General features: G+C 52.1%; 55 protein-coding genes, 2 tRNA genes and 1 pseudogene (1 of these 58 running past the window's edge). 24 read left to right on the plus strand and 34 right to left on the minus strand.

Annotation, left to right across the window (positions count from 1 at the left end; genetic code table 11):
- The first annotated feature begins 660 nt into the window (after positions 1-660).
- From VFG09_07435 to VFG09_07450, 4 genes are all read left to right on the plus strand, one after another.
- Positions 661-1,719, plus strand: a complete 1,059-nt coding sequence (locus VFG09_07435; GenBank protein HET6514977.1) for a site-specific integrase — start codon at positions 661-663, stop codon at positions 1,717-1,719.
- A 134-nt stretch (positions 1,720-1,853) separates the two neighbouring features.
- Positions 1,854-1,940, plus strand: a tRNA-Leu gene (locus VFG09_07440).
- A 62-nt stretch (positions 1,941-2,002) separates the two neighbouring features.
- Complete coding sequence (locus tag VFG09_07445) at positions 2,003-2,266, plus strand: hypothetical protein (GenBank protein HET6514978.1); 264 nt, start codon at positions 2,003-2,005, stop codon at positions 2,264-2,266.
- Complete coding sequence (locus tag VFG09_07450; protein ID HET6514979.1) at positions 2,229-2,801, plus strand: TlpA disulfide reductase family protein; 573 nt, start codon at positions 2,229-2,231, stop codon at positions 2,799-2,801. Before VFG09_07445 ends, VFG09_07450 begins: the two co-directional genes overlap by 38 nt.
- Positions 2,802-2,867: 66 nt before the next feature.
- Here the strand turns inward: VFG09_07450 and VFG09_07455 are convergent, their stop codons facing one another.
- The 14 genes from VFG09_07455 to VFG09_07520 form a co-directional block, all read right to left on the minus strand.
- Positions 2,868-3,845: an oligopeptide/dipeptide ABC transporter ATP-binding protein gene (locus tag VFG09_07455; GenBank protein HET6514980.1), complete on the minus strand. Its 978-nt coding sequence runs from the start codon at positions 3,843-3,845 to the stop codon at positions 2,868-2,870.
- A complete protein-coding gene (locus tag VFG09_07460; protein ID HET6514981.1) occupies positions 3,827-4,801 on the minus strand; it encodes an ABC transporter ATP-binding protein in 975 nt (324 codons plus the stop codon). Before VFG09_07460 ends, VFG09_07455 begins: the two co-directional genes overlap by 19 nt.
- A gap of 5 nt (positions 4,802-4,806) precedes the next feature.
- The gene (locus VFG09_07465) at positions 4,807-5,514 is read right to left on the minus strand and encodes a tetratricopeptide repeat protein (GenBank protein HET6514982.1); all 708 of its coding nucleotides are present in this window, start codon (positions 5,512-5,514) and stop codon (positions 4,807-4,809) included.
- 46 nt (positions 5,515-5,560) lie between these two features.
- Complete coding sequence (locus VFG09_07470; protein HET6514983.1) at positions 5,561-5,869, minus strand: hypothetical protein; 309 nt, start codon at positions 5,867-5,869, stop codon at positions 5,561-5,563.
- Positions 5,870-5,921: 52 nt separating this feature from the next.
- A complete protein-coding gene (locus VFG09_07475; GenBank protein ID HET6514984.1) occupies positions 5,922-6,188 on the minus strand; it encodes a DUF167 domain-containing protein in 267 nt (88 codons plus the stop codon).
- A 62-nt stretch (positions 6,189-6,250) separates the two neighbouring features.
- Positions 6,251-7,648, minus strand: coding sequence for a HAMP domain-containing sensor histidine kinase (locus VFG09_07480; protein ID HET6514985.1), 1,398 nt, complete (start codon positions 7,646-7,648; stop codon positions 6,251-6,253).
- Complete coding sequence (locus VFG09_07485) at positions 7,638-8,342, minus strand: response regulator transcription factor (protein ID HET6514986.1); 705 nt, start codon at positions 8,340-8,342, stop codon at positions 7,638-7,640. Before VFG09_07485 ends, VFG09_07480 begins: the two co-directional genes overlap by 11 nt.
- The gene (locus tag VFG09_07490) at positions 8,305-9,192 is read right to left on the minus strand and encodes a phosphatase PAP2 family protein (protein ID HET6514987.1); all 888 of its coding nucleotides are present in this window, start codon (positions 9,190-9,192) and stop codon (positions 8,305-8,307) included. The genes VFG09_07485 and VFG09_07490 overlap by 38 nt, the downstream gene beginning before the upstream one ends.
- Positions 9,192-9,725 carry an NYN domain-containing protein gene (locus VFG09_07495; protein ID HET6514988.1) on the minus strand — a complete coding sequence of 178 codons (534 nt, stop codon included), beginning with the start codon at positions 9,723-9,725 and terminating at the stop codon, positions 9,192-9,194. The genes VFG09_07490 and VFG09_07495 overlap by 1 nt, the downstream gene beginning before the upstream one ends.
- Positions 9,715-10,269 carry an orotate phosphoribosyltransferase gene (pyrE, locus tag VFG09_07500; protein HET6514989.1) on the minus strand — a complete coding sequence of 185 codons (555 nt, stop codon included), beginning with the start codon at positions 10,267-10,269 and terminating at the stop codon, positions 9,715-9,717. The genes VFG09_07495 and pyrE overlap by 11 nt, the downstream gene beginning before the upstream one ends.
- A gap of 298 nt (positions 10,270-10,567) precedes the next feature.
- On the minus strand, positions 10,568-11,407 hold the full coding sequence (locus tag VFG09_07505) for a ParB/RepB/Spo0J family partition protein (GenBank protein HET6514990.1): 840 nt from the start codon (positions 11,405-11,407) through the stop codon (positions 10,568-10,570).
- A complete protein-coding gene (locus VFG09_07510) occupies positions 11,388-12,158 on the minus strand; it encodes an AAA family ATPase (GenBank protein HET6514991.1) in 771 nt (256 codons plus the stop codon). Before VFG09_07510 ends, VFG09_07505 begins: the two co-directional genes overlap by 20 nt.
- Positions 12,159-12,514: 356 nt before the next feature.
- Positions 12,515-12,673 (minus strand): hypothetical protein, encoded by a 159-nt coding sequence (locus VFG09_07515; protein HET6514992.1) that lies wholly within the window; start codon positions 12,671-12,673, stop codon positions 12,515-12,517.
- Between the two features lie 168 nt (positions 12,674-12,841).
- Entirely contained in the window at positions 12,842-13,873 is a 1,032-nt protein-coding gene (locus tag VFG09_07520; protein ID HET6514993.1) for a glycosyltransferase, read from the minus strand.
- 133 nt (positions 13,874-14,006) lie between these two features.
- Here VFG09_07520 and miaA point away from each other — a divergent pair, with 133 nt between their 5' ends.
- From miaA to VFG09_07545, 5 genes are read left to right on the plus strand one after another with little or no spacing between them, the layout of a single operon-like run.
- Complete coding sequence (miaA, locus tag VFG09_07525; GenBank protein HET6514994.1) at positions 14,007-15,005, plus strand: tRNA (adenosine(37)-N6)-dimethylallyltransferase MiaA; 999 nt, start codon at positions 14,007-14,009, stop codon at positions 15,003-15,005.
- A 7-nt stretch (positions 15,006-15,012) separates the two neighbouring features.
- The gene (hfq, locus tag VFG09_07530; GenBank protein ID HET6514995.1) at positions 15,013-15,243 is read left to right on the plus strand and encodes an RNA chaperone Hfq; all 231 of its coding nucleotides are present in this window, start codon (positions 15,013-15,015) and stop codon (positions 15,241-15,243) included.
- The gene (locus VFG09_07535; GenBank protein ID HET6514996.1) at positions 15,240-15,653 is read left to right on the plus strand and encodes an NUDIX hydrolase; all 414 of its coding nucleotides are present in this window, start codon (positions 15,240-15,242) and stop codon (positions 15,651-15,653) included. Before hfq ends, VFG09_07535 begins: the two co-directional genes overlap by 4 nt.
- Positions 15,654-15,657: 4 nt before the next feature.
- A complete protein-coding gene (locus tag VFG09_07540) occupies positions 15,658-16,320 on the plus strand; it encodes a SurA N-terminal domain-containing protein (GenBank protein ID HET6514997.1) in 663 nt (220 codons plus the stop codon).
- A 17-nt stretch (positions 16,321-16,337) separates the two neighbouring features.
- Positions 16,338-17,489 carry an anhydro-N-acetylmuramic acid kinase gene (locus tag VFG09_07545; GenBank protein ID HET6514998.1) on the plus strand — a complete coding sequence of 384 codons (1,152 nt, stop codon included), beginning with the start codon at positions 16,338-16,340 and terminating at the stop codon, positions 17,487-17,489.
- Here VFG09_07545 and selA read toward each other — a convergent pair.
- Positions 17,481-18,899 carry an L-seryl-tRNA(Sec) selenium transferase gene (selA, locus tag VFG09_07550; protein HET6514999.1) on the minus strand — a complete coding sequence of 473 codons (1,419 nt, stop codon included), beginning with the start codon at positions 18,897-18,899 and terminating at the stop codon, positions 17,481-17,483. The two genes, VFG09_07545 and selA, sit on opposite strands and share 9 nt — an antisense overlap.
- Complete coding sequence (locus VFG09_07555; protein ID HET6515000.1) at positions 18,886-19,365, minus strand: OsmC family protein; 480 nt, start codon at positions 19,363-19,365, stop codon at positions 18,886-18,888. Before VFG09_07555 ends, selA begins: the two co-directional genes overlap by 14 nt.
- A gap of 101 nt (positions 19,366-19,466) precedes the next feature.
- On the opposite strand from VFG09_07555, the gene selB reads away from it, so the two are divergent.
- Positions 19,467-21,341: a selenocysteine-specific translation elongation factor gene (selB, locus tag VFG09_07560; GenBank protein ID HET6515001.1), complete on the plus strand. Its 1,875-nt coding sequence runs from the start codon at positions 19,467-19,469 to the stop codon at positions 21,339-21,341.
- Positions 21,342-21,561: 220 nt separating this feature from the next.
- Here the strand turns inward: selB and VFG09_07565 are convergent.
- Positions 21,562-21,637, minus strand: a tRNA-Phe gene (locus VFG09_07565).
- A 9-nt stretch (positions 21,638-21,646) separates the two neighbouring features.
- Positions 21,647-21,817, minus strand: coding sequence for a hypothetical protein (locus VFG09_07570; protein ID HET6515002.1), 171 nt, complete (start codon positions 21,815-21,817; stop codon positions 21,647-21,649).
- A gap of 161 nt (positions 21,818-21,978) precedes the next feature.
- Here VFG09_07570 and lnt point away from each other — a divergent pair, with 161 nt between their 5' ends.
- From lnt to VFG09_07600, 6 genes and pseudogenes are all read left to right on the plus strand, one after another.
- Positions 21,979-23,502, plus strand: coding sequence for an apolipoprotein N-acyltransferase (gene lnt / locus VFG09_07575; GenBank protein ID HET6515003.1), 1,524 nt, complete (start codon positions 21,979-21,981; stop codon positions 23,500-23,502).
- A gap of 11 nt (positions 23,503-23,513) precedes the next feature.
- A protein-coding gene (gene prfB / locus VFG09_07580) for a peptide chain release factor 2 (protein ID HET6515004.1) occupies positions 23,514-24,624 on the plus strand; the annotation gives its coding sequence in 2 pieces (ribosomal slippage) (positions 23,514-23,588 and positions 23,590-24,624; 1,110 coding nt in all).
- Between the two features lie 333 nt (positions 24,625-24,957).
- Positions 24,958-26,289, plus strand: coding sequence for a chromosomal replication initiator protein DnaA (gene dnaA, locus VFG09_07585; GenBank protein HET6515005.1), 1,332 nt, complete (start codon positions 24,958-24,960; stop codon positions 26,287-26,289).
- A gap of 12 nt (positions 26,290-26,301) precedes the next feature.
- Positions 26,302-27,402 (plus strand): DNA polymerase III subunit beta, encoded by a 1,101-nt coding sequence (dnaN, locus tag VFG09_07590; protein ID HET6515006.1) that lies wholly within the window; start codon positions 26,302-26,304, stop codon positions 27,400-27,402.
- A 116-nt stretch (positions 27,403-27,518) separates the two neighbouring features.
- Positions 27,519-29,924 (plus strand): DNA topoisomerase (ATP-hydrolyzing) subunit B, encoded by a 2,406-nt coding sequence (gyrB, locus tag VFG09_07595; GenBank protein ID HET6515007.1) that lies wholly within the window; start codon positions 27,519-27,521, stop codon positions 29,922-29,924.
- A gap of 116 nt (positions 29,925-30,040) precedes the next feature.
- Positions 30,041-30,331, plus strand: a pseudogene (locus VFG09_07600) (retropepsin-like aspartic protease).
- A gap of 895 nt (positions 30,332-31,226) precedes the next feature.
- Here VFG09_07600 and VFG09_07605 read toward each other — a convergent pair.
- On the minus strand, positions 31,227-31,685 hold the full coding sequence (locus VFG09_07605; protein HET6515008.1) for a YHS domain-containing protein: 459 nt from the start codon (positions 31,683-31,685) through the stop codon (positions 31,227-31,229).
- A gap of 398 nt (positions 31,686-32,083) precedes the next feature.
- Between VFG09_07605 and VFG09_07610 the strand changes: the two genes are divergently transcribed.
- Positions 32,084-33,163 (plus strand): DUF763 domain-containing protein, encoded by a 1,080-nt coding sequence (locus VFG09_07610; protein HET6515009.1) that lies wholly within the window; start codon positions 32,084-32,086, stop codon positions 33,161-33,163.
- A 177-nt stretch (positions 33,164-33,340) separates the two neighbouring features.
- Here the strand turns inward: VFG09_07610 and VFG09_07615 are convergent, their stop codons facing one another.
- The 3 genes from VFG09_07615 to VFG09_07625 form a co-directional block, all read right to left on the minus strand.
- Positions 33,341-34,312 carry a DUF2950 domain-containing protein gene (locus VFG09_07615; protein HET6515010.1) on the minus strand — a complete coding sequence of 324 codons (972 nt, stop codon included), beginning with the start codon at positions 34,310-34,312 and terminating at the stop codon, positions 33,341-33,343.
- A gap of 70 nt (positions 34,313-34,382) precedes the next feature.
- Positions 34,383-35,666 carry a DUF3300 domain-containing protein gene (locus VFG09_07620; protein ID HET6515011.1) on the minus strand — a complete coding sequence of 428 codons (1,284 nt, stop codon included), beginning with the start codon at positions 35,664-35,666 and terminating at the stop codon, positions 34,383-34,385.
- Positions 35,667-35,783: 117 nt separating this feature from the next.
- Positions 35,784-37,991 (minus strand): ATP-dependent RecD-like DNA helicase, encoded by a 2,208-nt coding sequence (locus tag VFG09_07625; protein ID HET6515012.1) that lies wholly within the window; start codon positions 37,989-37,991, stop codon positions 35,784-35,786.
- Between the two features lie 753 nt (positions 37,992-38,744).
- Here VFG09_07625 and pal point away from each other — a divergent pair.
- From pal to VFG09_07640, 3 genes are all read left to right on the plus strand, one after another.
- Positions 38,745-39,302: a peptidoglycan-associated lipoprotein Pal gene (gene pal / locus VFG09_07630; GenBank protein HET6515013.1), complete on the plus strand. Its 558-nt coding sequence runs from the start codon at positions 38,745-38,747 to the stop codon at positions 39,300-39,302.
- Between the two features lie 189 nt (positions 39,303-39,491).
- Positions 39,492-39,809, plus strand: a complete 318-nt coding sequence (locus tag VFG09_07635) for a cytochrome c3 family protein (GenBank protein ID HET6515014.1) — start codon at positions 39,492-39,494, stop codon at positions 39,807-39,809.
- A 95-nt stretch (positions 39,810-39,904) separates the two neighbouring features.
- The gene (locus VFG09_07640; protein HET6515015.1) at positions 39,905-40,630 is read left to right on the plus strand and encodes an acetolactate decarboxylase; all 726 of its coding nucleotides are present in this window, start codon (positions 39,905-39,907) and stop codon (positions 40,628-40,630) included.
- 118 nt (positions 40,631-40,748) lie between these two features.
- On the opposite strand, the gene VFG09_07645 is transcribed toward VFG09_07640, so the two are convergent.
- The 12 genes from VFG09_07645 to VFG09_07700 all read right to left on the minus strand — a co-directional run bounded on the left by VFG09_07645 (position 40,749) and on the right by VFG09_07700 (position 53,341).
- Positions 40,749-41,888, minus strand: a complete 1,140-nt coding sequence (locus tag VFG09_07645) for a nucleotidyltransferase family protein (protein ID HET6515016.1) — start codon at positions 41,886-41,888, stop codon at positions 40,749-40,751.
- Positions 41,885-43,219, minus strand: a complete 1,335-nt coding sequence (locus tag VFG09_07650) for an AGE family epimerase/isomerase (GenBank protein HET6515017.1) — start codon at positions 43,217-43,219, stop codon at positions 41,885-41,887. Before VFG09_07650 ends, VFG09_07645 begins: the two co-directional genes overlap by 4 nt.
- Positions 43,216-44,226 carry a glycosyltransferase family 10 gene (locus VFG09_07655; GenBank protein ID HET6515018.1) on the minus strand — a complete coding sequence of 337 codons (1,011 nt, stop codon included), beginning with the start codon at positions 44,224-44,226 and terminating at the stop codon, positions 43,216-43,218. Before VFG09_07655 ends, VFG09_07650 begins: the two co-directional genes overlap by 4 nt.
- Positions 44,223-44,948: a glycosyltransferase family A protein gene (locus VFG09_07660; GenBank protein ID HET6515019.1), complete on the minus strand. Its 726-nt coding sequence runs from the start codon at positions 44,946-44,948 to the stop codon at positions 44,223-44,225. The genes VFG09_07655 and VFG09_07660 overlap by 4 nt, the downstream gene beginning before the upstream one ends.
- Positions 44,949-44,963: 15 nt before the next feature.
- On the minus strand, positions 44,964-46,085 hold the full coding sequence (locus VFG09_07665) for an aldo/keto reductase (GenBank protein HET6515020.1): 1,122 nt from the start codon (positions 46,083-46,085) through the stop codon (positions 44,964-44,966).
- Entirely contained in the window at positions 46,085-47,308 is a 1,224-nt protein-coding gene (locus VFG09_07670) for a hypothetical protein (protein HET6515021.1), read from the minus strand. The genes VFG09_07665 and VFG09_07670 overlap by 1 nt, the downstream gene beginning before the upstream one ends.
- A gap of 4 nt (positions 47,309-47,312) precedes the next feature.
- A complete protein-coding gene (locus VFG09_07675) occupies positions 47,313-48,095 on the minus strand; it encodes a glycosyltransferase (GenBank protein HET6515022.1) in 783 nt (260 codons plus the stop codon).
- A gap of 64 nt (positions 48,096-48,159) precedes the next feature.
- Complete coding sequence (locus VFG09_07680) at positions 48,160-48,939, minus strand: glycosyltransferase family A protein (GenBank protein ID HET6515023.1); 780 nt, start codon at positions 48,937-48,939, stop codon at positions 48,160-48,162.
- Positions 48,929-49,633, minus strand: a complete 705-nt coding sequence (locus VFG09_07685; GenBank protein ID HET6515024.1) for a glycosyltransferase — start codon at positions 49,631-49,633, stop codon at positions 48,929-48,931. The genes VFG09_07680 and VFG09_07685 overlap by 11 nt, the downstream gene beginning before the upstream one ends.
- Entirely contained in the window at positions 49,626-50,924 is a 1,299-nt protein-coding gene (locus VFG09_07690) for a glycosyltransferase (protein HET6515025.1), read from the minus strand. The genes VFG09_07685 and VFG09_07690 overlap by 8 nt, the downstream gene beginning before the upstream one ends.
- A gap of 88 nt (positions 50,925-51,012) precedes the next feature.
- Positions 51,013-52,830 carry a glycosyltransferase gene (locus tag VFG09_07695; GenBank protein ID HET6515026.1) on the minus strand — a complete coding sequence of 606 codons (1,818 nt, stop codon included), beginning with the start codon at positions 52,828-52,830 and terminating at the stop codon, positions 51,013-51,015.
- Between the two features lie 37 nt (positions 52,831-52,867).
- Entirely contained in the window at positions 52,868-53,341 is a 474-nt protein-coding gene (locus VFG09_07700) for a PqqD family protein (protein HET6515027.1), read from the minus strand.
- Positions 53,342-53,779: 438 nt separating this feature from the next.
- Between VFG09_07700 and VFG09_07705 the strand changes: the two genes are divergently transcribed.
- The 4 genes from VFG09_07705 to VFG09_07720 all read left to right on the plus strand — a co-directional run.
- Positions 53,780-54,478, plus strand: a complete 699-nt coding sequence (locus VFG09_07705; protein HET6515028.1) for a response regulator — start codon at positions 53,780-53,782, stop codon at positions 54,476-54,478.
- The gene (locus tag VFG09_07710; protein ID HET6515029.1) at positions 54,475-56,211 is read left to right on the plus strand and encodes an ATP-binding protein; all 1,737 of its coding nucleotides are present in this window, start codon (positions 54,475-54,477) and stop codon (positions 56,209-56,211) included. The genes VFG09_07705 and VFG09_07710 overlap by 4 nt, the downstream gene beginning before the upstream one ends.
- A gap of 85 nt (positions 56,212-56,296) precedes the next feature.
- The gene (locus tag VFG09_07715) at positions 56,297-57,016 is read left to right on the plus strand and encodes a response regulator transcription factor (protein ID HET6515030.1); all 720 of its coding nucleotides are present in this window, start codon (positions 56,297-56,299) and stop codon (positions 57,014-57,016) included.
- Positions 57,017-57,196: 180 nt separating this feature from the next.
- Positions 57,197-57,671: the 5' portion of a family 1 glycosylhydrolase gene (locus tag VFG09_07720; protein ID HET6515031.1), read on the plus strand. It continues 770 nt past the right edge of the window; only the first 475 of its 1,245 coding nucleotides appear in the window; its start codon is at positions 57,197-57,199; the stop codon falls past the right edge of the window.

The raw sequence follows: 57,671 nt of genomic DNA on the forward strand, positions 1-57,671 counted from the left end.
TAAAGAGCTGATCCGTAATATTCAAACCTTCGTGGACCATTACAATGAAAAGGCTGCACCCTTTATTTGGACCGCTACCGCTGATTCTATCTTCAAGAAATTAAAACGACTTATGTCACTTATTAATGACACAGGACACTAGATCCGCCTATCTAACAAAGTGCAGCGGTACAATCTCCATATCAAGCGCCAGGTAACTATGGCAACCCATTTTGAGCCCACCAATAATACGCCGCCATCTCGACGTCCGCCAGTCTCCACCCATTAACTGCGCCCGTCGACGCACATGTATAGGTGACATTGGCAGTATTGAGCGCGTTCGCAATCTTCAATAACGACGGAAGGTACTGAGCTAAGAACATGGAGAGGTTATGGTCGTAAGAATTGCGCTGGTAAATAGCAAGTCTGCTGGTTGTGTGCTTGCCCGTCGACCACTCACGGCGAAAATCGGTTAGAGAAAGCGGTGTCCCTGTGGCCGACATCGCTGGAATACTATTGAAGAAATATGAAGCGTGCCGGTCAACGGCTGGCGCTGCTCAAAGTCATACCTTCCTATAAAATCAATGGCTGCGTGAGATTCCGGCTGGAGGAAGTCCTGTCACACATTGAGACTTGCAAAGTGCCATCCGAATCTGGTAGGACCAGGAAAGAGGTGCGTTAATGGGTCTCTTCCGTAAAAACAAAATCTGGTACTTTGCAATCATGCGGGACGGTCGTAGGATTCAAAAATCCACTGGTACCAGCAATAAGATGCTCGCCAAAAGAATCTATGAGCAGACCCTCGCTGAGGTTGTCAAAGGTAAGTGGTTTCGGTATGAACAGGCACGACGTATTAGCTTCAAATCACTTGTAGAAAAGTACACAAATAGGTATCAACGGAAAAGGGACCCTGTAACGATTAAGCCCCTTCTTGCCTTCTTCGGAGATAAGACCTTGGCCGACATCGCCATATCCGATGTGGAAAATTATGTTCTTGAGAGGATGAAGTCCCCAAAGAAACTATCACATGCAACGATCTACCAAGAGTATAGTCTTGGCAGAAGGATTTTCAATGTCGCCAGAAAAACATGGCAGATGGTTGAGTCAAACCCATTTGGAGACTTCGACTATAAGGAGCTGCTTGACACGGACAATCCCAGGAAGCGGTCACTTTCACTGGATGAGGAGATTCAACTGCTTCACAACGCCCATAGTAACGATATCGGTGATTTCATCGTAGCATCGGTTCACTCAGGGTGTCGCAGAGGAGAGGTTCTCAGTTGGGACTGGCATGAGACAGTAGACCTATCCAACAGGGTTTTGACTGTTAGGGTGTCGAAGCGCATTAGGAAGAAGGTCGTTTATAAGCACATCCCGATGACCGAAATTCTGTATAAGATTCTTCTCAGAAGGTCAAAAATAGTGCATATCTCCGGGAAGGTATTCCCTATGGATATTCATGACGTGAGGTATGCCTTTGATGAAACTGTCAAACGGGCGGGGATTAAGAACACTCGGTTGCATGACCTACGCAGGACGTTTTCCACTCGACTTGACGAGTGTCAAGTACCCCTGCATATCATCAAGGTACTGATGGGACATTCGATGAATAATGATGTGACCGAGACACATTATATCAACCGGGTGGCAGAGAGCCTGAGACCTTATATCCTGCTGTTAGACAAATACTATGAAAAGCACGGGATTAGTCTTGATGACGTGTTGAAACGTGCGGGGTAGGTTCCATTTGAAAGATGAAAAGGTGAAAAGTCTTCCATATTTTCTGTCTGTTGCGATTATGTCTGCTCTAATTTTGCTGCACCCTGGAAATGAACTATTGCGAAATAGGTGGAAAATACTTTAAAATCAATGCAGCCGGTGTGGTGGAACTGGCAGACGCGCCGGACTCAAAATCCGGTGGGGGCAACCCCGTGAGAGTTCGATTCTCTCCACCGGCACCAAGCGGTTTCCAGCAGCATAAGATAGGAAACGGTTTCTCTTTCCACTCATCACGGGAGGATGGATGGTCTGGAGTTTTTCGTTTCAGTTGATGCCGGACGACGAGTTCATCGAGGACACAACAGGAAGGCATCAGGCATACCATCGGGAGTTAAAAGAGAAGATGCAGGAAATTCGCGACTGCCAAAGGCCGGTGAAAAGACCGGTCTCCCAGGAGATAAAGAAACGGGAGCCTCTCGATATGCTCACCGTTTTGAGGAGGCACTCCCAGCTTACGGAAGATGAATTTGATGAAAAAGTTCGAACCCTCCATTCAATCAACCTGTAGGAAGGGGTTTGCTCCCGCTGTCGGAACCATGAGAATATTCCTGGCGGTATTAGCCTTCCTTGTGCTTACTGCCGAGACGCCTTCTCCGTGGGGAATAGAAGAACTCATAGGTAGACAGGCTCCCGACTTTGCCCTGACAGATTTGAAGGGAGACAAGATATCCCTTTCTTCTTTTCGAGGGAAAGTGGTGTTGATAAACTTCTGGGCAACCTGGTGCCCTCCCTGTCGGGATGAGATGCCGTCACTCAACAGGCTGTTTAAGGGTTTGCGAAATGAGGGGCTTGCTGTTCTTGCCGTTTCGACGGACAAGAGATTGAGCGACGTGAAAGGGTATGTAAGCGGACATCCGGTCGATTTTCATGTCCTGATAGACGCGGAGCTAAAGACCTCCAGACGATATAAGGTTTTTTCAATGCCGACGACCTTTCTCCTTGACAGGAAGGGGGTTATTATCAAGAGGTATCTCGGTGAAGAAGCCTGGGATTCCCCTGAGATTATAAAAGAGATCAGAAAGGCCCTCTCACCTCAAAAATGACGGCCATTTCGATCTTGCCTGCGAATCGGACGTCGCCCCCGATGATTATGAATGATATAGTGTGGGTTAATAAGAATTCCAGAGATGGCAGGAGACGAGCCTTCCTGAGAATTCCTTGCCAGCCGGCGCTTCGAGACGAGGGATTATGACATCGCAGGGTTCAAACCGTTTGGGGCACCTCGGGTGAAAGGGACATCCCGAAGGGATGTCGATGGGACTCGGTACTTCGCCTTTCAGAATAGTCCTTGCCCGTCCCTCGTCCGGTCTTATCTTTGGTGCAGAAGAGAGGAGGACATCGGTATAGGGATGGAGAGGATTGCCGAAGAGTTCCTCGGCCTTCGCATGTTCCACAATTTTCCCGAGATACATCACCGCTATTTCGTCGCTGAAGTACTGGACCACCCTCAGGTCATGGCTGATGAAGAGGAAAGAGATCCTTGACCGCTTCTTGAGTTCCTGGAGTATGTTCAGTATCTGTGCCTGAATGGAGACATCGAGTGAAGACAGGGGCTCATCGGCCACGATCATTCGCGGTGAAACTGAGAGGGCCCTTGCTATGCATATCCTTTGCCTCTGGCCCCCGCTGAACTCGTGAGGATAACGGCCGAGGACGTCGGCCTGGAGCCCGACGCTTTCCAGGAGGCTCACGACCCGGTCCCTGAGACCGGATTTCCTGACAACGTTATGAATTCTGAGCGGTTCTGACAGGGTATCGTAGACCGTCATCCTCGGGTTCAGCGACGCAAAGGGGTCCTGGAATATTATCTGAGCCGACTTCCTGAACTCGCGAAGGGAATCCCCCTTGAGTTCGAAAATGTTCCTCTTGTCGAAGAAGGCGGCACCCGACGTGGGAGGGATCAGTCTCAGGACAAGACGTGCAACCGTCGATTTTCCGCATCCGCTCTCGCCAACAAGGGAGAAGACAGACCCCTCTTTGACGGCAAAGGTCATTCCATCTACAGCCTTTACCGAGGCTTGCTTCGAGAAGGCCCCTTTCTTGACGGCAAAGTATTTTGAGAGATCGACTACATCGATGATTCCCACGTGATCTCCTCTGACCTGATACACCGGGCGAAATGTCCCTGAACAATCTCCCTTAAGACGGGCTCTTCCTTCTGACACTCGGGAACCATGAAGGGACACCTGTTCGAAAACGTACAACCCAGAGGGAGTTGATCTGGCCTTGGAACAAAGCCCCTGATCGGTTTCAAGGGAACCCCCCTCTGTTTCGGAAGAGAATCGAGAAGTCCCATAGTGTAAGGGTGCTTCGGACTCTCGAGCACCCGGGAAACCCGTGAGAGTTCCACAATCCTCCCTGCATACATGACAGCCGCCCTTTCCGCGTTTTCAGCAACGACACCGATATCATGAGTTATCAGCAGGACAGCCATCTTCCGCTCCTCCCGGAGGCTCCTCATGAGATCGAGTATCTGGGCCTGTATCGTCACGTCCAGGGCCGTTGTTGGTTCGTCGGCAATGAGAAGGGAGGGGCTGCATGAGATCGCCATCGCTATCATGACTCTCTGCCTCATACCTCCTGACATCTGATGGGGATATTCCCTCACACGAACCTCGGGGGAGGGGATCTTCACTGCCCTCAGGAGTTCCACAGCCCTGTCCAGTGCTTCTTTTTTTGAGAGCCCTTGATGTGTTGTTATGACCTCAGCGATCTGGTAGCCGATGGTGAGCACGGGGTTGAGTGACGTCATGGGTTCCTGGAATATCATCGACATATCTTTGCCTCTGAGGCTGCGCATGCTCTCTCTATCGAGCTTCAGGAGGTCTCTGCCACTGAACTCGATGGCGCCCGAGGCGAACGAGTTTTCTGGCAATAACCCCATGATGGCAAGTGCCGTAAGACTCTTCCCACAACCGCTTTCACCGACAAGACCGAAAATCTCGGCCTTCTGTATTATGAAACTGAGTTTTTTTACGACATCGAGCGGGGCTGGGGAACCATGAAAGGAAATGGATAGATCCCTCACTTCGAGCAGGGACACCGGTTCTACTGTTCCTCTTGTCTGAAAAGCTTGAGGTACGTCGTTGCCTCTTTCAGGTTCGGATTACGGGCAGCAGCGCGCTCCCACTCCTCAAAGGCAAGTCCGATCATCCCTTTCATATAATAAGTAATGCCGAGTTGGACCCAAGCCTGGCCATAGTCGGGATTGCTCTCCTTCGCCCTTGTAAACTGGACCACTGCCTCTTCATAGTCCCCCTTGCTTCTGAGGGCCATCCCGAGTTTCGTGCAGATGTCTGCAGCACCCCCGTGAAGCTTGAGCGCCTTGCGATACTCCTCAATGGCTTCATCAAGCATACCAAAATCGAGATAAATATTCCCGATCTTGTAATGCTCGTTGGCAAGTTTGCCGGCAGCAAAAGGGTCAAGGGCAGAGGGTGAGGTGTGGGCTATCTTGGCTGCGAGAAAAAAGACCTCCTGGGCTTTCTTGAACTCGCCCATATCATTGTATGCGATGACAAGGTTAAGGGATGCCTCAGTATACTTGGGATTCAGCTGAACGGCACGGACGAAGAAGCTCGAGGCTTCGTGAACCCTGCCGTTCAGATGTGCGATCACTCCCAGCATATTCCAGACATCCGCGTAGCCAGGGCCCTGTTCTATAACATCTTTCAGAACAGATTCAGCCTCGGCGTATCTACCTGCCTCAAAAAGTTCCTTGCCCAGTTGATGGGAGTCATAGAGCTCGTTCTTCATGCTTGAAGAAGTATATGAGTTAAAAGGATTCTTTGTCAAGAAGGAGCTAATAGGTTGAACGTATTCGCCCTGTTTTCCTGTCAAAAAGTATCCTGTCCACCAGTCTGTTGTCCCGGTATATGTCCGCCTCTATGAATCTCTCCTTGTGTTTCATGTTTGTTGCCCGGAGCCCCTTGCTTCCGAAGTACCCTGCTATGGCCCTTTCGGCCTCCGAAGGCCCGAGGCTCTCCCTGCACGTGCCGTAGGCACTGCACCATTGGCTGTAATCGCCGTAAGGCGTAACGCGGTCGGCTGCGTAAGAGACAGTGGCAGTAAGAAGAAAGAGCATTGCTGAAATGATATAGGTCATCGGCATACTCCCCTATCCTTATTCAACTCCAAAAGCATGAAGAAAATATGAAGAAGCTTCATATCCCGTCGAGACCCTTGATAACGACAACCTTTTGGCGTGAGGTTAAACCCCTGACGACACGTATAGAGCTCCTGGCAATTCCAAGCTCTTCAGAAAGGACTTCGATAAGTTGCTCATTTGCAGCTCCGTCAACGGGAGGTGCGGTGAGGTTAACCTTAATCGTTTCGCCGACTACCCCTCCGATTCCCTTTCTTGATGATCGCGGCTGGACCCTGACATTCATTACAATCCCGTCTTTTGTCTTCTTAAAGGGTAGTCTCATTTTTTGCATGACCTATTAGGGCTGAGGGAAGGGAGCGAAAATTCGTCTGGTACTGCCTTATCTCACCCCCGGCACTTTCTCTCATCGGGCAGCCATATCCTGAATGCCGTTCCTTCTTTGACCTCGCTTCTGACCTCGATTCTCCCCCCCATGACATCGACAAGCTCCTTCACAATCGAAAGCCCTATGCCGATCCCTTTATCCGGTCTCTCCCTGCCCCTGTAAAACCTCTTGAATATATTCGGAAGCTCTTCTTCCGGGATACCGATTCCGGTGTCTCTCACTTCAACAAAAAATTCTCCGTCAACCTTGCCGTAGTCGAGGGAGACCCCTCCTTCCTCGGTATATTTGAGGGAATTCGAGATGATGTTCTTGAGTATCCTTTCGAGTTTATCAAAGTCGGTCACAACGTCAATATCGGCGTTGCCGAGCATCGTGAATTGAAGCCCTTTCTCATGGAAGACCGGTTCGATAGAGCTCTCTATTTCCCTGAGAAATTCCTTCAGGTTCACCCTTCTGTGCTCACCGGGAGCAAAGAAACTCGCCTCTGCCTTTGTCAGGTCTTCGATTCCCTCAACGAGTCTTGTCAGTTTCTCTAGTTCGATTCTTACGGTTTCGAGGCCCTCTGATCTGTCCTCGATGACTCCGTCGATCATGGCCTCTACCTGTGCCTTCATGATCGCGAGAGGGGTCCTCAGCTCGTGAGCAATGTTCGATGTGAGGCGCTTTCTCAGCCCCTCCTCCTTCTCGAGGGCCTCAGCCATATAGTCGAATCTTTCGGACAGCGCTGCAATCTCATCACCCAGGAATCTGCCCAGCCTGAGCCTTGATGGCGGCATCTGCTCCACTCTTACGCTAAAGTCACCCCTTGCCACCCTGTCTGCCGCTGCCTTCAGCTTCTTGATTGGACGAGAGAGATAGAGGCTGAAGAAAACGGCCATGGCTACTGCGCCGGCGCCCGCGATAACGAAAGACATGATGAGAAAGTTCCAGCCCCTTCTCTTGAATATGGTCTCTTTGACGACACCCGTCCCGCTCTTGGTCAGGGGTCTGACCAGGAGCGTGCCGAGTTCCCTATCCTCGATATAGAGGGGGTACCGCTCGTAGTCGCCTTCTGCCCCGTGGACATGAATAATGGACTCCATCCTCCGTTTCATAGCGGGGGGGAGGGACCCCATGACACTATGGGAGTCGGCAAGCTTCGTCCCGTCCCTGTCTTCGACTCTTATATCAAAGCCGAGCATCATGCCCCAGTGGATCGTCTCAGACAAGAGGTTCATATCCCACGTTCCGTCGTGATAGCTGCCTTCCACGGAAGCCATGACCCAGTACAGATGGTCCTCCCTCGTGCCCTTCATATACTCATCAAAATCGTTCATGATAAGCTGCACAAAGATAAGGTTCGATATGAGGGCAGTGAGGATTACGAGGAGAAAGGCGAGAAAAAGCTTATTCCTCATCGGGCACGCCGGTAAACTTATAGCCGACTCCGTAAACGGTCTTGATGAACTGGGGGTTTCTTTGGTCGTCTTCGATCTTGTGTCGCAAGTTCTTAACATGGGCATCAACGGTCCTGTCATAGCCCTCAAAGTCATAGCCCTGGACCATATTGATAAGTTGGAGCCTCGACAGCACCCTGCCAGGCCTTTCAGCAAGGATCACCAAGATCTTGAATTCCGTATGCGTCAGGGACAACGGCTCCCCCTTTTTCTTCGCCTCAAGAGTTTCCGTGTCCATGACGAGAAGTCCGTTATTGAAACTCAGGACCTTCCTTGCCAATTTTCTTGTCCTCCTCGTGTGGGCCTTTACCCGTGCCACGAGCTCCCTGGGACTGAAGGGCTTCACAACATAATCATCTGCCCCTATGCCGAGCCCCCGTATCCTGTCCTCTTCTCCGCTCTTTGCCGTAAGCATGATGATCGGAACGTCCGAAGACTCCCGCACAGCCTTACAGAGGTCTTCGCCCGAGATATCAGGGAGCATAAGGTCGAGGATGATGAGATCGGGACTGATCTTCAGGAGGCCCATGGCCTTTTCCCCGGTATCAGCCACCACGGCGCTGAAACCTTCCCGTTCAAGATACATTACAACGATGTCCGAGATCTTCTTCTCGTCTTCAACGACCAATATTGTTCCTGGCTTCCCAGTGTCCATAATACCCCTCTCCTAAGAGCCATGTTATTGCAGCGAGGAGAACTCCTCCTATGACGTCCACGACATAATGATACCTGCAGTATACCGTCGAAAAGATGAGCATCGCCATGACGGGCAGCGCTACGAAGAAGAACATCCTGTGGAACCGGTATCCGAGGGCCGAGACAACGAGGGCCACGCCTGTGTGTCCGCTCGGAAAGGCATCCCTCTTAATCCCCTCGAGGCTGTTAAGCATGGCCTGGACAGGTTCCGCGGCAACGATGCCCTTCAGTTCGAGGGACTGAAGGTGAACCATGGTGTACCGCGGGCCGAGAGCAGGGAAGAGCATATATCCGATATAGGAAAGATAAAAGCAGAGGAGGATCAGGAAGACCGCCCTGTTAAAATCATGCTCCCTCTTCTCGAACTTTAATATGAGACAGAGAGAGATGGGGAGGAAGTAATAGGTCGAATAGGCGATCTGGAAGATATCAGTCAGGAGAGGGCTATAGATGGATTCCAGAGCGACTGTCGGGTAGCTCTTAAAGATAAGGTAATCAAGCCTTATGAGCATCGGGTCGATATCCCGTGGATTGATTGCATGAACAAGGGCTTCCAGACTGTCGAAAACGATGAGTACACAGACGATGGGGAAGATGACGGTCCGCGCAAAGTCCCCAAACCTCGTTTTCCACAGGACGTCCTCATTCTTCATGAGCATGATCTGAACAAGGCAGGGGAGAGCATAGAGCGCGATGATGGCAGGTGCGTGGCGGATCTTCCCGTGAAAGACCACGGCAACGGCCATGAGGAAGCAAAGAAAGATTACTGTCAGCGATTCGGCAGGCCTGAAACGGAAGACGATCCTCATCAGAGTCTTGACAGCGCCCTCCTCATGGCCTTTTCTTTCCTCGACAACTTCAGGGGATTGCCTTTCCGTCGGTCATGCCCCGGGGTATCATCCTCGTCCTTTTCACCATCTGAAGGGTCAGGGTAAGAGTACGGCCGGGATCCCGGCGCTTCGATATGAGGGAGGAAGGCATCGGATGGCAGAGGGATGCAGTTTCGTGACCATGCATGATCGGCAATCTCGCGATCAGAGCTGACAACAATCCATTCTCGCCTCTCCGTCGAAATGATCCTCTTTATGACAAGGTCAGCCTTCTCCCCGAGCCGTGAATATACGATCCTCACTCCGCTCCTCATGGAAGAGCTCTCGGCGCCTCTGCCGGACTTCCAGCCGTCAAAGACGACAACGATGCTGTGCCTCCGGTTCTTGTTGTAGTGTATAAGGCGGCCGATGAGCCTTTCCCTTTGGCCTTCGAGGTCCCTATGATAGATGCCGATAAGATTGTAACCGTCTATAATGATAGAAGAAATCTTCTGCTCCGTGCTAGGAAAAATCGTTTATGGTCAGGATGGAGTGAACAGGATAGCCCAGCTTCTCTATGTTCTGCCTGCCTTCACTTTCACATCGGTCGAGGAGGATGATGACCGCCATGATATTCAGCCCGGCCTTTCTCGCGGCTTCGATAGCCTTTATGGTCGAGCCCCCTGTTGTGACCACGTCATCTATGATGATGACCTCATCATCGGGACCGACATTCCCCTCGATCTGGCTCATCGTCCCGTGGCCCTTCGGCTCCTTCCGGATGACCAGGGCCTCGATAGGCTCCTGCCTCAGATAGGAGGTATAGGCAGTTGCTGTCGCAATGGGGTCGGCTCCCATCGTGAGCCCACCGATGGCCTTCGGACTCAGCCCTAGCTCCTTGATCTTATCAAAGACGAGGGAGCCTACGAGGCACTGTCCTTCAGGGGAATAGGTGGTCTTCTTCAGATTGAAATAGAAGCTACTCATCTTGCCAGAGGAGAGCCGGAAGGTGGGGGTATCGGCTTTCTGGAGCGAGTGTTTCTTTATGTAATCGATGAGCCGCTCTCTCCTATTCATGATCCTCAACTATATCAGATAATCACGGAATTATCAAAACCTTGCGGGAACCCGTTACCTGATCGTCCCGCCCGGCCTCAGTTACGCTGTAATCTTCTCTTTGCACAAAATATCTTGTCCGGGAAGGCAGGCTTGGCGAGAAGCCTTGTATTGCGATACCTTTAATGGTTGCCGACTGCCTCTGTGTGCTCATTGGGGAAATGACTCTCGACAAACTCCTCGGAATACCTCAATTTCAGAATCTCATCGCATTTACAAGGCGATCCATGCCTGCCTGACCGTTAGACGGTAAGTAACGTCACCTTCCCTCTTCCATCAGAATGTCCAGTAGCCTGTCGAGCTCGTCGAGTGAAGCGTATTCGATCTCTATCCTCCCCTTCTTGCCTCTGTGAAGGATGCGGACCTTTGTGCCGAGGTGCTGGAGGAGTTTCCTCTCAAGGCACTCTATCTGGGCGTCCTTCTTCTTCGGATGGGCTGTCTTCTTCTTTGTCCCGCCATGGATCTTTTGTGCCAGGGCTTCAGCCTCCCTAACGCTCAGACCCCTGTGGATTACCCTCCTCGCCGCCTCTATCTGGTTCTGCCTCCCCTCGATCGAGAGGATCGCCCTGGCATGACCCATGCTCAAGGAACCGTCGTTGACAAAGGCCTTTATCTCCTCGGGGAGCTTCAGCAGCCTGAGATAATTGGCGACCGTTGCCCTGTCCTTTCCGACCTTCGAGGAGAGCTCTTCCTGGGTGAGCTTAAACTCTCCCATGAGACGGTGAAAGGCCTCTGCCGTCTCAACAGGGTTCAGGTCCTCCCTCTGGATGTTTTCGATGAGCGCTATTTCGAGAGAATCTGCCGAAGCGACATCCTTGATCATCGCAGGGATCTTCTTGAGTCCCGCAAGGGCCGACGCCCTCCACCGTCTCTCTCCGGCAATAAGCCTGAATGTCCCCTCGCCTGTCCGGGACACGATCACGGGCTGGAGGACACCCCTTTCCCTAATAGAAGCAGCCAGGTCCTGCAATGCCGGGTCCCGAAAGACCTTCCTCGGCTGCTGCTCGCCGGGGATGATGCGGGTGATATCGATATTGATGATCTCCTGAGTCTTTTCAGGAAGGAGGGACTCAAGGCCCTTACCTAAAGCCGTTTTCATGAAGGATCTCCTTTGCCAGGGAAAGATAGCTCTGCGCTCCGGTGGAGCGGGCATCGTAGAGGATCGCCGGCTTGCCGTGGCTCGGCGCCTCACCCAGGCTGACATTGCGGGGTATCACTGCCTTAAAGACCTTGTCGCCAAAATGTCGTCGGACCTCTGCCGCAACCTGATGGGATAGACTGTTCCTTGTATCGAACATCGTGAGCAAGATACCCTTGATTTCAAGGGATGGGTTGAAGGAATTCCTGACACGCTGAAGCGTCCTCGTGAGGAGACTGAGTCCTTCAAGGGCGTAATATTCGCATTGGACCGGTACGATTACGGAATCTGCCGCTACGAGGGCATTCAAGGAGAGAAGTCCAAGAGACGGCGGGCAGTCTACCAGGACATACTGATATCTATCCTTTATCCGGGCAACGATCTCCGAAAGAATCCACTCCCGTCCCTCCCTCCCCACCAGCTCGATATCCACACCGAGAAGGTCAACTGTCGACGGCAAGATGTCGAGATGCTGGATTGCCGTCGGAACAATAGCCTCTTCCGTGGTGCATCTGCCAGCATAGGTGTCGTAAAGACTCCTCGTGCCCTCCTCGCGCTCGATGCCCAGACCGCTTGTGGAGTTCCCCTGGGGATCGGTATCGATGATGAGGATGTCTTTTTCAGCTAATGCGAGTGATGCGGCCAGATTAATGGCAGTCGTTGTCTTCCCTACCCCGCCCTTCTGGTTTACGATAGCTACCGTGGTGCCCATCGAGTAATTCTACCAGAGTCAAAGTTTGCAGGGCAAGGCTGAACGGATTACTAAAATGCGCCTACAAAGAGTCATGTTCCCCGTGGAACATTCCCTTCTATCCGGTCCCGGCGTTCATTCACAGACGTCCCGGCCGCATCGATTCGCAGGCAAGAATCGGCTTATTGGCCGGTTCGTTCGTACAGATCGAATCCGTGTTCATGACAGAGCGTTTTTGGGGGTTGCGTGCCCAATCAGGCCATAGAGAGCTATTCTCTCGCCAAAAGCGGATCGCAATTCCCGACGTGACGACGGATGAAATGACATGGGTTAGATTGCCGGGCCGGGGTATGATAAACCTGAACCTGAGGCAATTCTCAATTTCTGCCGTAAGGCCCGTCATGGGGACAAGAGGCGCCGCTGACAGCGACGGGGCACTGAATGCCGGAAAGGGAGGGCAAGGGAAAGTGGCAGACCCAGAGAATGAGGTCGGGCCTCGTGTCCATAGAAGTAGCCCTGCTTACCCGTTCGATCACCCTCTTCTCACGGTGAATGCAGGAAATCTGATCCGATAAAAACCCGACACCCATAAATTCTATTATAGCATCTCTAAGGTTCTATTTGGGAACTAGGCGCCCACCTTCCGTCTGCTGAAGTTCCTTTGAGATGTTCCACGTGGAACACCAAGAGGATGCCGCACATCCTTAACGGAGACGCCGCCTCGGTGAGAAGATGATCCTCCCACGGTTCAGCTGACCGTAAGCCTTCACAAAGACCGGGTAACATGAGGAGGGGACAAGAAGTGCCATGAAGGTCGTAAAGACAGCCAGGGACCAGTCTCGTCCCTTAAGATCTCCTCTGAAAAGTCCAGGGATCAGCCTGATACCCTCACATCGTTTCCCTTCGAGGACACGCAAAAAGATGGTCTCCTTCGTCTGCCTTCGTGTGATGATACTCGTGTCCACCATCGCCTCCTCACTTTCCCTCAGGCTCCTCAGCGCCTCCAGAGTCCTCTGCCTCGCATAAGCAAAGTCGGCGTTTATCGCGGCTATTTCGCCACGGCTGCCCTGTCCGGCCATCATGGTAGCGTTACCACCATGGAAGCGGTATCCCCCTAGGATCTCCGGAATGAAAACTGCATGGGCAAGAACGGATACAACCGAACTAAGATAGTAGTCCACGCCCCGTCTGATACCCGGGGGAATGGGATGCACTCTCTCTACAAGGCGTCTCCTGAAGGTGAAGGAACTCCCCCCGCAGAATACCCTCCCCGAAAGGATCTCATTCGTTATAATACCGCTAGCACCATCTTTGTAGCCAAAGGCCTTCAAGAAGTTTTCGTACATGAGACGACCGCTCCTGTCCACAACCGCTACAGGATGATACGCCATGCCGGCTTGAGGATAGACGCTGAATGCTTCGGCGACCCTTCGAAGGCGTTCTCTGTACCAGATGTCATCGGCATCGAGGAACGTCACGAGTTCACCATGGGCCATCGAGATGCCTCGGTTCCTCGCGCCGGCGATTCCCTGGTTTTCCTGACAGTAATAGGAGATTTGCCCTCGGTACTCTGAAAGGATCTCGGCGGTATCATCGGTTGAACCGTCGTCCACGACAATAATCTCAACCTTCTCCCGGGGATAGGTCTGGCTGAGAAGGCTCCCGACGGCGTCTCTGATAAAGGGACCGCAATTGTATGCAGGCACGATGACTGATATTACGTGATCGGTGTCCAAGGGCAATTCCTGCAGTCTTCTGATAAAGAGATCTTACCTCATTTGAACCCGTGAGGGCAAGGCAACCGGTGACGAACGGAGACATATGCCTCGATCGCAAAGGGCCTGCCCTTTCATATTATAATAATCTGCTGTGAAAGATTCGGCACAGATCTCGATGGAAAGGGGAAACGCTGTCCTCATCCTTCTCGGCCCCACATGCGCCGGCAAGACAGGGGCCTCGATCCTTCTCGCCCGGACGCTCGGCACAGAGATAATCAGTGCAGACTCGATGCAGATCTACAGGCACATGGACATCGGAACTGCAAAGCCGACGCCTGAGGAGAGGACGGCGGTGAAACACCATATGATAGACATCGCTGATCCTTCCGACGATTTCAGCGCAGGGAAGTACCGTGAGGCCGTGGTACCGATCATCAGCGAACTTCACAGAAAAGGGAAGATACCGCTCGTCGTCGGAGGCACAGGTCTCTACATCAAGGCGTTGACGAGAGGACTCTTCACCGGCCCCCCTGCTGACTGGGGGCTGAGGGAGGAGCTCCTCTCCCTCGAGCGCGAAGAGGGAGGATCCCTCCATGACCGTCTCAGGGAAGCCGACCCTGACGCGGCTTCTCGGATCAAGCCGGGTGATATCAGGAGAGTCGTCAGGGCCCTCGAGGTCTGTCTCAAGACAGAGACAGCCATAACAGAACTTCAGGAAAGAATGACAGCGCCCCTGCCCTATGAGTTTATCAAGGTCGGTCTCTCCCGGGAGAGGAGAGAATTGTACGCGTTGATAGAAGAGCGGGTCGATGAGATGTTTGCACGAGGACTCCTCGAAGAGGTGAGGCGACTCCTTGGAATGAACCCCGGAAAGACGGCACTCCAGGCCATCGGGTATAAGGAGGTCGCAGATTATCTCAAGGGAGCGTATACGCTCGATGAGGCGATACGTCTCGTGAAGAAGCGGACCCGAAATTATGCCAAACGCCAGCTCACGTGGTTCAAAGGGGAACCCGGAATCAGATGGGTCGATGTGACAGGGCTTACCACGGCCGAGGAGATTCAGGGGGCTCTTGCAATATTACCGGAAATGAATTACCTTAATAAGAAAGCGCCTCCCTGCGCAGATGAACCCCGGGGATGCCGGTAAGGAGAAGATGGCTATGTCGAATAACCTGCAGGACAATTACCTCAACCAACTCAGAAAGGACAAGACACCGGTACTGGTCTATCTCACGAACGGTGTCAGGCTGAAGGGCGTCGTCAAGGGGTTTGACAACTTCGTCATCGTCCTGAGAGAGGCAACCCAGCAATTGATCTATAAACATGCCGTTTCGACAATTGTGCCGGAAAAGGATGTAGACCTGAGGTTCGATGAGAGCGCTTGATAGCGGGAACCCTTGTGGCTTACAGGAATCCCCTTCCTACCGTCGATATCATCATAGAGTGCGCCGGGGGCATTGTTCTGATTAAGAGGGTGAATCCGCCTGAGGGCTGGGCATTGCCTGGAGGATTTGTTGATTATGGGGAGTCCCTCGAGGCGGCGGCCGCGAGAGAAGCAAAAGAAGAGACGGGCCTCGATGTGACCCTCGTCAGACAATTCCATACCTATTCCGATCCCGCGAGAGACCCGCGACATCATACCATTACGACCGTTTACCTGGCAACGGCCAATGGAAAACCGCAGGCCGGTGACGATGCCGGCGAGGCATTTGTCTTCACGCGCGGCAATCTGCCTGAACCCATTGTCTTTGACCATGGCAAGATACTTGACGATTATTTCATGAGGAGGTATTAGATCGATGCTAAAGGCGATGCGGAAACACGCGAAGTTCTTCTACGTGCTCTTTTTTATCGTAATCCTCTCTTTCATCTTTTGGGGTGTCGGTACCGTCGACAAATCAACGAACGTCCCTGTGGCCGAGATCGAAAGGGAAAAGATAAGCGTTGAAGATTATTGGACTGCCTATGACAGGGCACGACAGTTCTACCGGGAGATTCTCAAGGAGCGCTTTGATGAGGCCATGGAGAAGCAGCTCAACCTGAAACAGAAGGTCCTCGCATCACTCGTCGACGAAAAGGTCCTTCTCATCGCCGCACAGAAGGCCGGCATTAAGGTTACCGATGAGGAGCTGGAGGACTCTGTTATGAAGGACCCGACATTCCAGCGCGACGGCAAGTTCAACCGGGATGTTTACGTAAGGACCTTGCAGCTCAACAGGATGACTCCCGAATACTTCGAAGCCCTGAAGCGGAGGGAGCTTGCCCTGAGCAAGATGCGCCGCCTCATCGGGGAAGCGGTAGATGTAACAGATGTCTATATTCCGCAGGGTACCCCAGATGAGCAGGCCGAGCGTATGCGCCAGTCGGCGCTCCTCGAAATGAGAGACGGGGCCGTAAGATCATATATCGAGGGCGTGAAAAAGGAGCTCAAGGTCAAGATCAATCAGCAACTCATCAGTTAAGTCAGATAACTGCCGCGATGAGGCCCTTCCCTGATCTCTGCCGTAAGTCGTCCCTTGTCATCGTCGGCCTGATGTCCGGCACTTCTCATGACGGCGTTGATTCGGCTGTCGTGAAGATTCTTGAGTCCGGGATGGACACAAGGGTTCGCCTTCTCCATCACGAACACCTTGACTATCCGGCAACCTTGAGAGCAAGGATCAAGGCAAGTTTCAGCGGCAGTCCAGCCGATATCTGCCGGTTGAACTTCGAGCTTGGTGAATTCTTTGGAAAGGCAGCCCTCGCTTGCATAGGGACAGCCGGTCTCAAGATATCACAGGTTGACGCAATCGCTTCCCACGGACAAACGATCTGCCACATACCACCGGACGCTAACAGAAGGGGCTCCACATTACAGATCGGCGAGTCCGCAGTCATTGCGAAGAAGACGGGATTGCCCGTTGTCTCGGACTTCAGGACCGCAGATATGGCATTGAACGGTCATGGCGCGCCTCTCGTCCCCTATGCCGATTATATCCTTTTCCGGAAAAAGAATAGGGTCACGGCCGCACAGAATGTTGGAGGCATTGCGAATGTCACGGTGGTGACTCCTGAACTGGATGAAGTCACCGCCTTTGACACAGGGCCCGGCAACTGCCTCATAGACGAGGCCATGCACCTTCTCTTCAGAAAACCCTACGACAAGAACGGCGCGGCGGCAAAGGCGGGAAGCGTAGATGAAGGGGTCCTGAAGGATCTTCTCTCCCATCCCTACCTCGCGAAAAGACCGCCAAAATCAACGGGGAGAGAGGTCTTCGGCCCGGACCTCATCAGGGAGATTCTTTCGAGGGAGAGGATGAAGGCCGAGGATGTGATCGCAACGCTCACGCATTTCACCGCCTGCTCCATCAAGAACGCTTACGACAGGTTTGTTCTCAGGGACTACAGAGTGAGCGAGATTATCGTCTCGGGCGGAGGAGCAAGGAATCCTTTCCTCATGGGTCTTCTGACAGACAGCTTCAAACCTATCCCGGTAAAGGGCTCCGAGGCTTACGGAATCCCATCAATGGCAAAAGAGGCCCTGAGCTTCGCGATCCTCGCAAATGAGACCCTCCGGGGAAAGCCCTCAAACGTGCCGAGGGTCACCGGAGCAAAGGGCAGGGCGGTTCTCGGCAAGATTATCTTACCGTAAGGCCTCCCTCACTCCTTTTTCGAGAAGGGGGATCTGTTCCTGAGAAACGGTTCTCGGGTCCAGGATAAGGGCGCCCCCCTTTATCCTCCCAATGATCGGCGGGTCCAGTCTTCTCAGTCTCTCCTCCAAGTCGTTTACTGATACCCTTTCCGGCACGATAGAAACAGCATAGGTCCTGAACTCCTTTTCAGGGAGAGAGCCGCCGCCCGCCTGGGAAGAGTCTTCGATGACCGTTATGACCGCGTTCCTGATATCCCGCCTCAGACGGGCTGATATCTTCTTCGCCCGGACCCTGATATTCTCAGGATCTTCAAGGAGCATCCTCATCGTCGGTATCTTCTCCCAAACCCTTTCCCCATCGGCATACTCAATAAGGGTTGCCTCAAGGGCCGCGAGCGTCAGCTTATCTATCCTCAGTGCCCTCGTGAGGGGATTCTTCTGGAGCCTCTCGATCAGTTCACTCTTGCCGACGATGATACCAGCCTGGGGACCGCCAAGGAGTTTGTCTCCGCTAAAGGTGAGAAGGTCGACACCGCTCTTCAGAATCTCCTGGACCGTAGGCTCAGATGGCATCCCGTAAGGCCTGAGATCGACAAGGCATCCACTCCCGAGATCATACATGACAGGGATACCGCGGCCGTGGCCGAAGGAGACGAGCCTTTCTATGGGCACGTCTTCCGTAAAGCCGATGATCCGGAAATTCGACTGGTGGACTTTTAGGACAAGGGCTGTTGCGTCGGTCAGGGCCCCGACATAGTCGTGCAAGTGGGTCTTGTTTGTCGTTCCCACTTCTTTTAAGAGGGCTCCGCTGAAGGCCATGACATCAGGGACCCTGAAGGAACCGCCGATCTCAACGAGCTCTCCCCTCGAGACAAGCACCTCCCTGCCTTTTGCAAGAGTGCTCAGACAGAGGAGGACAGCTCCGGCATTATTGTTTACAGCAAAACCGCCCTCTGCGCCGCTGATCTCCCGCAGCAGCCTCGTAATATGGGTATACCTCTTTCCCCGCTGTCCGGAATCTAGATCGTACTCGAGATTTGAATAGGACGTGGCGGTCCTTCTCACGTTTTCCATGACCCCCTCGGAAAGGATCGACCGGCCAAGGTTCGTATGAACAACAATCCCTGTCGCGTTTATCACGGGCCTGAGACTCCGGGATGTCAGCCGTTTCAGCCTCATCTCCACATCGGCCGAGACATCTTCGAGAGAGACATCCGAGGCGACCCCCTCAAGGATCTCCTTCCTCCTGACGTCAATGGCCTCCCGAACAGCTTGCAGGACATAACTCCTCGGATAGACGCCAAGCCACTGCTGTCCAAAGGCACTCTTCAGGATTTCATCAACCGAAGGAAGACTTGCCAAAACTTCTTGTCTCGAAACCAATTCCGTCCGGCCCCTATCCCTGTCCATTCAGGACGTATCGTACGCTTACCTTCAGGTCTTTGCGGAGGGAATGGTAGACAGAGCAGTACTTCTCCTGGGAGAGGGAGACTGCCCTCTCTATCTGCCTTGGGGTGACATTCTCTCCGGAGATATGGACGATCATCTCGATCGCTTTAAAGTATTGCGGAGGCTTAGGATTCCTGTCACCAAGAATCTCTATCTTGAAGCTCGTGATTGAGGCCTTCATCTTCTGGAGAAAGGAGACCATATCGATCCCCATGCACCCTGAAAGACTGAGCAAAAGACTTTCCGTCGGCGCGCATCCCCACTGGACATGGGCGTCGAACTCGATCTCATAGCCGCTCTGCGTCCTGCCCATGAAGAGAAGATCCCTCTCCCACGTGAGCGTCCCCTTTGTTACGGGCGTAACCTTTTCCTTATATCCCGACAATGATTCCTTCAGATCCGGCGTTTCGGCATCTTCCTTTTCCACAAAGCCCTCCTTAGGGAGCAAGTGGCTCTATTTTATCTAGAAGACGGACATTTGGTCAATGAGACCTTGATGGCCCTCTGTCCTTTAGCATAGAATAGCGTATGCATTATGTAATACTCGGCACGGCGGGCCATATCGATCACGGCAAGAGTTCCCTCGTGAAAGCCCTTACCGGCATTGACCCTGACAGACTTAAGGAAGAAAAGGAACGGGGGATCACCATAGACCTCGGATTTGCCGACCTCAGCTATCCTGAAGGGCTTACCGTCGGCATCGTTGATGTCCCGGGGCACGAAAGACTTGTACGGAACATGCTTGCAGGAGCAGGGGGAATAGACCTCGTCCTCCTTGTCATCGCCGCAGACGAAGGCATCATGCCCCAGAGCCGCGAACATCTCGCCATATGCAATCTCCTGAAGATCAAATCGGGACTCATCGCCGTCACAAAGGCGGACCTCGTCGAAAAGGAATGGCTCGAACTCGTTGCGGATGAGGTGAAGACCTTTGTGAAGGGTACCTTTCTCGAGGATGCGGAGATCGTACCGGTATCGTCAAAAACCGGCTTTAACCTCGATCTCCTCAAGGAGAAGATCAGGACCGCGGCCCTCGCTGCCGAACCGAAGCCCGTAAGGGAGATATTTAGGCTTCCCATCGACAGGGTATTCACGATGAAGGGCTTCGGCACTGTCGTGACAGGCACGCTTTTTTCAGGCACCCTCTCTGTCGACGAACCTGTGGAGATACTGCCGTCTGGAGGAACCGGCAAGGTAAGGGGCCTTCACAGCCATGGTAAGGCGATGCAGACGGTCTACGCCGGACAGCGCGTCGCCATAAACCTCCAGGGCATCGACAAGGACGCATTGAAACGGGGAGATGTCGTTGTCCCTCCAAAGAGCGCAACGCCTACAAAGGTCATCGACGCCAGGATAGAGCTGCTCAAAGATTCCCTGCCCCTGAAGAGCAAGAGCCCTGTCCATCTCCATTTGACAACATCAGAAACGATTGCACGGATTATTCTGTACAACCGGGAGGAACTGGGACCGGGCGATTCCTGCTATTGCCAGCTCAGGATGAACGACCCTTTGGTGGCCTTTTCCGGTGACCGCTTTGTCATCAGGAAATTTTCACCGGTCATCACTATCGGCGGAGGGACGGTCCTCGACCCCTCACCTGCAAGAAGAAGACGGAAGGAGGGGATCGGGGACCTCGAGGTGATCGAGTCCGGTACTCTTGCCGAAAAAATTGCAGCAAAGGTCAGGAAATCAGGCATAGCCGGAAGCGATACATCAGCCATCATCGGATGGATCAAGGCAGAGATACCCGCGATAGAGGATGCGATCAGACAACTGAAAAAGGAGGGGCTCCTCATACAACTCGACAGCAAGCTCTTTCATCGTGAACTCTACGAGGACCTCTCCCGCAGGATTAAGGAGACCCTCGCTGACTTCCATAAGAAGAACCCCCGGAGCACGGGCATGCCGAAAGAGGAATTGAGGGCGCAGACAAGGGTCAATGCCGAGAGATGGAACAGCCTCCTCGTTTCACTTCAGGATGTCGCGGTAGACAAGGACATTGTCCGCCTGAAGGATTTCAGGATCGCATCCTCGGATGCCGATGCTTCATCACAGAAGATACTCGATATCCTCGAGAAGGCGAGGTTCCAGCCGCCGACAAAGGAGGAACTGGCAGGGATCCTTTCACTACCGCAGAGGACTGTCCTTGAGATCCTCAAGCTCATGACTTCCGAAGGAAAACTCATGAGGATCCATGACTCTTTCTATATAACCGCAGCCGTCCACGCTGAAATGATCTCTTTACTCAGGGGATTCTTTTCGAAGCAGGCAACCATGACCGTTGCCGAGTTCAGGGACATCCTCGGAACAACACGGAAGTATGCCGTCCCTTTTGTCGAATATCTCGATTCACACAAAATAACCCTGCGAGTCGGGGATATAAGGAAGTTTCTCCTTAAATAGACCTGATTCAGATAAAATGGTAATGAAAGTTCGGGCCGTTGTCCGATTTGCAGGCAATGTCCGATGTTATCGGCCGGTCCGGACCGTGACCGTCGCTTCATGACAGACGGGCGTTAGAATTATATGGTCGGAACATCCGTAAAGGGCTATTGTCTTGCCAAGGAGCGGATGTCGGCCTGAAGAGAAGACGGACGACTAAATCGGGCTAAGGACAGAACAGTGGTGGGCAGTCGCAGAATCGAACTGCGGACACGAGGCTTTTCAGGCCTCTGCTCTACCGACTGAGCTAACTGCCCGTGCAATAACTATAGTCTCTCTGCAGTTCCATTGTCAAGGTTAAGGCCAGCCTGGAGCTTCAGGTTATCGGCGCTCTTCTTCTCCTCTTTCAATTCCCTATTCAGTTTCTCGCTCTCCTCCGTCCGGTATCTCCCCGCAGCGGGCGCCGAGCCGTTTCCATGCTGTGGTTCTCCTGTCATGTTCCCCTCTATAGCTTCAGGAGGCATCTTTGTTTTTTGGAACTGTCTATTATAGAATAGGGAGATTATTGCTCGTTCTCTGTGTAGCCGTTCTCTCTGCAAGGGGCGGTACGGTTTGCGGTCTCACAGAAAGCTTAACTCTGCCGCTGGAGGATACTTGGTTGAAAGAAAAGATACGGATGTATGGCCCTGCAGCCCTCTCCGGTTTTCTTCTCATATTCTCTTTCCCGGCCTATGATCTCTATCCCCTGGCCTGGGTCTCCCTCGTTCCGCTGTTGATCTCCCTCTGGTGCAAGAAACCGAAAGAAGCGTTTCTGTCAGGCGTCCTTACCGGGCTTTTCTCTTTTTTTGGTACCCTCTACTGGATATACCATTCGATTACCTATTACGGTTCTGTCCCTTTTCTTGCGAGCATCTCCCTCGTTCTTCTTCTCAGCATGTATCTGAGTCTCTATACCGGCCTCTTCTCGATGGTTTTTGCAGTAAAGGTGAGATCAACACGACTTCCCGCCTTATTGCTCGCGCCGATCTTCTGGGTTTCCTTCGAATTCATCCGCTCCTATGCCCTCACCGGCTTTCCCTGGTCAAGCCTAGGCTACTCACAGTGCCGGTTTCTCGCGGGCATTCAGGTTGCCGACATCACCGGAATCTACGGGGTCTCCTTCCTGGTCGCCGCGGTCAATGGGGCCGCAGCCGATATTTTCATCTCTAAGAAACGCGCTGAAGAGATGCCTCTCTTCCCTGCCAGGCAACCCTTCATCAGTTACTCAATCCTTCTCGGACTCCTGGTCCTCGTCTTTGCCTATGGTTACTGGAGGCTCCATGAACAACGGCAGGGTACCACCGTGAGGGTCAGTGTTGTTCAGGGGAATATCGACCAGAGCATAAAGTGGGAACCGGCATATCAGGACAGGGTAATTGAAACCTATAAAGACCTTTCAAAACAGGCTGCTTCCGCCTCCCCGTCGTTAATCATCTGGCCTGAGACTGCTGTCCCCTTCTATTTTGGCGATTCCTTTCGTTCCCATGACCTCGTGGCCTTCCAGAAGGAGTTGAACGCCTACCTCCTTTTCGGGAGCGTCATCGTGAAGAAGCCCCCTTCTGATGGGGGGCCTGCCTCCCTCACGAACAGCGCTGTACTCCTTGACAAGAATGGAAATGTCTCCTATGTCTATGATAAAATACATTTAGTCCCCTTTGGGGAATACGTTCCGCTCAGGAATATCCTCTTTTTTGTGGACAAGATCGCGTCAGGGATTGGAGATTACGTCCCCGGTGACAAGTATGTAAAGGCCAACACCCTTTTCGGTTCCTTCGGCACCTTTATCTGTTATGAGATCGTTTTTCCCGGACTCGTGAGGAAGTTTTATTCGAAAGATGGCGATTTCATTGTGACTATTACGAATGACGCCTGGTTTGGAAGGACAGCAGGTCCGTACCAGCACTTCAGTATGGCCGTCTTCCGTGCGATCGAGAATAGGAAACCCCTTATTAGGGCAGCCAACACCGGGATATCAGGCTTTATCGACAGTAACGGACGGATCCTGAGGACCACAAACCTCTTCGAGCGGAAGACAGAGACCATGGACATAAGGACAGACAGTACCAGGAGTTTTTATTCACGATATGGAGATATCTTCTCCTATCTCTGCATCGTGACGACGCTGGTTTTATTAATGCTTTAGAGGGAGGTTTTATGCTGCTCTTTGACGAAATCAAACAGGAAATCATAACTCTTAGGACGAAGACCGAAGCCCTCAGAGGTTATCTTTGATGTAGCTGCCCTCAGAGAAGATATCGCCCGCGTACAGAAGGACCTCTCATCAGAAACCTCATGGTCCTCGCCTGCGAAGCTTCACAGCCTTCAGAAGAAGAAATCGGTGATCGAGGACATCCTTCTTCCTTTTGAGGCCCTCGATGACAAACTCTCATATATCGAAGAATCGATGGATATCCTCCAGGAAGAAGAGGGAGAGATGTTCCTCGCTGATATTCATGGTGAAATCAATGAGATCAGCGAATCACTTCAGAACATCGAAATGAGACATCTCCTTTCAGGGGAGGTGGACAGAAACAACGCAATCCTCGCAATTCACCCGGGCGCTGGCGGTACCGAGAGCCAGGATTGGGCACAGATGCTCATGAGACTCTATCTTAAGTGGTCAGAAAAGCGCGGCTTTGAGACGCACATTGCTGACCTCCAGCCCGGTGAGGAGGCAGGGATCAAGAGCGTCACTATGACGGTGAACGGCCCTTATGCCTACGGCTACCTCAAGGCAGAGGCAGGTGTTCACAGACTCGTCAGGATATCTCCCTTTGACGCAAACAAGAGAAGACATACATCCTTCTCCGCGGTCTTTGTTTATCCCGATCTTGAAGAGGACATCAATGTCGAAGTAAATGATGACGACATGCGCATCGATACGTACAGGGCATCAGGAGCCGGTGGACAGCACGTAAACAAGACGTCGTCGGCTATACGGATAACCCATATCCCTACAGGAATTGTCGTGACCTGCCAAAACGAGAGATCACAACACAAGAATAAGGCGATGGCCCTCAAGATACTCAAGGCAAAGCTCTATGACCTCCAACTCCGTGAACAGGAAAAGAAGATGGAGGGACTTGTGGGAGATAAGCGGGATATTGCCTGGGGTAGCCAGATTCGGTCCTACGTCCTTCAGCCTTACCGATTGGTCAAAGACCATAGAACGGGTATTGAGGTTGGAAATGTCGATGCCGTCCTTGACGGGGGGATTGACGTTTTTATCGACGCCTATCTGAGAGAGAAAAGCAAAAAGATGTAACCTCTCTTCTTCTTTTTTAACTATAAATCAGTTGTAGTAGAAAAGTCTGTTAGTATGTTGAAAAGATATGAAGATGGAGGAACGAAGAGGATGGGGAAACTTTTTCTCGGGTGAAGAGACGGGAAGAATTTGTTCTTTCTGGTGAAGGGGACAAGAACTTCCCGTTCCGTTAACAGCCTTTCCACAGGAAAAGACTGATTCGCCTTGATATGGATGGACATATGAGGTATAATACGAAACCCTCTCAAAGGAAGTTATTAACATACGTTAATAACTTGTTAATAAAAGAACCCAGGCACGGTACATTGAGAGATTTTTGTTGACACCACAGATATGTCCTTAGAAGATATTTGGAACAAGAGCCTTGCCATGGTCGAAAAGAAGGTCGGTCTCAGCACCTTCGAACTCTGGTTCAAGCCTATGAAACTCACCCAGTTGAAGGATCAAACCGCCGTCCTTGAGATCCCGAACAGGTTCTTTAAGGAATGGATAGACGACTACTACCCTCATCTCGTCAGCGAGGCAGTCGAGGGAATAGTGGGTCATCCTGTAACGGTGAAGTTCAAGATAGCAGAAAAGGTCGATGCCGAAATCAAGAAGATGGACGCAAGGCTCGAAGGCCGGAAGCAGCGCCTTGCGAGCAAGGGGATCTACCTCAATCCGAAGTATACCTTTGAGAGCTTCATCATGGGTCCGAGCAACCAGTTCGCTCATGCCGCTGCCACAGCGGTAGCGGAAAACCCCGGTATGTCCTACAATCCTCTCTTTGTTTACGGGGGAGTCGGGCTCGGAAAGACCCACCTCATTACCGCGATAGGGAACAGGGTTGCCGACAAGCGCCGCGAATTCAACATCCTCTATGTTTCAGCAGAGCAGTTTACCAACGAAGTCGTAGCTGCGGTCAGACATGGAAAGACGGAAGAACTGAAGGGGAGGTACCGTACCCTCGATCTCCTGCTCATCGACGATGTTCAGTTCATCGAAAACAAGAACGCGACGCAGGAAGAACTGTTCCACACGATCAACACGCTCTACGAAAGGCAGAAACAGATCGTATTGTCGAGCGACAGGCCGCCCAAAGACATAAAGGCGATTACTGACAGGTTGAGGTCACGGTTCGGTATGGGCCTCATCGCAGACATACAGCCACCTGAGCTTGAACTGAGGATGGCTATCATACAGAAGAAGGCTGAGATCGAGAGGATAATCTTGACGGAAGAGGTATCGCAGTTCCTTGCCATGAAGATAAAGTCGAATATCAGAGAGCTTGAGGGTTGTCTCATAAGGCTTGGAGCCCATGGCTCGCTGACGGGCTCCCCCATCGATGTGGCGATGGCAAGGGAAGTTCTGAGGGATATCATCTCAGATGATGACCGACCCGTGACGGTGGAGCATATCCAGAAGACCGTTGCGGACTTCTATGGGATAAAGGCTCAGGACATGAAGTCGAAAAAGAGGACAAAAGAGATCGCTCTGCCCCGGCAGGTTGCGATGTATATCTCAAAGAAATGTACTGAGGGATCGCTCAATGATATCGGTAAGAATTTCGGAGGGAAAGACCATGCAACGGTCATCTACGCCTGCAAGCAGATTGAAGAGAGAAGAGAAAAAGACGAAGAGTTTAGCCGGAAGATTGAAGGTCTCATCAACAAGATAAAGACATAAGGAGGCTCTGAGATGAAGCTCAGCATTGCAAAGGACGAACTTCAGGATAAGCTGTCCAATATCCAGAACATCGTGGAGAAGCGGAATACGATGCCTATCCTGAGCCATTTTCTCCTCGACTCCGGGAAGAAGGGCACTCACATTGTTGCCACAGACCTTCAGATCGCCATCAAAGAGCCCATCACTGCAGAAGTCCATGTCGAAGGCAAACTCTGCGTCCCTGCGCGCAAACTCTTTGAGGTAGTAAGAGAGGCGGAAGGAGACATAGCAATAGAGTCCGATGACGAGCAGTGGGTAAAGGTACTTTATGGAAAATCGAGGTTTAGGCTTGCCTGCCTCCCTCCGGCTGAGTTCCCGGCATGGCCGGGCATGGAGAGCACCGAGGAAATCAGGCTTCATACCGCTGTACTTTCGGAAATGATCGAAAAGACCCTCTTTTCCGCGGGCGAGACGGACACGAGATATACCCTGAATGGACTCTTGTTCCACATCAAGCAGGGTGATAAGAACATGACCGTTGTCGGAACAGACGGGCACCGGCTGGCCCTGATCAAAAAGGGCCTGGATAAGACAGTCCAGGAAGAAAAGAAGGTGATCATCCCCCGAAAGGCTGCTTCGGAGGTCAGGAAGTTTTTTGGGACGACTGAGACCGTCAATGCTGTCTTCGGAAAGAACCACGTACTCTTCAGATTGGGAGAGGTCCAGTTTCTCGCGAGGCTCATCGAGGGTAGCTACCCGGATTACGAAAAGGTTATACCCTCGGCAAACGAGAAGCTCTTGACCATTGAAAGGGAGCTTTTCCTCAGGGCCCTGAGGAGGGTCTCTGTGATATCGAAGGAGCGGAGCAATGCGATCAGGATGGACGTAGCCGACGGCTCGCTGACGTTCTCGTCATCGAATCCCGATCTTGGGGAGGCAAAAGATGAGATTGGGGCGGAATACACGGGAGACCCCCTTTCCGCAGGCTTCAATGCACGGTATCTCATCGACAGCCTCAATGCGATGACCTCTGAAAGGGTCGTCTTTGCACTCCAGGACCCTCTCAGCCCGACCCTCCTGAAGGAAGAAGGAAGCGAAGACTACCGGTGTGTGATTATGCCGATGAGGGTGTAAGAGCTGTCCGTGAGGAAGCCAGAATCGAAAGGTGAATACGCACCCTGCTTCATCCCCGCCTAATTTCCCCATTATTGGAGAGGGGTATGGGAAGCGAAGGGTTGGATAGAGGAGATATGGAAGAGAAAGAGACGAAGAAAGAGAACCAGGAAACATACGGCGCAGAGGACATCAAGATTCTGAAAGGTCTCACTGCCGTGAGGAAGAGACCGGCGATGTATATCGGGTCCACAGGGCCCGAAGGTCTGCAGCACCTCGTGTACGAGGCGGTGGACAACAGTGTTGATGAATCTCTCGCCGGGTATTGCAACAACATCGACGTGATCCTCCATCATGACGGCAGCTGCTCTGTTATTGATGATGGAAGGGGAATCCCCACTGGCCCCCATCCCGGGGACCTTGAAGGTCGGACAGCTGCAGAGGTTGTACTTACAGAACTCCATGCAGGAGGAAAGTTTGAATCGAAGGCTTACAAGATATCAGGGGGACTCCACGGCGTGGGGATTTCAGTTGTGAATGCCCTCTCAGAGTGGCTTGAGGTCGAGATAAAGCAGAATGGCCAGGTCTTCCAGCAGAGGTTTGAGAGGGGACATCCGACAGGCCCCCTGACGGTCGTGGGAAAGACGAAGGGAAGGGGCACAAAGGTGACTTTCAAGCCCGACCCGGAGATCTTTGAGATGACCGATTTCAGTTACGACGTCCTTTCACAGAGATTGAGGGAGTTGGCGTTCCTGAACAGCGGACTCAAGATAACGATCCTTGACGAGCGGGTCGATAAGAAGCAGGAGTTTATCTACAAGGGAGGGATCGTCTCTTTTGTGGAGCATCTGAACAAGAACAAGGCCCCCCTTCATCCCAAGCCCATCTATGTCTCCGGTGAAAGAGACGGTATTAGTGCCGAGGTTGCTCTCCAGTACAACGACGGCTACTCGGAGACCATCTTTACCTTTGCCAATAATATCAATACCAGGGAAGGGGGTACGCACCTCATCGGCTTTAAGTCTGCATTAACAAGGACAGCCAACAGTTATGCCTCATCTTCGGGGATCATAAAGACCGGGAAAGAGGGTATCTCCGGTGACGATATCCGGGAAGGGTTGACGGCGGTTGTGAGCGTGAAGCTCCCGAACCCCCAGTTCGAGGGCCAGACAAAGATGAAGCTCGGCAACAGTGAGGCAAAGGGGATCGTCGAGTCGATCGTGAACGACGCCCTGTCCACTTATTTCGAGGAAAACCCCCCGACCGCGAAGAAGATAATCGAAAAGGCCATTCAGGCTGCCCGTGCAAGGGAGGCGGCGAGGAAGGCGAGAGAACTCACGAGGAGAAAAGGCGCTCTTGAAGACACAGGCCTTCCAGGGAAGCTTGCAGACTGTTCAGAGAAAGACGCCGCGCTAAGCGAACTCTTCATTGTTGAGGGTGATTCCGCAGGGGGCTCGGCAAAGCAGGGGAGGGACCGGAGGACACAGGCGATCCTGCCTCTCAGGGGAAAGATCCTCAATGTCGAAAAGGCCCGTTTCGACAAGATGCTCAGCTCCGAAGAGATCAGGATACTCATCACTGCCCTTGGGGCCGGCATCGGCGCAGATGACTTCGATATAGCAAAGATACGGTACCATAAGATCGTCCTCATGACGGATGCCGATGTGGACGGTGCCCACATACGTACCCTCCTCCTCACGTTCTTCTACCGACAAATGCCCCAGATTATCGAGAACGGTTATCTCTATATTGCACAGCCCCCCCTCTTCAAGGTCAAGAAGGGCAGGACAGAAAAATATATCCAGAACGAGGGCGAAATGCAGAACATGCTCCTGGAGCTTGCTGCGGAGGATATCGCCATACCCGTCAAAGGCCAGGAAGTGAAGGGGAAGGCCCTTATCCCTTTCCTGAAGCGTCTCTCGAACTGTGAGCGCCTAATCGAATGGTTCGAGAGACGGCGGAAGGACCCACTCGTCCTGAAGGCTCTCTTGAAAGAAGGGCTAAGCAAGCAGCTTTTGAAGGGGAGAAAGGAGCTTGCAGGGCTCCTCGAAAAGGTCAAGGCAGAGGTTCCCGGAGTCTCCTTCGGTGATATCTATGATGAGGAAGAACACGAGGGATACGGCGTCGAGATACGGAGGGACAATTATAAGATCGTTCTTGATACGAACTTTCTTCTGACCCCCGAATTCAGGGAACTCGAAACCCTCTACGGTTCCATTAAGGAGCTGGGCAAGGCCCCGTATACCATAACCACAAAAGAGGGGCAGAAGGACATGCAGTCTACAGCAGAACTCTACAACTATGTCTTTGAAGCGGCGAGGAAGGGTCTTTCGATCCAGAGATACAAGGGTCTCGGCGAAATGAACCCTCAGCAGTTATGGGAAACGACCATGGACTCAGACAAAAGGACGCTGCTCCAGGTGAGCATCGAAGACAGCGTCCAGGCGGATGATATCTTCACGATTCTCATGGGCGATCAGGTCGAGCCGAGAAAGGATTTCATCGTGAAGCATGCCTTGGAGGCGAGGAATATAGATATATAGGGTGGTGTGGTCTGGTAGAAGAAGGAAGCGTTTGAACAGGTGGGATATGGAGGGCATAGGGCATTACATATATAGAGGGCGAAGTTAAAGGCCCTTCATGAAGAGAAAAGGTCGAATTTCTCTTGGACAGTGGAGCCACCTATTCCCTGCTTCCGTTTAAGGTGTGGCAAGCGATTGGATTAAAACCTAAGAGGGCGTTAGAATTCAGGCTTGCAGACGGCACCCCGATTAAGCGCAACGTGTCTGAATGTTATCTCACCCTCTCCCATGGCGAAGGACATACGCCCGTAATTCTGGAAGAGGAATCCGATCAGGCCCTGTTGGGCATGGTCACCCTCGAAATCCTCGGGCTCGTCTTCAATGCCTTTAGCAGAACCCTCCAGCCCATGAAGATGCTGCTGGTGTGAGCGAAAAACGTTTGTCAATGGAAATATGGGAAGTGTCCCCCGGCGGCCTTGGGGACGTTGTTTCTAACTATGCTTTTCCGCATTGCGCCGTTCTGCCTTCTCAACTGTCCTCGTTATGCTAGTGTCAATGGTCATGTTAAAAGAGGAAAATTAAAAGAGGGACACTTCCCATATTTCTTTACAAATGTAAGCGGGTTGGCGGGGACGTTGTTGAATACGTTGACTTGTCTTGCTCTTAATAGAGAGGTAGCCCTATAGATGCCCGAAAAAATTTGACCTGCCCAATGCTGACATCGCCTAAACTTAGACGATTATTTGTGTAACGACAGAAATCTTCACGATGACAATTCACTTATTACGCTATGTACATGCATCACCAATGCTGTATAATAACGCGGGTGTTGGTGCCGGTTGAAAGGGGCCACGGATAGCGTGGGTGCTTTCGTAGGTTCGAATTCGTTGGTGAAGTATAAGAGAAGATGGGGGACTAATTGACTAATTAGGACTAATTAGGGACACATCCCCTATTTCTCGTTGAGCCTGCATGAAGTATCAGCATAACATTCCCGACATTATGCAGGCCGCCCGTAATATTCTGCCAATTATTGTTATCATTTTAGAAATGCTGAGGGCGGGCCTCACTGAAGAAGAGATGGAAGGCCATTTGGTCTGAGGACGTTCATACAAAGCATGGGGAAGAAACTTTACAAGAGATTCATGCTCAAGTCCCCGGGAAAACCAAAGAAAGGTAAAAGGAAATAGGGATGTGTCCCTATTTAAACTATTTAAGACTATTACTCTTAAGTCATGCGATCTTAAGAGGAACCATTAACAAAGTGCGTCAAAAGACGGATGACGTCAAAAGTGATATCATCCGTCTTTTGACGTATAGAGCTTATTTAGCATATTTATCTGGATTTTTCTTGAACTCATCTATGCAAGATTCGCAACAAAAATAATAACTCTTGCCTTCGTAATCGATTACAGGAGTACTTTTTGTGACTTCAAATTTGCCTTTCATCACAGGACATGTAGTAACCTTACCGATTTCACTCTGAGTAGGTTGACGAACAATTAACTCTCCAGCTGCTGCATATTTGCCAGGATTCGCTTTAAACTCTTTCACGCAAGGTTCGCAACAGAAATAGTAGCTCATACCTTTGTAATCGATTACGGGTGTACTCCTGGTGACTTCAAACTTTGAATTCATGACGGGGCAGGTTACAGTTTTGCCAATCTCACTCTGCGTGGGTTGACGCACTGCCAGTTCTTCTGCCAGTATTTTTCCCGTAATGGCAAGCATGCATACCAAGAACGTACTGACAATAATGATTGCGAAGACTCTTGTCTTCATACATCCCCCTTTCTTTAACTCGTTTGTAAACAAAATGGGCCACGCTCGCCTAAGGTCAATCCTTTGGTAGCTCGCCATTTTCCGTAAGTCCCGCCACTTTCAGTTCCCTTCTCACGGACGGGATGGTTTGGGCCGAACTCTGTTCCTCTTGATTTTCTTGTATCATGACAAAGGATTCTTGTCAAGTGAAGGAAAAGTTGACCAGCAGTGACCGCATTCCGTAATAGGAAAACCGCGCACATCTCCGTAAAGAAGAGGACATAAAGACCAATAGGATGTCTCGATCCTCCAGTTCCCTTCTCAGTGATGACAATCGCGTCGCGCATCTATCTTCCCCGAAATCCTTTTTTTAGCCCCTTATCAATAAAATATAATTATAGTACGTTACAATTAACTATATGCCGAGGACAGGAACAGCAATCTCGCCCCTCCATTACGGCAAGGCGCCATCATGGCTCTTCTCCAGGATGAAGGCCCTTTCCCGGGAGATTACCTATGCCATTGTCCGGGAATTCGGACAGCGGGAACTGCTTCAGCGGCTCTCTGACCCATACTGGTTCCAGGCATTGGGGTGTGTGCTCGGCTTCGACTGGCACTCCAGCGGATTGACGACGACAGTCACCGGCGCATTGAAAGAAGGGCTCAGGGGAATGGAATCCGAGCTCGGAATCTTTATGGCCGGAGGGAAAGGCGCAGCTTCGCGGAAGACGCCCGAGCAGATCACCTTTTGTGCCGAGTTGGTCTCGATCGACCCGGCACCCATGATCTACTCCAGCAGGATGTCCGCAAAGGTGGACAATACCGCGGTGCAGGACGGGTATCAGCTCTATCACCACGTCTTCATCTTCACAGAGAAAGGCGAGTGGGCGGTGGTCCAGCAGGGGATGAACGAGCAAACCAGGCAGGCCAGGCGCTATCACTGGCTCGGCTCAGACGTAAAGGATTTCGTGGTGGAGCCGCATAAGGCTGTATGTTGCGACGCGAAGAATGAAACGCTCAATCTGGTGGCCTATGAAAGCGAAGATGCACGGCAGACGGCCACCCTCCTTTCGAAAGAGCGACCGCAAAAAGTCATGAAGGAGCTGCAGAGGATTGAGACCCTCGAACTCCCAAAACGGCATACTCTCGCTGCTGCGCTGGACGTTGATGCAAGGAGATTATACAGGACCCTGATCACAACCTATGAGAGACAGCCCGAGAACTTCGAGGCGCTCCTTGGAATAGGAGGAGTCGGTCCGAAGGCCATCAGGGCATTGAGCCTCGTCTCTGAGATAATTTACGGCAAGGCGCCAAGCTACAGAGATCCCGCCCGGTTCAGCTTCGCCCACGGCGGAAAAGACGGCACTCCTTTCCCGGTGGACAGAAGAACCTATGATAAGACAGTCGAAGTGATCGAGTCTGCAATAAAGGCATCGAAGATCGGGGACCAGGAAAAGATGGATGCTCTCAGGAGAATGGGGAAGTATTTTGAGGCGTAGTCTGCAGTACTTATCCATTGTCTCGCCGGGAAACCGACGTGCGCTTCCCGGCAAGGGAGTGGCCCTTTGTGGCTATATAGACCTAGTCCATACAAGGGCCGGCGGCAAGCAAGACCCTGCTGATTTTTGGATGAGTCTTCCGAGTGGCGGATATTCTTTCTTATTGTGCAGGACAGATCATTCCTTGACAGGGCTCCAGGTCGCATCGGGATTATATGATTTCATCTCGCGAGCGATCTTGGTTGTCTCCGGTCCGAGGTTCTTCTGATAGACCTTTCCCTGCTGATTGACAATAAAGGTCATGATACCTGATTTCCCCCAGTTTGCGGGGAATGCGACAAAGGCAAAGCCCGCAACCATATTGCCGTTAATAACGTAATCGTATTTTCCCCCTGCAGCATGCTTTCCCTGTTTTGTCAGGATTCTAAAATAGTAGCCGTGAAATGGTGTCGACTCTTCCCTGAAGGCTGCCTTCTTTTTCTTATACCCCTCTTTCCAGGCCTGAGCAACGAGCTCGCCGAAGGGACTCACCTCTTCTCCCGGCTTCGTCCTCCAGAAAAGACCGTTCTTCCTGCCGGGGTCGCTTCGCAATTTTTGCGCATAAGCCAGCATTCCGGTATCCTCCCAATCTTTCAGTGCATACTCCCGTTGCGCCTTCACGTATGTACGGCAGACCAGTATGGCGGTGAGCTCGTTTTCACCAATACGGCGATTGAGAATCTCTTCCTTGCCCGCTTTCGTATCGAAAAACCACTGATCACCCTTTCTGGCAATCGGGATCGGAAAGGGCCAGTTTTCATCGCCTATATAAAGGATCACCGTTGAATCATTCTCCTTGACGAGATCGGTCTTCTCTGCCAAATGCTTCGCAAATGCCTCAAGTCCGGCGGCGTGCTGCACCTCATCATCAGTGAGAAGCTCTTTTCTGGCGGGCCCGAAAATCTGGTCCAGTTCGGCCGCGTCCTTTGACTTTACAGCTTCAACCATTGCCTTCAGAGCGTCTTCTGGTGAGGCAAAGTACCGTTGGGAAGCTGCGCCGACCTCCGGCACGGTCCCCATAATGACCAAGATTGCAAAAGCCAACAACATAGAGAAGAAAGCAATCCTCCGTTCTGATCTTAATGCGGAGCCATCGGGAATTGTCTTCATAGTCTCTTTCCTTTCATTATCCAATCATGTTCCCTGTTTGTGTGAAGCTTTTTAAGCCAATCCGCTCCAGTCAATGTTGTTTTCCACCGCCGCCGGGTGCACCACGTTGCGCAGGGCTGCCGCCCCTGCTTACCGGAGCTGGTGCAGTGTGACCTCCCACGTTGCTCTGGCGACTGGCCTGGCCGCGCGCACTTTGCGTCTTGACTTCAGCGGGTCCCCTATAACCACCAAAGGAAGCAGGAGCTTGAGGTGCAGGCCGCGGGGTGACGGCAGGAGCTTGAGGTGCAGGCCGTGGGGTCACAGCAGGAGCTTGAGGCGCAGGCCGTGGGGCGACAGCAGGGACCTGACGAGCGGGCTGTGGGCTAATAGTGCTACGGCTTTCCTTGCCGCGATTGCTCGATTGCTGCGTATTGGTCCTGGGGGCGAAGACGCCTCCCATAGGGCCCGTCGGCGTTGTACCCCTTCCCCTGACTTCAGGGGTGTGCGGACGCCTGCCGGGAGATCCCTCGGGTCGTGACGCCAAGAACCTGCCCGGATCTCCATGTGAAGGATCATGCCTCCATGTCTGATTGATGTAAGGTCTGCTCCTTTGGACATAAACATTCGTTATGTGCACATAGGGCCTTGCGCGATTGACCCACCCGGGGCGGTTCCATCCATGATAATAAACGTGGTGGTGGCCCCAGTCAAAGTCCAGGTCCAGCCAGCCTCCGATTGCCAACCGAAAGCCAAAGACAATGAAAGGGGAAATACCTGGAGTCCATCTTTGAACGTATATGATTGAAGGGTTGTACTGAGGGACATAAATGTATTGAGGTTGGGCAGGAAGAATCTCTATATAGTCGCCCTCGGTAGTGACACTTTGTTGATCGGTACTCACCAGATTCCCGAGGTTTTGCGCCCGCCACCTCAGACGCTGGATTGAATTTGTCACATCTTGCGGCTGGTTCAGAAACGCGTCCCCAATGCTGGCAGTCCAGTCCATGTCATCGGTCATCATGAAAAGAACATCGGGATAGTGGGCGATCGCCCTCACATTTTCTTCCCAAAATTGTTCGTCAATCCTTGAAGGGTCTCCGCCGCTTCTCAGCCATGCCGCTGCAGCTGCGAGTTCCTCAGGATACGTCGCTGCCGGAAGCATCTGGGCCAACAGAGGGTCAGGGTACAGAGCGATGGGTGAGAGGAGGTCGTCAAGCTCCTGATTGGTAAACAGGTATACCGATGACGAGTCGCCTCGTACATCCTGAATCAAGAGCAGGGCCGAAAGGCACAGTATAGAAAGAATCACAGAACCCCTTGCGCAGGTCCTTCTCAGAAAAGGCTTCTCCTTCACATCTTCGAGTATACCACTCAAAGATCATTCTGACCAGATCTCTTTTTCGAAGGGAAGGGTTTCCGCTTTTCGTGTATAGCCAAGGAATCACTTTTCCAGCGGTGAGGGTTTCGGTCTCTGCAGCATAGTCTCGTAATGTCACTGGATAGACTCAGCGCCTTGCACAGCGATTTGATCACGCATTAATCTCTCCCTCAGCAAGGTGTACCTTTGTTGAGGCTTGTTGTTCCTGATCGCTATTACCAGCGCCTTTTTTGTCCCGACGAGAACCACGAGGTTCCTCCCCCTTGTTATCCCCGTGTACAGGAGGTTCCGCTGGAGAAGCATGTAGTGCTGCGTAAGGACCGGCATCACCACAGCAGGGTATTCACTCCCCTGTGATTTATGAACCGAAACCGCATAGGCAAGGACGATCTCATCGAGGTCGGGATACTCATAGGCGACGGCCCTTCCTTCATAATTCACCATGACCTCCTGCTCTTCCCGGTCAATCTTCACTATCCTTCCGATGTCCCCGTTAAAAACGTCTTTGTCATAGTTGTTTCGGATCTGCATGACCTTGTCGCCGACCTTGAAAACCCTGCCGGCCCTCACAAGTTCATCCTTCGAGGGATTTAAGGTCTTCTGCAGCTCTGCATTCAGATTCGACGCTCCGACAACGCCACGGTGCATTGGAGTCAGGACCTGGATATCATCGACCGGATCGTAGTGGAATCTCTTGGGTATCTTGTCCCTGCAGAGTTCAATAATCTTTTCGAGCGCCTTCTCAGGCTCTTCAATCTCGAAGAAAAAGAAGTCCTGTGGCTGGGTCTCCCGATGGGTGAAGGCAGGCATGTTACCCTCATATACCCTGTGGGCGTTCACGATGATCATGCTCTCCTTCGCCTGTCTGAAGATCTCGTTGAGCCTTACTGTCGGCACCCGTCCCGAATCTATGATGTCCCTCAGGACGTTCCCGGCCCCTACTGAAGGCAATTGGTCGACGTCGCCAACGAAGACCAGGGTCGCCTCTTTGGGAACTGCCTTAAGGAATTGATCCATAAGGACGGTATCGACCATTGAGGCTTCGTCGATCACGATGAGGTCGGCCGCCAGGGGGCTATCTCCATCACGCTTGAATTTGCCCTCTTTCGGGCTGAACTCAAGAAGTCGATGTATTGTCTTGGCTTCCTGCCCTGTGGCCTCCTGCATCCTCTTGGCGGCTCTCCCTGTGGGAGCGGCAAGCAAAACCCGTTGGCCCAGCTTCCTGTATATCCTGATGATGGAGTTGATGATGGTTGTCTTGCCCGTGCCAGGTCCTCCGGTCACCACCATCACCTTTTCTTTAAGTGCTTCCCTCACGGCCTCGATCTGGTTTTCGGCGAGCCTGATTCTCAATTCTCCCTGGACCCACTCGATGGCTTTATCCCGGTCAAAGGAGCGTAAGGGTTTCGGGAACTTCATCAAGGTCTTCAATCCGCGGGCGATCCCGACTTCTGAGAGATAATACTTGGCTAGATAGACCGCCTTGTTGTTCTCCTTGAACTCCTGAGCAGTGAGGTCCTCGATGATGACCTTCCTGCCGGCTGCAATCGTGCCGAAGGCCTTGACGATGATATCGCGATCAATCCCGAGGACCTTCTGAGCTTCCTCCACCAGAGGCCCATAGGGATAATAAACATGTCCGTCATCGGACAATTGGTGGAGGACATAGAGAATCCCCGCCTCTGCCCTGATCTGAGATTCCCTGAGTATGCCCAGTTTTTCAGCAATCCTGTCTGCCGATATGAACCCGATCCCAAAAATATCCGCAGCGAGTCTGTAAGGGTTTTCCCGAACCACCCTGACAGAGTCCCTGCCGTACTGACGGTAGATCTTGGCTCCGTAGCCGGGGCTTACACCATGCCCTTGAAGGAAGACCATGACCTCGCGAATCTCTCTCTGGTCATCCCAGGCCTTCCTGATCATCGCTATCCTCTTGTCCCCGATTCCTTCGACTTCGCCCAGCCTGCCGGTGTCTTTTTCGATGACAGCCAAGGTCTCAATGCCGAATTTCGCGACGAGCCTTCTTGCCATGACAGGACCGATGCCCTTGATCAATCCGGAACCGAGATAGTTCTCTATGCCGGCCTCTGTGGCGGGGACAACGGGTTCGTAAGAGGTTATCCTGAACTGTTCACCGAATTTCGGGTGGATCTGCCAAGCGCCTTTCAGTCTTAAGACCTCCCCAGGCGACACTGCGGGAATACTGCCCACTACCGTGACAAGGTCGTGCCGTCCCCCAACCTTCATCTTCGCGATCGTAAAGCTGTTCTCTTCATTGTGATAGGTGATTCTCTCTATCTGTCCCTCGATCTCGATAAACATGGTTCTTTTGCTCCTCTATTTTACTCTATCAGGCGATACCATGGCGATTCGCGAGCCGATCAAGGGGCCATACCCAGCCGTGACGGAAATTGTCCATTGCCGGCGCAGTAAAGCTTTCCGGAGGGAGGTTCTCCTTCGAATCCCGTAGTGTCACACCAAAAGGGCTGATAACTGGCGCTGAAAGGTTGCTATGTGATAATACCCTGTGCTAGAGTAGAGCGTGATTAAGAAGAACCAAATCCAGCGAATGCTCTTTTTTACTTTATTCTTCCTCTATGCCATATCTCCCCTTTCTTACACGCATAGCGCTAAGAACGGCGTTGAAGCCCTCCGCACCCCAGAGGGGCCCTCGTCATTAACGAGGCATCTCAATATCTTCCTTTGGGAACTGATATGCACTGAGCTGAGCTCAAGAGAGCATGGCGATCACGGGAGTTCAGGGGTTAAGGTACTTCTCAGAAAGTCCAGAGCCACCTTACCCGAAGATTCCAGCAAAAGGATGACATCTCTCGAATGTCTCTCTCTTCGTCAAGGTTCAGAGGGTATCTTCGAAGATCCCTTTTGCACGGATGCAATGGCTACTTACGAACAGGGGCCTCTTCATGCATTCTTTCCCCTCTGTTCGGGACTCTCTCCCCCAGCCTCGGGAGCCGTTTCCTGAATTGTGGCGCCTTTGCTTATTCATCGTGAAGTTGTATTCATGGAAAGTAACACATGCGCGGCATCAGGGCCAAGGCAATGAAAGGAGAATAGATGAAACAGGCATTGTTAGTCTTTATCATAGCCGGTATCTTGATTTCAGGGTGCGCCCAGAGAAAGGTGGCAAGCTCGCCGGAAACGCCGTCAATGGCGACGGAGAAGACGAGGGAAGGAGAGACAGGAGGCAAAAAGGGTCCTGAAAAGATTACGGACCAGCGCGATCTGAAAATCGAATCAAAGGAAAAGACCCCTGAGGCCAGAGAGGTCTCGGACTTGTTTGATGACGTCCATTTCGATTACGATAAGTACGCCATACGGGCAGATGCGAAGTCGGTCCTGAAAAGAGTCGCGGACTACCTTGTGAAGAAGGGGTCGGAGAAGGTGCTCATAGAAGGTCATTGCGATGAACGGGGAACGACTGAGTACAACCTGGGCCTTGGAGACCGCCGGGCAAAAGCGGCCAAGGATTATCTGGTATCGTTAGGTGTTCCCTCTTCGCATATCAATACCATCAGTTACGGCAAGGAAAAGCCCCTCTGCTCACTTCAGACGGAAGACTGTTGGGCAAAGAACAGACGGGATCATTTTGTTCTCGTCAAAGCAGCTCTTTGAAGCAATGAGGGGGCTATTTCGGCGAAGCCGGAAGTCTCTGGTATTCTCGGGTCTCTGAAAGACGATGCCCACGGCACGTCTTGATTCGTTGCTATACTCCGATTCCTTTTTTCATGGGCATCGGTACCTCTGCAACGTGAGATCCTGAGGGTATCAGAACAATATTCTTTACAGAAAGGAGGTGATTCCATGAGGTTCTTAACAGCATTAATCGCGCTGCTCGTCGTTGTCTCATTTGTCGGTGGAGCAATGGCTGTCCCGCCTGGGAAGACGTTGGAGTACGAAGCAAAGGGCGCCGGCAAGGTGATTTTTGACGGTAAGGTCCACGCAGACAAAGGCTTGAAGTGCAACGACTGTCACACCAAGATATTCAAGATGAAAAAGGGTGCTGAACAGATGACAATGGCAGACATGAATGCCGGGAAGTTCTGCGGTGAGTGCCACAACGGCACAAAAGCGTTCAAGACCAGTGACCCTGCTAACTGCGGCAAGTGTCACAAGAAGTAATTCGTTGGAGAAAGGAGAAGGGCGACCGATTTGGTCGCCTTTCTCCTTTCGGTTGGTGGTGAGATGAGTTGAGAAGAGGCTTCTGAGGAACTTCCATGAAAGGTCTTATGTTCTTAATAGCCCTCGTCCTTTTCATCGGGCCGGCAGCTCATGTGATCGAGGCTGCTATGCCCTTCGAGTTCAACTACTACGGCAATTTTAGGGAGATTACAAAGAAGAAGATGCCTGAGGGAGCGGTTGAACTCGGTGAGGAGCTCTTCGGACCTCATACCTATGGAATCGGAATCGTCGGGAATTTTGAGGGCGAGATTACGGCCCTTGACGGTGAAGTCCTGCTTAATTACGGAAGAGACGGCTTGAACAAGACCCTCAGCCAGATCCCGAAAGGCGAGAAGGCCACGCTCCTTGTGACAGCACAGGTCGAACGATGGCAAAAGATAACCATCCCTTTTGCCATGTCAGAACACCAGCTTTACACCTTCGTGCTTGAGCAGGCAAGGAAGTTGGGTCTGGACACAAAAGCACCGTTCCCCTTTCTCATAAAAGGTATCTTCAGTGATGTCGTCTGGAGTGTTGTGAGCGGTATTGATACCGAACTCGACACCAAGCTCCCACGGCTTTCTTGGAAGAAAGTTGTGGGATACCGCGAAGAGGCCGAGGCTCTCATGATCGGCTTTTACCCTGCGAGCCTCCGGGCTGAGATAAGCCATCCCGGTGAGTCCTGGCATGTCCATATTTTCTTCTGGAAAGAAAAGGACACGGGACATGTGAGCGCCTTTTCCGTGCTTGGAGGATCAGAGCTGGACCTTCCGGTCAGGTAAGTCCCGGGACTAAGAAGCAGGCGGGAAGGACTGTGGTAAAGTCTGAATACCTCCTGCGTCGTCCCAAAATGTTATCTATTGGGTGATAGTGGAGGAAGGACTTCTCTGAACCAAAGGACTATGGCGATTTCGTTAATCCGTTCTTCTGCCAGGTCATTACCCTGGACAGCGCGTAAAAGGGTAGCTTCCAAAAACTACGGCGCCAGACACTCTTGAGGAATCCCGGAAACATGATAAGTTTATACAGCCGCCCTCTCTCTCCTGCGACCCGGGAATGCTGACACCAAAGATCGAGCATTGCTCTCCAGCGGGTGGGCGGGTTCATCGTGACGTTATACTCGATATACTCAATCCACGGTACCGGAAGGTCCCGAATGCTTTCGAGGACTTCCGAAGGAACGGCAGCCGAAACCGTCTTTCGCAGATAAGCGAGGCTTTCTCTCAGAGGCAAGATGAGGCGCCGCTTCAAGGCTTGCGCAATGAGGCGGTTCCAATCAATTTCGGATTGTGCGGTGTTGAGAATGGTCATTGCATCTGCTACCCAGCGGAAGGGCGGCGTGTAATTCCACCGTGCTCCGTGAATGCAGACGTGCAACAATTGGTCGGTCGGATTCAGGGCGAGGGTAGCAACGTCATGGATGGTGACGGGTCTCGCCCCATCCCAAAAATCATCGTCGGCGTTCATCCCCCGGGATTGCGACAGCACGTGCCAATGAAGATCGAATTCCTGACCGGCGGCATTCTTAAATCCATGGGAAAAACTCACCGAGATATACTCCTCCGTCGGCATGAAATCCATGGGGGCCCATCCCAGACTCTGTAACAGCTCGATTGCAGGCAAGGCCTTATCCATTCGAATGAGGACGTCAAAATCGTTCATCGGCCGGAGCCCGTAATCTTTGTAATACCCTATGGTAAGGGGGGCTCCTTTCAAGATCAGGGTCTCTATCTCTGCTTCGCGAAAAGAACAGAGGAGAGAGGCGATAGCATGGAACAGCATCTGATTTTTGTACCACGTCTGGCGATAGACGCCCTTGTATTTCCCCATAGACGGATCCTTCAAACCATGGGTCCGGAGATTCCGATAAAGGAGCGGCAGCATGCGGTGGGAAGCGGAATCAACCTGCTCTACGTCGACGGACGATTTCCATGCCTTCCACGCCTCGACGGCGTCCTTGCCGCGTAAAAGCGCAGCCCGCAGGAGCAACTCCTGTTCCGGTGAAGGCAAACTGTATCGTTTAGATTGCCCTCTCCTCATGTGCAATCCCCCTCCTTCACGCCGTCCGCCCCACCAGGAGATGAAAAGGTCTGGATGAATTTTGTCATTGCCCGAACCTCATGATATGCGGCCTTCCATTCGTCCGCTTTCGTTGGATTCAATGGTCTTCCCTCGCAATCGGTGCTTGCTATCCATATGCCGTCGTCGGAGGGTATCTGGTACCGGAAAATCCAGTTGAGAAGCAGGTCAAGGACCCTGCGGTAATCTGCCGTTCGTTTGTACCGAAGGGCATCGGTCAGGCCTGCAAGGCATTCGGCCTGCACCCACCAGACCTTCTCGGTGTTTGACGCGGGCTGTTCACCAAAGCCTTTGAAGTAAAACCCCCCTCTCTTGTAATCGAACCCGTACGTTAAGGCATGGGTGAGAATACTGAAAGAATGGTCCCAGTCGGGAGGGCTTTCGAGGACCTCCTGTGCACGGATCATTAACCAGGCGAACTCAACATTATGGCCATAGCAGATCTCTTCGAAGCCCTCCCCCTTCACCTCGCCCCAATCGTCCAGCCGGTACTCACAAAAAGCGCTTGCCTCTTTGGGAAAGAAGAAGGTCTTGTTGATGTGCAGTGCCTCAGTCAGCGCCGATTTCACCGAGGCGTCACGAGTCACCTCGTAAAACTCTGTGAGGGCCTCCATCCAGTGCAGATGGGCATTGCCGCTCTTTACGCCGAGAACCCCTGGCAAGCCTTTCGGATACCATAACATTCCTTGCCCCGAGGATTTCAGAGGGCTGAAGTCTTCTTCTCCATGCTCCCGCCACCCCGGGTGTATCCCGTCGTGAAACTTCTCTTGTACCTTCTCAAAGAGGAAGAAGGCTTGATCGAGGGGAGCGGACAGGCCGCTTGCACGATAGTATTCAAGGAGGGCATAGAGGACAAAGGCCTGTCCATAGAGAGATTTGCAGGGATTGATCACCCGCCCCCTGAGATCGGTTTTCCAGAAGAACCCCCCGTAGTGCTTATCAAGCAAGGCACCAAGCAAGAAGCGGTAGCCAGCCTCGGCAGCCTTCAGATAATCCCGATTCCCATTGCTGTAGCCCAATCGGTGAGCCATCGAAAAAACGAGGAGGAGACGGGATTGAGAGACCAATTGTTTTTCTCCCGTCCTGCGACCGTTACGGCAAAGGGCTGCTGAAATCCATGCATGGAGACGGTTTGGCCTGTTCCGTGAAGGGGAAAGTCTGTCCGACAGGATATACCCGCCGTTTGCCAAGTCTACGGCCGTGTCATGCCAGTAGGGCATTACCTTCTCGCGCAGGCAGCGATCCAATTCTTCTGCTATTGCGCTTTCACTGATTTCTTCGAAATCGATCATGACTCCTTCTTTATCTCGCCCAGCAATCTCTTCATAAGCTGTTGTCTCAGATATCTCCCTGTGAATCGATCAGCCGAGTCAGATGCGAGAAATCTTATGGCCGCTTTTCTGAAGGAGACGATTTCTTCCTGTGACATATCCTTAATCATCCGAAAGATTCGCGCGGGGTCTTGATCCCTGCAGTCTATATAACAATCGGAAGGGAAGGTTTCCTTTACAAACGCTCCTCCGCCCCAGTAGAGGGGAACAGCACCCGATCGAAAGGCATCGAGCATCTTTTCCGTGATGTATCCGGGGAGATCGCAGTTTTCAAAAGCCAGAATAAAATTATATCTTCTCAGGGTCTTCTGCTTGTCTTCGGCAGTGCCGCAATAATTGGGAAAGGTGACCCATTTGTTTCGTTGTCCTCCCCACGGTTCCGCCCCATAAATGTCGATATCCTTTCCCATGGCCTCAACAAAGCGAATTCTCTCCCGAAGCAGATTGAGTTCAGGACGTTCGGAATACCGGTTGATGATGCAACAAAGCCTGGAGCGTCGTTCCGTAAGATTCCGCTCCAAAAGAGAGAGAGTCTTAGCTCTGCCATTGGCAAGGGCCGGATAAAACATGCGCCTGTTGATATCGGGTTCATTATACAGATAGAGGGATGGTTTCAACACTTCAGACTGGATATTTCTTCTCGTCTCTTCGGTCATGGCCGGAAGGGGCTCAAGGGTAAAGAATAGCTTCGCCTTTTGGAAGAGCACAAACTCATGGTGAAGAAAATTCTGAGCAACGAGATAATCATGCTTCCGCTTATGAAAAAGAGAGGGAAGGTTATGGAGAAAATGATAGACCGAAGGATAAAAAAGAACCCCTCCTTCACGATTTCCTACGCCGGTCATTTTGACAATCTTCCTGTTCTTATAGGTAGAAAAATAAAATAATCCCTGCCAGCTAACGTAGAATCGGAACCTTTTAATCAATCCGGCAGCAGCCCCGTACATAATATCTCTTAATCTCCTCACGATGTTGAGCCTTCTCCGGTCGTTGACTTTCGGCGCCTGTCAAGGGATGCCTTAAGAATGCGCACAACATCGGTCTGAGAACCACGCTCGCGAATACCCATGTTGGCGGTATGGATCCGCCTCAACGTAACGACTTCATCGAGAACGATGCTCTTGAGGCCCTTCTCCGCCGCCTTCAGATACCAGTCAATAAAGTCGCCCACTCTCCATGTTGTTTCAAAGAGTCCGACATGAAAAAAAGACTCCCGTTTGATGAGCATGCTGCCCTTGAAGACCCCCGGCATGACCTCGGCAGGGATGCGGACGCTTTTTCTCTCATCCTCATCGAGTTCCGGACTGTAAAACTGTTTGACCTGTCCGAATACCATGTCCACGTCGGGACTGTCTTCAAAGACCGCCACCTGATGCATTAATTTATCTTCGTTCCAGAGGTCGTCAGCATCGAGAAAGGAGAGAAAAGATCCGCCACACAACATTATGCCCCTGTTGAGGGCGGCACCGACACCGCCGTTGGTCTGGTAGACGTATCGTACCTCTGAACCAAAGCTCTTTGCTACCCCGGCGCTGTCGTCCGTCGAGCCATCATCCACCACAATGACCTCGATCGGCCCATAGGTCTGGCAGAGCACGCTCTCTATCGCCTCACAGAGGTATTTTTCGCCATTGAAGACCGGAATAATGACGCTCACCAAGGGATCGGTTATTTCGTGAAACCTAAGCATTCTGGTGTACTGACATCAGAGGCGGATTTTCTTGATCCGCAGGGAAATCTGTTCCCTTCGGTAAAGATAAGAGTACAAAAGATATTTCTTAAAGCCCTCATCCCGCAATATCCTGTAATGTGCCTTGATCGTCCGTATCAAAAGGTGCCCCAGTCCCTGCCTCGGTCTCCATAGAGCCCTTGCTCTCTCGCGTATGGTTTTGCTTTCCGCGTACAGAGCCAATCTCTTGAGTTCCGCTTTGTTCCATAGCCTTGCGCCGTAATCTTCAAACTCCTCGGTGGCGACCTTCACTCCTATCGAACCGAGGCTTTGAACATTCTCTTTAGCCTCTCTCAAGGTATTCATGGCGGGTACGACGACATCGCAGGGAGAGTTCTGAATGCACCATACGAGGTGTCGCTGGGCAGGGGTCAGAGATAGATTGTTCTCAGGGTGGTCTTTACGGCCTGCGGACTCGAAGACACTGATTTTCATTTCCCATTGCGATGGAGCACAATCCCAGCAAAAGAGTTTCATAGCCACGATGCCGACATCGTGCTCCTCGGCAATCGGAAAGAGTTCTTCGTTAGCCTGTTGAACCTTCCAGTTAAAACGTATCATGATATAGTCAATCATGTCAGTTTCACGGATGACCTTGCCGATCGTGGGGAAGAGGTTTATCGCGTGGCAGCTAAGGCCGATATTTTGGACGAGGTCCTCTTCCTTGAATTTTCTCATCGCTTCACAAGCCGCAACGATATCGTCATAGGAAGCGTCCCCGTCTCCGACACTTGCGAGAAATAAAGGCGCACGGGAATAGCCGAGAATGGCAAGTCGTGACTCAAGTTCCGAGCGGAGCTTCTGATGCCATTGCTGGGCCGAAATGAAACCCCCGTAAAGGGAAATCACGACATCCTCTTTGATATTCGCACGCCGAAAAGAATCGGCCAGCAGTTCCACTTCTTCCTTATAGGTCGTGTCAAAATAATTTACGCCGGATGAAACAAGGTAATGAATAAGGTGTGCTCGGTCGTCGGGAGAAAGGAAGAACTCAGGACCATTGCCTACAGGATGGGTGTGCCCTCCCAGCCCAAGCACATTCACTTCAAACCCTGTCCGACCAAGCCTTCGCAGAACTCTTCCTGCTTCGTTTTCCATCACCGGCCCTCTGACGAGAACTTTTCCTTGATCCAGTTCGAGAGTTGCCCCCTCCTGTAATGATATGAGAACTGGACGTACTTCCCGAGACCTTCATTTTTTAATATTCGATAATGCGCCCTGGCAGTCCGCCGCAATGTTTCACCTATGCTCTGTGTCCGCTTAGGCTTCGGAATTCTTGCCTTATTGGGCGCAAGCGGGATTCTGCACAAGTCCCGCGCCAGCACATTGGTCGAAATCAATGAGAGCCACAGGGTGAACTCGGATGTCAAGTCAAAGTCGGCGTTCGTGAATTCCCATTGTTTGCTCATGCCGGAAAGCCAGCTGCCATCGGTCCTTTGCAGCGCCATAATGTTCTTCGCCACGTGCATCGCAATGTCCCGGTACCTCGCCTCACCGGTGATACGGTAAAGCATGGCACATCCCCAAGCAGCCTTCCCGCTTGAGTAGCCGTCCCAGGGGTCAATGCAGCGCTGCTGAAAGTCAAAGTACCATTGAGCCAGCTCCCGGTACGCGGTCTCTTGGGTTGCACTTTCCAGCAGCACAAGGAAAGCCAGAGGGAGGCCCACAGCAAACCAGCACTGGTCTGCCTTCTTTGTATCGACGACACGCAGAAAGGCGTCGTGGTCGTCTTTCGGCTCTGTATACAATTGACCGTCAGCTTTCACGGCGGTGAAGAAGCGGTCATCTGATGCGGGTTGCAGTTTTATGAGGTACGAAAGATAGTCTGCAACGCGCCTGGCTTGATCAATCATCCCTGCCGCCAAACAGGCAATGCCGGCCGCACTGGAAGATGCGGTATCTGCCATCTCTTTCCCGCCATGGTCCGTGAGCCGTGAATAGAAGCCCCCGTGATCATCGGCCTGCTGGGTAAGTAAAAAAGACAGTGCAGGCAGAGCGATATCGTAGCGGCCTGCGCGCATGCTGCCGGCGACAAGATAAGCGTTGACATACGGGTAATGTCCTGTAATGTGCCATGGATGCGCACGGGGCAAGAAATCTCCTCTTGCGGTAGAAAAATTCTGACGAACGTAGGTTAGCGATCGGTGGGCTGAAGGGGAGAGGCCGGTCTCTGTCAATGCCCAGCCCGCCTTGTAAAAAGCATCCACCTTAGGATCTCTCAAGCGCTTCCAACTCCCGTCCCGATTCTGGTGAGCGACGAGCCATCGGCTCCCGGCAAGGGCGCGCTCGCAAATCTGCTTTGGTGTCAAAGGCTTGGCCATCTGATCAGTCTTCTGCCTTCCCTTCTGCCAAATCGGAAAGTATTCCCGAAGGTTCTTCCCCAATGCAAGAGAGCCTGGGCAGGGACTCAGCCGGACTCCGGGTTTTCTCCCTGCGGCGGTCGAGTGACTTCTTGAGCATGTTGATAAAATAGTGATTCCCTAATTGTTCCTGATTTGTCATATTACCTCCATGTCGCCGATAAAACTGTGTCACGTCCCTGTGTACCACCATCGAGACGCCGTGTTCTCTGGCCCGCATGAACCAGTCCCAATCATCGCAATACCTTTGTGTTTCATCAAAACGACCGACACTATCAAACACCGATCTCCTGAAGAGTGCACTGCCGACACTCATGGCAAGTACGGGGTTTCCCCATTCCCTGAATATATGTCTGCCTCCGACAATATCCGTGAAGATCATGATCTGTGTATATCCAATAACAATGTCTGCAGAGGGCGCGGCGTTCAAGTACCAAAGCTGTCGGTCCAGCTTTTTCTCGCTCCAGAGGTCATCGACGTCCAGGAATGCGATCACATCTCCCTCGGCTTCATCCAATCCTCGGTTTCGGGCCGCAGGAAGTCCTCTGTTCGGCTGATGAACATAACGTACGTCTCCCTTGAGTCCGTCGGCGATCCTTTGGGTATTGTCCGTCGAGCCGTCATCTACAATAATAATTTCTAATGGGTCGTGCTCCTGCTGCCGGATGCTCTCTACGGCCTCGGCCAGAAAGGCCTCTCCGTTATAGACAGGAATTATGACGCTGACGAAGGACGGGGGTAACTCCATCTCAGCCTCTCGCAAAAGGAATCGTTGGTATCGATCCTCCTCGCTCTGTATCGAATGACTTTTATCACGGAGTCTCTCCATAGCCTGATGAATTCTTTCGATGCGTCATAATCTTTTCGAGGTTGTTCAGTTTCGGAAAGGGCTCAACCTGTCTATCCCCTTGCTGTCGGCGACGATCAAGGGACTTTTTCAATGTCTTTATAAAATAGCTGTTCCGTAACGTTGAATCAAGGGTCATGTTGGACCCGTGCCGGCGATAAAAGAGGGTTACCTCCTGCTGTAGATCTATCGAGATTCCCATTTCCCTGGCCCGCATAAACCAGTCAGTATCTTCACCATAGCGAAGGGTTTCGTCAAAGACGCCAACCTTCTCAAGGACGGATTTTCGAAAGAGTCCGGCACTCAGGAGAAGGGCACAGAAAGGATCATGCCATTTTTCAAACCGTGGTCTGCCACCTTCGCCCCACTGCAATTTCATCGGCTGGCTGAGACCCAAAACGATCTCCACCGAAGGGGCCTCTGCCAGACGGGCAAGCTGGAGCGGAATCTTATTCCTGCTCCAGAGATCATCGACGTCGAGGAAGGCGATAAGCACTCCTTGAGAGATCTGCAATCCCCTGTTGCGGGCTGCAGCCGGACCACGGTTCTCCTGTTGAAGATACGTGATATCGTTGCCATAACTCCTCGCAACGGCCTCTGTATCGTCCGTGGAGCCGTCATTCACGACGATCACCTGCATCGGCCGGTGGTCTTGGGACAGTGCGCTTTCGATTGCCTCAGCCAGGTAACGCTCGCCGTTATATACAGGGATAATGACACTCACGAGGCTGTCTCTACCGATCATGAGAATTTCCGCTTTTCTGATCTCGCTGTCGCCCGATTGTCCGTCTGATCAGGGAAAGCACTTCCCTTCTGTTTGTCCGTACGTCGGAAGAAAGATTCCGGTCATGAATCCGTTTATAGAGCAATACATCGGGGATTATGAACATGGGGACATCTCGATCCTTCGCACGTTTAAACCATTCGACGTCACAGGCTATGCTGAGGGCAGGATCGAAGCTGCCGATGAGATTGAAGACAGACCTTCGGGCGAGCAGGGTGCCTGGCGTCCGACCTACATGGACCTGATCCAGAAACGTTTTCGTATGCCCCGGCCTCAGGCGGGCTCCCGGCTCGACAAAGAACTTCACCCATGCGTTCACATAGTGAATCTCAGGGTTTTGCAGGAGATAATCGACCTGAGTGGAGAGCTTGTTCGATAGCCAAAGGTCATCGGAGTCCAGAAATGCGATCAGTTCCCCCTTGGCAGCTTCTAGTCCCGTATTACGACCGCACGCCAAGCCCCGGCCTCCCTGACAGATGTACTTGACCGATCTGAAAAATTGCGAGATCGGGGCGGTACGGTCAACTGAGTTTCCGTCAACAACAATGACCTCATAGGGAGCGTAGTTCTGGGTGAAGATGCTTTGAAGTGCGGGAATGATAAAGCGTTCGCCGTTGAGTACGGCAACGATAACGCTCACGAGAGGCCTAGCCATGTCTTTCACGTTTCTCCTCTATCGCTTTTGTCACGGATGCCCAATCCCCAGGGCCGTCTCCGAGAATCTTTTCAGCATGAACGGCCATGGCGGTTCCGCAGAGTGAATCGATCCTCCGGATGACCTTGAGCGCCGCGTGGTTCCACGTCCAGTGTTGACGTGCCCGCAGGGCTCCCTCCGTCCCCTTCCTGACGATCTCCTGCCTTGAATGATATGCTTTTTGGAGAAGTTCCTCAAGGTGCTCCTTATCCGGTTCAAGGAGGAACCCCTCTTGGTTGAGTTCGTGGCCACAAACCTTCTTGACGCTCCGTCTGTCTGCATCGATCCGCCATCCCACCTCCTCATCCACAAAATCATCGGTAGCGCCGCCGAGGCTCACGATGACCGGAAGACCGCTGGCCATAGCCTCAAGCGTCGGCAGGGAGAAGCCTTCGCCGCGATAGGAAGAGACAAAGACGTCGCAGGCCCGGTAGAGCCTTGCCATCTGCTCTTTGTTGAATTCATCGGCAAGGTAGAGGACCTCCGGCATGCCCTCTCGGTCCTGAAATCTCCTGATGAGGTCCTGTGCCGTCTGACCCCTGTACAGGGTCTTTACACCGAGATCTTTGATGATCAGGCAGACATCGTCTTTCGAGGTGAAGGCGCGGGAGTAACTCTCAAGGAGAATGTCAATCCCCTTGCGATAGATAGTACCACCGACAAAGAGGAACATAAAGCCTTTGCTTGTTGGAAGTCTGAGAGGCCCTCCTAGTGGAGAGAAGGTATCTGTGTCTACGCCGTTGGGGATGACATGAACCTTGGCAGCATCGAGACCTGACGAGACAAAGGCGCTGCGGGAGAACGTTGACGGCGTCCAGATCTCCTCAGCAAGGGCAAAGGTGTCGGTATAGAATTGAGGCACTGCGGAATATTCCCAGGGGTGCATGATGATCCATAGGGCCTTGCCGGGCGGATTTGGCCGGGGAGGCCATTGGTGGCGCACCCAGACATAGGGTCGCTTCGAAGGGTCACGAAGGGAAAACCCCTTCATGCGGATGTCATGAGTCCGTAGTCTTTCGAATCGCGGGTTGCCCTCTGGAGAAAACTGATCCGGCTCGTAAGGGACGGTGGTGAGTTCTGCAACTCCGAAATCAAGAAGGCTTGAACAGATCTCCCGGTTTACGAGAGAGAAGGAAGTCACTGCAAACTGGGTACCCTCCCAAAAGATATGGACCTGTTGTTGAAGATCGAGGGCCGTATCAGGGCTGATCAACCGATGAAGGGCCGTATGATTTACTAAACGCTCATTCATTAGGGTCCCCGGAATTCAAGAAGCCGCAGGGGTTGCCATGATCTCCGGGGACAGAAGAGATCGTCTCCTCCAGCCAGACGAGAACGGGTCAGGAGAGAGCATGACCGCCCTGTTTGCGCGTACGCATCCTGTCCAGACTCTTTTTGAAGACCCGGAGCGAATTCAGTTCAACGGTGGTCTTGTTGCAGGTCATGTTCCTCCCATGCCTTCGGACGATGAGGGTCACGGCTTCCAGTCTCCTGATGGGCAGCTTCAATTCCTGTGCCCGCGTAAACCAGTCCGTGTCTTCACCAAAGAGCAGGGTTGGATCAAAGAGCCCCACCTTTGTGAAGGCCGATCTCCGGAACAGTGCCGCTCCGATAGAATAGGGAAAGGATTCTGCCGGATTTCCACTGTATTCATATTCACGGGTTGCGTCGGTGTAGTGAGCGAGCTGGGCGTAACCATGTATGACATCAATCTCCTCGTCTTGCAACAATTCCTTTACGAGCATCGGGAGGTTGTTCTTCGGCCACAGGTCATCGACGTCGTTGAAGGCGACAAATTCGCCTGTTGCTTCTATGACCCCTTTATTCCTTGCTGTTGCAGGGCCGTGGTTATCCTGATAGAAATATCGGATTTCCGTCGGCAACTGTTCAACGATATCCCTGGTCTTATCGGTGGAACCATCGTCGATGATGATGATTTCCAAGGAAGGATAGCCCTGAGACAGGATATTCTCCACCACTTCCCGGATGAAGGGTTCACCATTGAATACCGGGATGATGACGCTTACCACCGGCCATACTCTTGGAGAGGCGTGTGGTTCCGGAGCGCTATCGTACCTCCTCGGGACGCCTGCAGCGCTTTCACGAGCGAGGGTTTGTAAAACCTCGGAAAGAGCGACCGGGATATGCGCAAGATCGCGGCCGAGTTCGAGATTGAAGCACGGGAGGCTTGCCGACAGCTGATTGAGAAACTCATAGGTCTTAATGCCGGCGCCGGGCAGCTGAGTCATCGTCGTGAAGGATGCTGCCCGAAGAATGTTTTCTGAAGATGTTGTCGTGAGCCGCGACTTGTCGTTGCCTGAAATATGGGGGACGATGACCGCCTTCAGGGGCATCGCCTTCATGATCTGACCGCTGAATGCGGGATGGAGAAACATGACCGCCTTCTCATCCTTGAGGTTCTTGGTGTTCGAAATGAACCGGCCAAATTCGGGGAAATGTTCGACATGGTCGGCATTGAGTTTTGCGGTGTTATATAAGCTGAATGCGCAGGGTTCCGGCTTCAGCCGTGCCACGATGTAATCGTCACCGAGATAAAAGAGGCCCGATTTTAGAGAGGAGAGAGCCGTCGTTGATTTACCGATCCCTCCCTTACCTGTCAAGAGAACGGCACCCCTTTCCGTTCCGACGGCTGCTGCGTGAACAAGCTGGCATTCGTTCTTCTCCAGCCACCAGTGGAGTAAAGTCCTGAGGGGTGCGGCATTCAGCCAGGAAGGAAGACCTGCAGCATGGTCTACCCAAAAGAGACCCCTCCTTGCTTCAAGGTCCATCATGTTCAGGGAGAATTCAAACCAGTGGAAGGCGGTCTTAATCCTGCTGCTGTTATACCCCCAGATGTCTCCCCGGTACGTGTACCGGTCGCGCTTCCATGGCGGGGGAGGCATGTTGGTATTCGTTGATGTGCTGTCCCATAAACAGATGGTCAAATCAGGCGCCTCGATTTGAGGTATCCTGAGATGACTGAAAGCGGGTGTGATATGGTGAATTAATGCCCGGCCTGCAAAGGAGAGGCGGAGGGTAGTGTCGCATATCCGGTAATAGAAATCGATCTCCCCGGCAGACTCCCTTGCTTCCAGGTATCGATGATAGACATTCTGAAAAAATGCTACCTGTTCTTCTACCGTTTCTAAGGTGTCCAAGGACTATTCCCGATGGCAGGGATCGTTAACGAGACAGTCATTGCCTGTTGACGGGAAGGTCATCCCGGGAGCTTGGCCAGCCTGTTTCATCGACGTCATGAATCGGGTCCAGCAAGAGAAGGTCCTGCATATCGGTGTATTTATGTAACACGGGGTGCACGAAGATTTCCGGACCTTCACGGTGGCTTGCTGCTTCGCAGCCGGCACGACCGAGGGCCTCTTCACTTCCCCCCCCTTCGTCCGTTACAATGAGATCCTCCCGTTGTAGTTCGCTCATCAGCCGATTGAGAGCCTCTTCTATCTCGCCTCTGTCAGCCCTGTACCGACCTGCAATCCATTCGATGATTCCGTTGAGATCGAAGCTTCTGTTGATAAGTCCCCATATGTCCGCGCCCGCCCCATCAAGACTGTAATAGTTGCCGCTATCAAGATGGACCAGGACGGTCTCTCCGTCAATGGTCTCATGGATGACTTTAGGACTATTGATCCTGAACCGTGAACCCTCTGTCATCGACGTATCCTTTCTCTTGCCGTATCTTCCATGCTGAAGAGAGCGGTCAAGAAGACGAATGGTTCATGAGCTGAATTGTGAGGGGAAAGCACTGCTGACCACTGGCGGGCCTTTTCTGTCTTTTTCCCGATGCCTTCCGACCTCGCATCACGTACCTAATCCTTGGGATTGCTGTCTTTTGAACGTCTCAACGTCTGCAGGAGCATTATAGCACACAAATCCTCCCTCTTTCTCTCCGGAAGCAGAACGTTCTCAAGATGAACCGTTGGGATCAAAGTCCTCTCGAGGACGCGGAACCGGCCTCTAGAGCGGGCATCGATGACGGAGGCATCAAGAGAAAGGGGCGAAATGTTACAATTCTGTTACGATACCGTGAATATTCCGTTACATCCTTGTAGCCTCTTGCATCCTTATGCCCTCAAATGGTATATGTACAGCATGAACAATGCAAAGATCCTGATCGTCGATGACGAGCCTGATATCGTAGAACTCGTTTCTTATAACCTTACGAAAGAGGGGTTCGAGGCATTGTCAGCCTCAGACGGGAAGGAGGCCCTCGATAAGATCAGGGCAGGCGATCCTAACCTTGTTATCCTTGACCTCATGCTCCCTGGGATACAGGGCATGGAGATCTGTCGAATTTTACGCAATGACCCACGAACGAAGAGCATACCGATCATCATGCTTACCGCAAAAGGAGAAGAAGTGGACAAGGTTCTCGGCCTTGAGCTCGGTGCTGACGACTACATAACAAAGCCCTTCAGTCCACGGGAGCTCCTGGCAAGGGTTAAGACCGTCATGAGAAGGACATCGAAAAAGGCGATCGATGATAAGGTTGTCCGAATAGGGAACCTGACGATCAACAAAGAGACCTATTCCGTGAGAAAGAATGACAGAGTTTTGGATCTGAGTTCCACCGAGTTCAGGCTTCTTCTCTATCTTGTTGAGAGAAGGGGGAAGGTTTTCAGCCGTGATCAGCTTCTCGACGCGGTCTGGAAGGATGAGGCCTTTGTAGAGCCGAGAACCGTAGACGTCCACATCAGGAGACTGCGCACCCACGTCGAGGACGACCCGGCAAACCCCAGGTACGTAAAGACAAAGAGAGGAATCGGTTATTATGTCGACGGAGAAGCATGACGAAGAGAATCTTCAGACGAATCTTCGTAATCTATGCCGTTATCGTTCTCCTCGCAGGGGTTGTCGGCGAGATCTATATTACCTCGGCTGTCAGAGATAACCGTATTGCCGTTCTGAGACAGCACCTTGAAGATTCAATAGGGCTCCTTTCTCCCGGCATATCCTTTACCAACGGCAACCTTGACGCCTTCTGCAGGGGGGTAAAGGAAAAGGTCCATGCCCGTGTCACCATAATACGGATCGATGGAAGGGTGATCGGCGATTCTGACCACGAATCTGCATCTATGGATAATCACGCACATCGCACGGAGATCCAGAAGGCGGCCAATTTTGGGATCGGCATGAGTATTCGTCACAGCGATACGTTACACGAAGATTTGCTCTATGTCGCACAGAAGATGGCACGAAGCGGAACCGACGCAGGATACATCAGGCTTGCGGTGCCGTTGCAGAGTATTTATCGCTCGGTAAATCTCCTCAGGCTAAGGATGATCCTTGCTGTGTCGGCGGTGCTGCTCGTAACATGGGGAGTCTCAGTATGGCAGATCTCCCATCTGAAGAGACTTCTCAAGGAGATCACGGGTTTCTCACGGTCCCTCTCGCGGGGTGAGATAGACAAGAGACTCTTTCTCGACAAGGCGGGGGAATTCAGCGAGATTGCAGATAATCTGACCGCCATGTCGGTCACCCTGCAGGGCATGATGTCGCAAAGCGAAGAGGAGAGGAATCGTCTGAACGTTATTCTCAAGAGCCTTCCTGATGCATTGCTCATCATGGATGGGAAGGGCATGATCACCCTTTCGAGCTCTTCAGTAAAGGATTTTTTTGGAGACGTTCCTGCGGCAGGGACGGGGTTTGCAGAAGTGGTGCGAAATCACGAGTTGGCTGATCTCATCGACGAGGCACGGAAGACCCTTGCTCCGGGCACGGCTGAATTCAGCATCGAAACACCGGAGGAAAAACATCTCATGGCGAGGGTCTCCCCGCTTTTTTATCGAGGAAGTGAGCTTTCAGGGTTTGTCGCGGTATTTCACGATATCACCGAGATCAAGAAACTCGAACAGGTGAGAAAGGATTTTGTTGCCAACGTCTCCCATGAACTGAAGACCCCGATTACCGCGATCAAGGGCTTTGCCGACACGCTTCTCGACGGCGCGCTCGGAGACCAGGAAAATGCAACACGGTTTGTCCAGACCATCAGGTCGAACAGTGAGCGTATCAACGCCCTCGTCGATGACCTCATGATCATCTCCAAGATCGAACTTGGGGTCATAAGGGTCGAGAAGTCTCTCATCGATATCGGAGGGGTCTTCGAGAATATCGTGGAGCTTTTCAAGGCAAAAGCGGCTTCAAAGAATCTTTCTCTGGAAATTCACGGGGATCAGACCATCGGCCAGATCGAGGCAGACAGGAACCGCCTCATCCAGATTCTGACCAATCTCGTCGACAATGCAGTGAAGTTCACGGAAACGGGAAGGGTGACGTTCGGCATCGACAGAGAGGAAGACGGAAAGCCCTTTCTCTTTGTGGAAGATACGGGCATCGGTGTCCCTGCCAAGTTCCTATCGAGGCTCGGCGAGAGGTTCTTCAGGGTGGACCTCGCACGATCGAGAAAGATGGGAGGGACAGGACTCGGCCTCGCAATCGTCAAGCATCTTGTGAAGGCCCACGGATGGCATATGCAGTTCGAGAGTGTGCAGGGCAAGGGCACCCGCGTGAAGATCATCATTTAACCGAAATGTAACAGTGCTTTCACACTGTCGTAATGCTTCCCGCGGTATCCTTATCCACAATCGTATCAGGAACGAAGGTAGATCTATGTCGCGACAGGACGCACAGAAAATTCTTGCCGTGGACGATGAGCAGGACATCATAGAGCTTCTCGCCTATAATCTTTCCATCGATGGTTTTGAAGTAACGACGGCGGCGGACGGGGAGGAGGCCCTGAAGAAGATCAGGGCGATGAGTTTCGATCTCGTTATCCTTGATCTCATGATGCCCGGCATACACGGAATGGACCTCTGTCGTATTCTGAGGAATGACCCGAAAACAAAGAACCTCCCGATTATCATGCTCACGGCAAAGACTGAGGAAGTGGACAGGGTTCTCGGCCTTGAAATGGGCGCTGATGATTACGTAACGAAACCCTTCAGTCCGAGGGAATTGACTGCACGTATAAAGGCCGTTCTGAGACGCTCGACAAGGAACGTGCCCGAATCCAGGTACATCACCATCGGCAACCTCACGATCAATACGGAAACCTATTCTGTTGCCAAGGACAATGTCCCTCTGAATCTCAGTCCCACGGAATTCAGGCTCCTCCTGTATCTCGTTGAACGGAGGGGCAAGATATTTAATCGTGAGCAGCTCCTCAATGCCGTCTGGAAGGACGAAGGATATGTCGAACCAAGGACCGTTGATGTCCATGTGAGCCGGATCAGAATGCAGATTGAAGAGGACCCGGCGAATCCTCTCTATATCAAGACAAGGAGGGGGCATGGCTACTATTTTGATAACACCGTTCCCGAAGGCAAATAGTTCCCGGCGAGGTTTGGAATTACCAATTCGGTCACCGGCAATGCCGTGCACTTATCATTCCCGCAAGCGAAGCACATCAGGAATCCTTCTGAAAGGAAAGATTCCGGCCGGAATGACAGAATAGCAGCTGAATATGGCTTTGTCAGCGATCGTTTTAGTAAGGCCGGCGCTGCCTTCCCCATGAAGGAACCACCGGAGGAGCCATTTCTCTGGGGTGTCGCCACTTCCGCCTTTCAGCTTGAAGGCTCGCCCAATGCAGACTGGTCGTCCTGGGATACGATCCTGAGTAAGAAACCGGCGGTGACAAACCATTATGAGCTGTACCGGGAGGATCTTGCCCTCCTGAAAGACCTTGGTGTGAATGCCTATCGCTTTTCCCCCGAATGGAGCAGGATACAACCGCGTGAGGACAGCTGGGATGAAAAGGTCATCCGTCACTATCAGGAGATTATTGAGATCCTTAAGAGATACGGCATCGAGCCGATGTTGACCCTCCATCACTTTACCCATCCCCTCTGGTTCATAAAGAGATATCCCTGGCACGAAGATGCGTCAGTGGATACCTTTCTTGCCTATGTAAAGCGTATTGTCGCAGCAATAGGCGGCGTAACTTATTGGATAACCTTTAACGAGCCCTATGTCCTCATCCTCGCAG

Source organism: Thermodesulfovibrionales bacterium (assembly GCA_035686305.1).
In the GTDB taxonomy this organism is placed as follows: Bacteria; Nitrospirota; Thermodesulfovibrionia; order Thermodesulfovibrionales; family UBA9159; genus DASRZP01.

Bases quoted from the DNA above. Each gene is read 5' to 3' on its own strand.
- VFG09_07435 (HET6514977.1), top strand. From the start codon at position 661: ATGGGTCTCTTCCGTAAAAACAAAATCTGGTACTTTGCAATCATGCGG.
- VFG09_07445 (HET6514978.1), top strand. From the start codon at position 2,003: ATGGTCTGGAGTTTTTCGTTTCAGTTGATGCCGGACGACGAGTTCATC.
- VFG09_07450 (HET6514979.1), top strand. From the start codon at position 2,229: ATGAAAAAGTTCGAACCCTCCATTCAATCAACCTGTAGGAAGGGGTTT.
- VFG09_07465 (HET6514982.1), bottom strand. From the start codon at position 5,514: ATGAAGAACGAGCTCTATGACTCCCATCAACTGGGCAAGGAACTTTTT.
- VFG09_07470 (HET6514983.1), bottom strand. From the start codon at position 5,869: ATGCCGATGACCTATATCATTTCAGCAATGCTCTTTCTTCTTACTGCC.
- VFG09_07475 (HET6514984.1), bottom strand. From the start codon at position 6,188: ATGAGACTACCCTTTAAGAAGACAAAAGACGGGATTGTAATGAATGTC.
- VFG09_07480 (HET6514985.1), bottom strand. From the start codon at position 7,648: ATGAGGAATAAGCTTTTTCTCGCCTTTCTCCTCGTAATCCTCACTGCC.
- VFG09_07485 (HET6514986.1), bottom strand. From the start codon at position 8,342: ATGGACACTGGGAAGCCAGGAACAATATTGGTCGTTGAAGACGAGAAG.
- VFG09_07490 (HET6514987.1), bottom strand. From the start codon at position 9,192: ATGAGGATCGTCTTCCGTTTCAGGCCTGCCGAATCGCTGACAGTAATC.
- pyrE (HET6514989.1), bottom strand. From the start codon at position 10,269: ATGAATAGGAGAGAGCGGCTCATCGATTACATAAAGAAACACTCGCTC.
- VFG09_07505 (HET6514990.1), bottom strand. From the start codon at position 11,407: ATGAAAACGGCTTTAGGTAAGGGCCTTGAGTCCCTCCTTCCTGAAAAG.
- VFG09_07510 (HET6514991.1), bottom strand. From the start codon at position 12,158: ATGGGCACCACGGTAGCTATCGTAAACCAGAAGGGCGGGGTAGGGAAG.
- hfq (HET6514995.1), top strand. From the start codon at position 15,013: ATGGCTATGTCGAATAACCTGCAGGACAATTACCTCAACCAACTCAGA.
- VFG09_07540 (HET6514997.1), top strand. From the start codon at position 15,658: ATGCTAAAGGCGATGCGGAAACACGCGAAGTTCTTCTACGTGCTCTTT.
- VFG09_07545 (HET6514998.1), top strand. From the start codon at position 16,338: ATGAGGCCCTTCCCTGATCTCTGCCGTAAGTCGTCCCTTGTCATCGTC.
- selA (HET6514999.1), bottom strand. From the start codon at position 18,899: ATGGACAGGGATAGGGGCCGGACGGAATTGGTTTCGAGACAAGAAGTT.
- selB (HET6515001.1), top strand. From the start codon at position 19,467: ATGCATTATGTAATACTCGGCACGGCGGGCCATATCGATCACGGCAAG.
- VFG09_07570 (HET6515002.1), bottom strand. From the start codon at position 21,817: ATGACAGGAGAACCACAGCATGGAAACGGCTCGGCGCCCGCTGCGGGG.
- dnaA (HET6515005.1), top strand. From the start codon at position 24,958: ATGTCCTTAGAAGATATTTGGAACAAGAGCCTTGCCATGGTCGAAAAG.
- dnaN (HET6515006.1), top strand. From the start codon at position 26,302: ATGAAGCTCAGCATTGCAAAGGACGAACTTCAGGATAAGCTGTCCAAT.
- gyrB (HET6515007.1), top strand. From the start codon at position 27,519: ATGGAAGAGAAAGAGACGAAGAAAGAGAACCAGGAAACATACGGCGCA.
- VFG09_07605 (HET6515008.1), bottom strand. From the start codon at position 31,685: ATGAAGACAAGAGTCTTCGCAATCATTATTGTCAGTACGTTCTTGGTA.
- VFG09_07610 (HET6515009.1), top strand. From the start codon at position 32,084: ATGCCGAGGACAGGAACAGCAATCTCGCCCCTCCATTACGGCAAGGCG.
- VFG09_07615 (HET6515010.1), bottom strand. From the start codon at position 34,312: ATGAAGACAATTCCCGATGGCTCCGCATTAAGATCAGAACGGAGGATT.
- VFG09_07625 (HET6515012.1), bottom strand. From the start codon at position 37,991: ATGTTTATCGAGATCGAGGGACAGATAGAGAGAATCACCTATCACAAT.
- pal (HET6515013.1), top strand. From the start codon at position 38,745: ATGAAACAGGCATTGTTAGTCTTTATCATAGCCGGTATCTTGATTTCA.
- VFG09_07635 (HET6515014.1), top strand. From the start codon at position 39,492: ATGAGGTTCTTAACAGCATTAATCGCGCTGCTCGTCGTTGTCTCATTT.
- VFG09_07640 (HET6515015.1), top strand. From the start codon at position 39,905: ATGAAAGGTCTTATGTTCTTAATAGCCCTCGTCCTTTTCATCGGGCCG.
- VFG09_07645 (HET6515016.1), bottom strand. From the start codon at position 41,888: ATGAGGAGAGGGCAATCTAAACGATACAGTTTGCCTTCACCGGAACAG.
- VFG09_07650 (HET6515017.1), bottom strand. From the start codon at position 43,219: ATGATCGATTTCGAAGAAATCAGTGAAAGCGCAATAGCAGAAGAATTG.
- VFG09_07660 (HET6515019.1), bottom strand. From the start codon at position 44,948: ATGCTTAGGTTTCACGAAATAACCGATCCCTTGGTGAGCGTCATTATT.
- VFG09_07665 (HET6515020.1), bottom strand. From the start codon at position 46,085: ATGGAAAACGAAGCAGGAAGAGTTCTGCGAAGGCTTGGTCGGACAGGG.
- VFG09_07670 (HET6515021.1), bottom strand. From the start codon at position 47,308: ATGGCCAAGCCTTTGACACCAAAGCAGATTTGCGAGCGCGCCCTTGCC.
- VFG09_07675 (HET6515022.1), bottom strand. From the start codon at position 48,095: ATGGAGTTACCCCCGTCCTTCGTCAGCGTCATAATTCCTGTCTATAAC.
- VFG09_07680 (HET6515023.1), bottom strand. From the start codon at position 48,939: ATGATCGGTAGAGACAGCCTCGTGAGTGTCATTATCCCTGTATATAAC.
- VFG09_07685 (HET6515024.1), bottom strand. From the start codon at position 49,633: ATGGCTAGGCCTCTCGTGAGCGTTATCGTTGCCGTACTCAACGGCGAA.
- VFG09_07690 (HET6515025.1), bottom strand. From the start codon at position 50,924: ATGAATGAGCGTTTAGTAAATCATACGGCCCTTCATCGGTTGATCAGC.
- VFG09_07700 (HET6515027.1), bottom strand. From the start codon at position 53,341: ATGACAGAGGGTTCACGGTTCAGGATCAATAGTCCTAAAGTCATCCAT.
- VFG09_07705 (HET6515028.1), top strand. From the start codon at position 53,780: ATGAACAATGCAAAGATCCTGATCGTCGATGACGAGCCTGATATCGTA.
- VFG09_07710 (HET6515029.1), top strand. From the start codon at position 54,475: ATGACGAAGAGAATCTTCAGACGAATCTTCGTAATCTATGCCGTTATC.
- VFG09_07715 (HET6515030.1), top strand. From the start codon at position 56,297: ATGTCGCGACAGGACGCACAGAAAATTCTTGCCGTGGACGATGAGCAG.